Source organism: Pseudomonas mucoides (genome assembly GCF_015461845.1).
Classification (GTDB): Bacteria; Pseudomonadota; Gammaproteobacteria; order Pseudomonadales; family Pseudomonadaceae; genus Aquipseudomonas; species Aquipseudomonas mucoides.
This window is the reverse complement of the sequence record NZ_JACOPW010000002.1, coordinates 1,311,432-1,358,341: the sequence shown is the minus strand read 5'-3', so window position 1 is coordinate 1,358,341 and position 46,910 is coordinate 1,311,432. Positions and strand designations below refer to the sequence as shown.

General features: G+C 60.4%; 43 protein-coding genes (1 of these 43 only partly in view). 20 read left to right on the top strand and 23 right to left on the bottom strand.

Translation table 11 applies throughout. From position 1 onward, the window contains the following. On the top strand, positions 1-164 hold a 164-nt coding region (locus H8F22_RS14920), incomplete at its 5' end, for a carbohydrate porin (RefSeq protein WP_194940381.1). 547 nt (positions 165-711) lie between these two features. Here H8F22_RS14920 and H8F22_RS14915 read toward each other — a convergent pair. The 3 genes from H8F22_RS14915 to xylF form a co-directional block, all read right to left on the bottom strand. After that, complete coding sequence (locus H8F22_RS14915; protein ID WP_027925024.1) at positions 712-1,848, bottom strand: sugar ABC transporter permease; 1,137 nt, start codon at positions 1,846-1,848, stop codon at positions 712-714. Further along, positions 1,849-3,405 (bottom strand): D-xylose ABC transporter ATP-binding protein, encoded by a 1,557-nt coding sequence (gene xylG, locus H8F22_RS14910; protein ID WP_027925025.1) that lies wholly within the window; start codon positions 3,403-3,405, stop codon positions 1,849-1,851. A gap of 112 nt (positions 3,406-3,517) precedes the next feature. Then, positions 3,518-4,519, bottom strand: a complete 1,002-nt coding sequence (gene xylF / locus H8F22_RS14905) for a D-xylose ABC transporter substrate-binding protein (protein ID WP_027925026.1) — start codon at positions 4,517-4,519, stop codon at positions 3,518-3,520. 407 nt (positions 4,520-4,926) lie between these two features. Between xylF and H8F22_RS14900 the strand changes: the two genes are divergently transcribed. From H8F22_RS14900 to H8F22_RS14890, 3 genes are all read left to right on the top strand, one after another. Beyond that, on the top strand, positions 4,927-6,108 hold the full coding sequence (locus H8F22_RS14900) for a XylR family transcriptional regulator (protein WP_027925027.1): 1,182 nt from the start codon (positions 4,927-4,929) through the stop codon (positions 6,106-6,108). A gap of 266 nt (positions 6,109-6,374) precedes the next feature. Further along, positions 6,375-8,414: an oxidoreductase gene (locus tag H8F22_RS14895; RefSeq protein WP_194940380.1), complete on the top strand. Its 2,040-nt coding sequence runs from the start codon at positions 6,375-6,377 to the stop codon at positions 8,412-8,414. A gap of 199 nt (positions 8,415-8,613) precedes the next feature. Continuing rightward, entirely contained in the window at positions 8,614-9,531 is a 918-nt protein-coding gene (locus tag H8F22_RS14890) for a 1-aminocyclopropane-1-carboxylate deaminase/D-cysteine desulfhydrase (RefSeq protein ID WP_194940379.1), read from the top strand. 61 nt (positions 9,532-9,592) lie between these two features. On the opposite strand, the gene H8F22_RS14885 is transcribed toward H8F22_RS14890, so the two are convergent. The 3 genes from H8F22_RS14885 to H8F22_RS14875 all read right to left on the bottom strand — a co-directional run bounded on the left by H8F22_RS14885 (position 9,593) and on the right by H8F22_RS14875 (position 12,324). Continuing rightward, entirely contained in the window at positions 9,593-10,141 is a 549-nt protein-coding gene (locus H8F22_RS14885; protein ID WP_027925030.1) for a cytochrome b, read from the bottom strand. 188 nt (positions 10,142-10,329) lie between these two features. Next, a complete protein-coding gene (phnX, locus tag H8F22_RS14880; protein ID WP_194940378.1) occupies positions 10,330-11,157 on the bottom strand; it encodes a phosphonoacetaldehyde hydrolase in 828 nt (275 codons plus the stop codon). A gap of 57 nt (positions 11,158-11,214) precedes the next feature. Next, the gene (locus tag H8F22_RS14875) at positions 11,215-12,324 is read right to left on the bottom strand and encodes a 2-aminoethylphosphonate--pyruvate transaminase (protein ID WP_027925032.1); all 1,110 of its coding nucleotides are present in this window, start codon (positions 12,322-12,324) and stop codon (positions 11,215-11,217) included. A 109-nt stretch (positions 12,325-12,433) separates the two neighbouring features. Between H8F22_RS14875 and H8F22_RS14870 the strand changes: the two genes are divergently transcribed. Next, entirely contained in the window at positions 12,434-13,294 is an 861-nt protein-coding gene (locus H8F22_RS14870; protein WP_027925033.1) for a LysR substrate-binding domain-containing protein, read from the top strand. A gap of 28 nt (positions 13,295-13,322) precedes the next feature. Here H8F22_RS14870 and H8F22_RS14865 read toward each other — a convergent pair whose 3' ends face one another. Next, on the bottom strand, positions 13,323-14,195 hold the full coding sequence (locus H8F22_RS14865) for a LysR family transcriptional regulator (RefSeq protein ID WP_027925034.1): 873 nt from the start codon (positions 14,193-14,195) through the stop codon (positions 13,323-13,325). Between the two features lie 267 nt (positions 14,196-14,462). Here H8F22_RS14865 and H8F22_RS14860 point away from each other — a divergent pair, with 267 nt between their 5' ends. Together H8F22_RS14860 and H8F22_RS14855 are read left to right on the top strand one after the other, a co-directional pair. Then, positions 14,463-15,788, top strand: a complete 1,326-nt coding sequence (locus H8F22_RS14860; protein ID WP_194940377.1) for an MFS transporter — start codon at positions 14,463-14,465, stop codon at positions 15,786-15,788. Positions 15,789-15,857: 69 nt separating this feature from the next. Further along, positions 15,858-17,249: an FAD-dependent oxidoreductase gene (locus H8F22_RS14855; protein WP_027925036.1), complete on the top strand. Its 1,392-nt coding sequence runs from the start codon at positions 15,858-15,860 to the stop codon at positions 17,247-17,249. Here H8F22_RS14855 and H8F22_RS14850 read toward each other — a convergent pair. After that, positions 17,246-18,646 (bottom strand): type VI secretion system Vgr family protein, encoded by a 1,401-nt coding sequence (locus tag H8F22_RS14850; RefSeq protein ID WP_194940376.1) that lies wholly within the window; start codon positions 18,644-18,646, stop codon positions 17,246-17,248. The two genes, H8F22_RS14855 and H8F22_RS14850, sit on opposite strands and share 4 nt — an antisense overlap. Positions 18,647-18,878: 232 nt before the next feature. Between H8F22_RS14850 and H8F22_RS14845 the strand changes: the two genes are divergently transcribed. Continuing rightward, positions 18,879-19,586, top strand: a complete 708-nt coding sequence (locus H8F22_RS14845; protein ID WP_027925038.1) for a YebC/PmpR family DNA-binding transcriptional regulator — start codon at positions 18,879-18,881, stop codon at positions 19,584-19,586. A gap of 125 nt (positions 19,587-19,711) precedes the next feature. On the opposite strand, the gene H8F22_RS14840 is transcribed toward H8F22_RS14845, so the two are convergent. The 9 genes from H8F22_RS14840 to H8F22_RS14800 all read right to left on the bottom strand — a co-directional run bounded on the left by H8F22_RS14840 (position 19,712) and on the right by H8F22_RS14800 (position 29,086). Continuing rightward, positions 19,712-21,025, bottom strand: coding sequence for a leucine-rich repeat-containing protein kinase family protein (locus tag H8F22_RS14840; protein ID WP_059182553.1), 1,314 nt, complete (start codon positions 21,023-21,025; stop codon positions 19,712-19,714). A gap of 80 nt (positions 21,026-21,105) precedes the next feature. After that, entirely contained in the window at positions 21,106-22,236 is a 1,131-nt protein-coding gene (gene zapE, locus H8F22_RS14835; RefSeq protein WP_027925040.1) for a cell division protein ZapE, read from the bottom strand. A gap of 172 nt (positions 22,237-22,408) precedes the next feature. Then, positions 22,409-23,455, bottom strand: a complete 1,047-nt coding sequence (locus H8F22_RS14830; RefSeq protein WP_194940375.1) for an ABC transporter substrate-binding protein — start codon at positions 23,453-23,455, stop codon at positions 22,409-22,411. A gap of 18 nt (positions 23,456-23,473) precedes the next feature. Then, positions 23,474-24,589, bottom strand: coding sequence for an NAD(P)/FAD-dependent oxidoreductase (locus H8F22_RS14825; protein ID WP_194940374.1), 1,116 nt, complete (start codon positions 24,587-24,589; stop codon positions 23,474-23,476). Next, positions 24,586-25,944, bottom strand: a complete 1,359-nt coding sequence (locus H8F22_RS14820; protein ID WP_194940373.1) for an FAD/NAD(P)-dependent oxidoreductase — start codon at positions 25,942-25,944, stop codon at positions 24,586-24,588. The genes H8F22_RS14825 and H8F22_RS14820 overlap by 4 nt, the downstream gene beginning before the upstream one ends. A 157-nt stretch (positions 25,945-26,101) precedes the next feature. Continuing rightward, complete coding sequence (locus tag H8F22_RS14815) at positions 26,102-26,392, bottom strand: (2Fe-2S)-binding protein (protein ID WP_027925044.1); 291 nt, start codon at positions 26,390-26,392, stop codon at positions 26,102-26,104. 7 nt (positions 26,393-26,399) lie between these two features. After that, positions 26,400-27,194, bottom strand: a complete 795-nt coding sequence (locus H8F22_RS14810) for an ABC transporter permease (protein WP_027925045.1) — start codon at positions 27,192-27,194, stop codon at positions 26,400-26,402. Between the two features lie 6 nt (positions 27,195-27,200). Continuing rightward, complete coding sequence (locus H8F22_RS14805) at positions 27,201-28,070, bottom strand: ABC transporter permease (RefSeq protein ID WP_059182559.1); 870 nt, start codon at positions 28,068-28,070, stop codon at positions 27,201-27,203. After that, entirely contained in the window at positions 28,067-29,086 is a 1,020-nt protein-coding gene (locus H8F22_RS14800; RefSeq protein WP_027925047.1) for an ABC transporter ATP-binding protein, read from the bottom strand. Before H8F22_RS14800 ends, H8F22_RS14805 begins: the two co-directional genes overlap by 4 nt. 242 nt (positions 29,087-29,328) lie before the next feature. Here H8F22_RS14800 and H8F22_RS14795 point away from each other — a divergent pair, with 242 nt between their 5' ends. After that, on the top strand, positions 29,329-30,165 hold the full coding sequence (locus H8F22_RS14795) for an IclR family transcriptional regulator (protein ID WP_194940372.1): 837 nt from the start codon (positions 29,329-29,331) through the stop codon (positions 30,163-30,165). A 159-nt stretch (positions 30,166-30,324) separates the two neighbouring features. On the opposite strand, the gene H8F22_RS14790 is transcribed toward H8F22_RS14795, so the two are convergent. Both H8F22_RS14790 and H8F22_RS14785 read right to left on the bottom strand, forming a co-directional pair. Then, entirely contained in the window at positions 30,325-31,077 is a 753-nt protein-coding gene (locus H8F22_RS14790) for an anti-sigma factor family protein (RefSeq protein WP_027925049.1), read from the bottom strand. Further along, complete coding sequence (locus H8F22_RS14785) at positions 31,074-31,580, bottom strand: RNA polymerase sigma factor (RefSeq protein ID WP_027925050.1); 507 nt, start codon at positions 31,578-31,580, stop codon at positions 31,074-31,076. Before H8F22_RS14785 ends, H8F22_RS14790 begins: the two co-directional genes overlap by 4 nt. Positions 31,581-31,895: 315 nt before the next feature. On the opposite strand from H8F22_RS14785, the gene H8F22_RS14780 reads away from it, so the two are divergent. The 5 genes from H8F22_RS14780 to H8F22_RS14760 all read left to right on the top strand — a co-directional run bounded on the left by H8F22_RS14780 (position 31,896) and on the right by H8F22_RS14760 (position 37,343). Then, positions 31,896-33,449 (top strand): amino acid adenylation domain-containing protein, encoded by a 1,554-nt coding sequence (locus tag H8F22_RS14780; RefSeq protein WP_050590226.1) that lies wholly within the window; start codon positions 31,896-31,898, stop codon positions 33,447-33,449. Beyond that, on the top strand, positions 33,446-34,771 hold the full coding sequence (locus H8F22_RS14775; RefSeq protein WP_027925052.1) for a ferredoxin reductase domain-containing protein: 1,326 nt from the start codon (positions 33,446-33,448) through the stop codon (positions 34,769-34,771). Before H8F22_RS14780 ends, H8F22_RS14775 begins: the two co-directional genes overlap by 4 nt. Positions 34,772-34,819: 48 nt before the next feature. After that, on the top strand, positions 34,820-35,584 hold the full coding sequence (locus tag H8F22_RS14770) for an enoyl-CoA hydratase-related protein (RefSeq protein WP_194940370.1): 765 nt from the start codon (positions 34,820-34,822) through the stop codon (positions 35,582-35,584). 122 nt (positions 35,585-35,706) lie between these two features. Further along, entirely contained in the window at positions 35,707-36,801 is a 1,095-nt protein-coding gene (locus H8F22_RS14765) for a catalase family peroxidase (RefSeq protein WP_194940369.1), read from the top strand. Then, the gene (locus H8F22_RS14760; RefSeq protein ID WP_027925055.1) at positions 36,798-37,343 is read left to right on the top strand and encodes a cytochrome b; all 546 of its coding nucleotides are present in this window, start codon (positions 36,798-36,800) and stop codon (positions 37,341-37,343) included. The genes H8F22_RS14765 and H8F22_RS14760 overlap by 4 nt, the downstream gene beginning before the upstream one ends. A 102-nt stretch (positions 37,344-37,445) precedes the next feature. Here the strand turns inward: H8F22_RS14760 and H8F22_RS14755 are convergent, their stop codons facing one another. From H8F22_RS14755 to H8F22_RS14745, 3 genes are all read right to left on the bottom strand, one after another. Continuing rightward, positions 37,446-38,597 (bottom strand): M14 family metallopeptidase, encoded by a 1,152-nt coding sequence (locus H8F22_RS14755; protein ID WP_027925056.1) that lies wholly within the window; start codon positions 38,595-38,597, stop codon positions 37,446-37,448. 88 nt (positions 38,598-38,685) lie between these two features. Continuing rightward, positions 38,686-39,063: a cupin domain-containing protein gene (locus tag H8F22_RS14750; protein WP_194940368.1), complete on the bottom strand. Its 378-nt coding sequence runs from the start codon at positions 39,061-39,063 to the stop codon at positions 38,686-38,688. Between the two features lie 19 nt (positions 39,064-39,082). Further along, complete coding sequence (locus H8F22_RS14745) at positions 39,083-41,119, bottom strand: NADH:flavin oxidoreductase (protein ID WP_027925057.1); 2,037 nt, start codon at positions 41,117-41,119, stop codon at positions 39,083-39,085. 135 nt (positions 41,120-41,254) lie between these two features. On the opposite strand from H8F22_RS14745, the gene H8F22_RS14740 reads away from it, so the two are divergent. From H8F22_RS14740 to H8F22_RS14720, 5 genes are all read left to right on the top strand, one after another. Then, positions 41,255-41,914, top strand: a complete 660-nt coding sequence (locus tag H8F22_RS14740; RefSeq protein WP_032833623.1) for a TetR/AcrR family transcriptional regulator — start codon at positions 41,255-41,257, stop codon at positions 41,912-41,914. Between the two features lie 32 nt (positions 41,915-41,946). Further along, positions 41,947-42,786 carry a pyrroline-5-carboxylate reductase family protein gene (locus tag H8F22_RS14735; RefSeq protein WP_027925058.1) on the top strand — a complete coding sequence of 280 codons (840 nt, stop codon included), beginning with the start codon at positions 41,947-41,949 and terminating at the stop codon, positions 42,784-42,786. 41 nt (positions 42,787-42,827) lie between these two features. Continuing rightward, positions 42,828-43,829 (top strand): ABC transporter substrate-binding protein, encoded by a 1,002-nt coding sequence (locus H8F22_RS14730; protein WP_027925059.1) that lies wholly within the window; start codon positions 42,828-42,830, stop codon positions 43,827-43,829. A 154-nt stretch (positions 43,830-43,983) separates the two neighbouring features. Next, a complete protein-coding gene (locus tag H8F22_RS14725) occupies positions 43,984-44,847 on the top strand; it encodes an ABC transporter permease (RefSeq protein ID WP_371258955.1) in 864 nt (287 codons plus the stop codon). After that, a complete protein-coding gene (locus H8F22_RS14720; protein WP_059182564.1) occupies positions 44,837-45,928 on the top strand; it encodes a quaternary amine ABC transporter ATP-binding protein in 1,092 nt (363 codons plus the stop codon). The genes H8F22_RS14725 and H8F22_RS14720 overlap by 11 nt, the downstream gene beginning before the upstream one ends. A gap of 442 nt (positions 45,929-46,370) precedes the next feature. Here the strand turns inward: H8F22_RS14720 and H8F22_RS14715 are convergent, their stop codons facing one another. Continuing rightward, positions 46,371-46,712: a DUF6124 family protein gene (locus H8F22_RS14715; RefSeq protein WP_027925061.1), complete on the bottom strand. Its 342-nt coding sequence runs from the start codon at positions 46,710-46,712 to the stop codon at positions 46,371-46,373. A 129-nt stretch (positions 46,713-46,841) separates the two neighbouring features. Between H8F22_RS14715 and H8F22_RS14710 the strand changes: the two genes are divergently transcribed. Next, positions 46,842-46,910, top strand: partial view of a LexA family protein gene (locus H8F22_RS14710; RefSeq protein ID WP_027925062.1) — the beginning only. Its footprint extends 573 nt past the window's final position; only the first 69 of its 642 coding nucleotides appear in the window; its start codon is at positions 46,842-46,844; the stop codon falls past the right edge of the window.

Below are 46,910 nucleotides of genomic sequence, written 5' to 3'. Positions count from 1 at the left end.
CGCCACTGCGGACCACCGAGTACAACTACGAAATCAACTACGGCTTCCACGTTACCAACTGGCTGACCGTGCGTCCTAACCTGCAATACATCACTCACCCGGGCGGTGTTGATGAAGTCGATAACGCGCTGGTGGCCGGCCTGAAAATTCAGTCGGTGTTCTAACGCTGTTGCGATAAGCTCCTCTCTATGTGCGCATATTTGCGGACAGCCCAGGCTGTCCGCTTTTTTTTTTGTGTGGGCAGCCTGTGCTGCCCATTTTTTATGCTGCTCATAGCGGTGCGCCAGTCGCGTATTCTGGTGGGTGGTGATCGACGTCAGTAGCGTCTGTTCGTCCAGTGCGTCTGGGTTAATTGACAATACCGGACAGACAATTGGGGACGCTGGCGGGTTGAGTCCGCCAGCTGTTGTGCGTCATTTAGCGAAGGGTTGTGGTCTGCGAATGGGCTAACAAGCCGGGTCGAATGACCTGGCCTATTGCGGCAAACCCTACTGAATTTAAAGCAAGACCAAGCGGGATGAGTCCCTGGTCCTGCTGTTGCCCGAGCACCGCACGCACCTGGTTTGCGATGCTGGACAACAGAGGATGTGAACGGCAAACGACCTGACAAATACCCTGGGCTCCCTCGAGGTTGAAAAAGCCGTTTCTCTATTCAGGCTTTATGCCGGCTTGCCTGCGAGTGGGGCGTCCAGACGGCGAAGACAACGAGAGTCAGCGACGTCCTGCCCGTGTACTGACATCTACCCAAACCGCCAATACCAATATGCTGCCCTTGACGATCATCTGCCAGTAGCTGTCGACGTCCAGCATCGACATTCCGTTATCCAGGCTGCTGATCACCAATGCTCCCATCAACGCACCATATACGGTGCCAGAGCCACCCCGCATGGACGTCCCGCCGATGAAGCATGCCGCGATGGCATCCAGCTCACCCATGTTGCCGGCGGAGGGTGAGCCGGCCGCGAGGCGGGCGGTGTTGACCAGGCCGGCGAGGGCACACATGACGCCCATGATGCCGAAGATCCACAGTTTGACCGCCTGCACATTGATGCCGGACAGGCGTGTGGCTTCCATGTTGCTGCCCACCGAATAGATGCGGCGGCCGAACACGGTCTGGCTGGTGACGTAACTGAACAGTCCCAGCAGGACCAGCAGGAGCAGCACTGGAACCGGAATGCCATCGTAGCTGTTGAGGGTGTAGACGAAACCGGCCAGCACCACGCCGATCAGTACCACACGTATGCTGTCGCGCAGCAGCGAGTGCATGGACAAACCATGCAGGGCGCGGTTGAGGCGTTGGCGCCAGGTGAGGAACAGGGCCAGGCCAAACAACAGCACGCCGAGAATTATCCCCGCCAGTTGTGGCAGGTAACCCTGACCCATGTAGACCAGCTGGCTCGATACCGGGGCAATGGTAGTGCCGCCGGTAATGCCCAGCAGCACCCCGCGAAACGCCAGCATACCGCCGAGGCCGACGATGAAGGAGGGGATGCGCAGGTAGGCGGTCATGTAGCCATTGCCCAGGCCGATCAACAATCCGCAGAGGGCGACGATCGCAAGGTTGAGCGGCAACGGCACGTGATAAACCACATCGAGAATCGCCGCGACCCCGCCCAGCAGGCCGAGCATCGAACCCACCGACAGGTCGATTTCGCCACTGATGATTACCAGCACCATGCCGCAGGCGAGAATCCCGGTGATCGACATCTGCCGTAGCAGGTTCGACAGGTTGCGTGGGGTTAGAAACCCGCCTTCGGTTTGCCAGCTGAAAAACAGCCAGATAATCATCACGGCAATCAGCAGGGCGAGCATTTTGTAGCGGGTGAACAACTGTTTAACCTGATTCATTTACGCAGATTTCCGATCGTTGTTGTCATGCCCGTTCGGCTGACTGAGCGCCGCAGCGAGCACGTGCTCCTGGGTCAATTCGTGGTTGATAAAGTTACCGCGCAGCTGGCCTTCACCAATCACCAGCACTCGGTCGGAAACGCCCAGCACTTCGGCCAGTTCCGACGACACCATGATGATCGCTACGCCTTCGGCCGCGAGCGCACCCATCAATTTGTAGATTTCATATTTGGCGCCGACATCGACGCCACGCGTGGGTTCATCGAGGATCAACACTCGGGGTTTGGTCAGCAGCATCTTGGCCAGCACGGCTTTCTGCTGGTTCCCGCCGGAGAGGCTGGTGATCGGCAAAAAGGGCGTCGCGGTTTTCAGTTGCATCCGGGCGATTTCCTGCTGGATGCTGCTGAGCTCGGCTTCGGCATCGATGCGGCTCATGCGGGAAAAACTGTCGAGTACTGCCAGGGTGATGTTCTGTCCCACCCCCAGGTCCGGGATGATGCCCTGACGTTTGCGATCTTCAGGGACCATGCACAAACCGGCCCTGATCGATTTCAGTGGGGTGCGGGTATCGATGGGTTTGCCGTCCAGCCAGACTTCGCCTTCATAGCGACCGGGATACGAGCCGAACAACGCCGACACCAGCTCCGTGCGCCCTGCGCCCACCAGTCCGGCGATGCCGAGGATTTCGCCGCGCTTCAACACGAAAGAAATGTCGTCCACACGCTTGCGGCCGGGGTTGTCGACGTCGTAGCAGGTAATGTGGCGTGCTTCGAACAGCACTTCGCCGATCTCGTGCGGTTCGCTGGGGTAGAGGTTGCTCATTTCCCGACCGACCATTTGGGTGATGATCTGCGCAATGTCCATATCGGCCATCGCGGTGGTCGCGATGTGTTTACCGTCGCGGATGACCGAGATGGTGTCGCAGACCGCCGCCACTTCGTCGAGCTTGTGCGAGATGTAGACGCAGGCAACGCCCTTGGCCTTCAGATCGCGGATGATGTCCAGCAACACCTCGATTTCCGAACGGGTCAGGGCCGAGGAGGGCTCGTCGAGGATCAGCAGGCGCGCCTTCTTGTTCAATGCCTTGGCGATTTCCACCAATTGCTGATAACCGCCGCCGTACTGCGACACAGGGAGGGAGACGTTCATGTCCGGCACCTTCAGCTCACGCATCAGTGCTTCGGCGCGGTGGATCATCGCCGGGTAGTTCATGCGTCCACCCGGCAGTGTCAGTTCGTGGCCCATGAAGATGTTTTCGGCGACGGAAAGATCAGGGACCAGGGTCAGTTCCTGATGAATGATGACGATACCGGCGGCTTCGGTCTCTTTGATCGAATAGGCCTTGAGTGGCTGGCCACGCCAAAGAATGTCGCCCTCCCAAGTGTCGCAAGGATAGACCGCCGACAGCACCTTCATCAGGGTCGATTTACCGGCCCCGTTCTCTCCACACAAGCCCACGCACTCGCCCGGTTTGACCTTGATGTCGATGCCATTCAGCGCACGAACCCCGCCGAAGGCTTTGACGATGCCTCTCATTTCCAGCAGATAGTCAGACATTGAAAACTCTCGAACGAAAGCAAAGATTGGAAATCTTCTCGACGAACGCTTGCCTGCGACGACTGACTGTCAGCCGCCCGATATTGTCAGGCAAGCGTCGAAAACCTGGCGATTACTGCCCGGCAATCTGCGCTTTTGTATAGAACCCGTCGTCCTCAAGCACGTTGATGTTGTCTTTGGTCAAAGGCGTCGGTTTGAGCAGGATGCTGTCGACCTTTTTGGCGCCGTTGTCATATTGCGAGTTGTACGTAGGCTTCTCGTTGCGCGCCAATTGCACAGACAGTTTGGCGGCCTCCGAGGCCAACAGTTTCAATGGTTTGTAGACGGTCATGGTCTGGGTGCCAGCGATCACCCGTTTAATCGCCGCAAGGTCGGCATCCTGGCCGGAGACCGGTACCTTGCCGTCCAGCTTCTGCGCAGCGAGGGCCTGGATCGCCCCCCCGGCGGTGGCATCGTTGGACGCAACGATGCCGTCAATCTTGTTGTTATTGGCGGTCAAGGCGTTCTCGACAATGCTCAGCGCCTCGGTCGGGTTCCACTCTTTCACCCACTGCTGACCCACCACCTTGATGTCGCCTTTGTCGATCAAGGGTTGAAGCACTTCCATCTGGCCTTCACGCAAGATCTTGGCGTTGTTGTCAGTCGGCGCTCCGCCCAGCAAGAAGTAATTGCCCTTGGGTTGCGCCTTGACCACGCCTTCAGCCTGCATCTGGCCGACCTTCTTGTTATCGAAAGAGATGTAGGCGTCGATGTCGGCATTCAGGATCAGGCGGTCATAGGAAAGAACTTTGACCCCGGCCTTCTTGGCTTCGGAAACCGCATTGTTCAGCACTGTGGCGTTGAACGGTACGATGACAATCACGTCGACGCCGCGCGAAATCAGATTTTCGATCTGGGAAATCTGCCGCTGCTCGTTGGCATCGGCTGATTGCACGTAAACCTTGGCGCCCAATTGCTCGGCTGCGGCGGTGAAGTAGTCGCGGTCGCGGGACCAGCGCTCAAGGCGCAGATCATCGATCGAAAAGCCGATTTTCGGGTGTTGTGCGTCAGCCATGGCCGAGTTGCCGATCATGACCAGGAAGCTGGCGAGCAGGGCGGTTTTCAGGTTCTTCATAGGGTTATGTCCTTTTATTGTTGTTTAGATGCACATCGATACTGGAAACGTACTGCAATGGCGGACAAGAGAACCGGCGCGTACAGGCGAGCAGTCCGGTCTCGAGAGTCGCGGTCATGCGGTGCGACACAGGGAAACACTTTGGGGGAGAGGTTACTTGTGGAGCCGGTCGTAAAGCGCTGATGACTGAAGCAGTTGGTCGGTCCTGTGGCGAACCCGGACGACCGCGGGGAAGTAGGTCATCTGCAATTTCCTTGTTATTTGAGAGCGGCCCTGACTGACCTTGATAGTAACGCCGCCCCGGCGCTGACCGATTGCGAAAATCACCAAACACGGGTTCGATTTTGAGTATTGAGATTCCGCCTCCGCGCGCCTAGTCTGTGCCGACCGGCCTGGAGACAAAAACAATGAAAACCGTTCCGCCCAGCCACCGCATCGCCCTGTTGTTCAATGGAAACAAGATCTACGACCGCGGCATCATCAGCGGGATCGGCAACTATCTGAGCAGCACCCGGGCGTCCTGGGATTTGTTTCTGGAGGAGGACTTTCTCTGCCGGCTGAAGGGTATCGAGCGCTGGCAGGGCGACGGCATCATCGCCGACTTCGACGACCCGGTCATTGGTCAGGCGCTGGCGGGGATCAAGCTGCCGGTGGTGGCTGTGGGGGGGTCCTATGAGGATGAGCGCGCTTACCCGCGGCACATGCCTTATGTGGCCACCGACAATTTCGCTTTGATCAATCTGGCCTACAAACACCTGATCGACGCCGGCCTGACCCGTTTTGCCTGTTTCAGCCTGCCCGAAGCGCAGACCAATCGCTGGGCGCAGGAGCGCGAGAGTGCCTTCCGCCGTCTGCTGCAGCGCGATGGCTTGCCCGCCGAAATTTATCGTGGCCTGGAAACCAGCGCACCGCTTTGGGACAGCGCCGTCGCGCAGCAGATCGCCTGGTTGCACAGCCTGCCTAAACCCATTGGCATCATCGCGGTCAGTGACGCGCGGGCCCGGCAACTGCTGCAAGCCTGCTTGACGGCGGGGATCGCGGTGCCGGAACAGGTGGCGTTGATTGGTATCGATAACGATCCGCTGACCCGCAGCCTGACCCGGGTGCCGCTCAGTTCGGTGATCCAGGGTACCGACAGCATGGGCCGTACCGCCGCACGTTTGCTGCACCAGATGCTGTGTGGCATGCCTTCGACCGGCACGCAGATCCTGGTGCCGCCGGAAGGGATCAATGTGCAGACTTCCAGCTTGCACCAACCGCTCGACGACCCGTATGTCATGCAGGCGCTGCACTTTATTCGGCAATACGCTTGCCAAGGCATCAAGACCGAGCAGGTGGCGAATTATGTGGGGGTGTCGCGGTCATCTCTTGAGTCGCACTTTCGTCGCAAGTTGGGGCGCAGCGTTCATGATGAAGTGCTGCGTTTCAAACTGGCCGCTGCCGCTGCCGGGTTGGAAAACACGACGTCCGGGATTGCCGAGATTGCCCAGGATTGCGGCTTCAAGTCGGCGCAATACCTGCACACGGTGTTCAAGCGTGAATTTGGCTGCACGCCGCGTGAGTATCAGCAAGGCTATGTCGGGAGTTAAACCTGGGTAAATGTTGTGAGAAAGGCCTCGGGTACACGTATCGCCAGTGCTAAGAATTCCAATCCAACTGAAACCCATGGCAGGGTTTGCGGCCAGGGCCGGGGTTCCTGTCGGCCCTTGCCAAGGGCGGCTGCGCATTTTGATCATTAACTTGTCAGTTTCGGTCATTGAGTGACAGCGATGCGACTCTTAGTCTGTCCACCATGACTGACGGGAGCCGAAGAGCTCCTGCACTTTTTCCGTGATCGCTCGATGTGGAGTTACAAATGGCCGCCGCTCACTACCCGCACCTGTTGGCCCCGCTGGACCTGGGTTTTACCACGCTGCGCAACCGCACCCTGATGGGGTCGATGCACACCGGTCTTGAGGAGAAACCTGGCGGTTTCGAGCGTATGGCGGCGTACTTTGCCGAACGTGCGCGCGGCGGTGTTGGCCTGATGGTGACCGGCGGCATCGGCCCTAACGACGAGGGCGGGGTGTATTCCGGTGCAGCCAAGCTGACCACCGAGGAAGAAGCGCTCAAGCATCGGATCGTGACGCGCGCCGTGCACGAGGCGGGCGGGAAAATCTGCATGCAGATCCTCCACGCCGGGCGTTATGCCTACAGCCCGAAACAGGTCGCCCCGAGCGCCATCCAGGCGCCGATCAACCCGTTCAAGCCCAAAGAGCTGGACGAGGAAGGCATCGAAAAACAGATCAGCGATTTCGTGACCTGTTCGGTACTGGCGCAAACCGCCGAATACGACGGTGTCGAGATCATGGGCTCCGAAGGTTATTTCATTAACCAGTTCCTCGCTGCCCACACCAACCACCGCACCGACCGTTGGGGCGGCAGCTACGAAAACCGTATGCGCCTGCCGGTGGAAATCGTCCGTCGCGTGCGTGAAGCGGTGGGGCCGAACTTCATCATTATCTTCCGCCTGTCGATGCTCGACCTCGTGGAAGGCGGCAGCAGCTGGGAAGAAATCGTCACCCTGGCCAAGGCCATCGAACAGGCCGGTGCAACGATCATCAACACCGGCATCGGCTGGCACGAAGCGCGGATCCCGACCATCGCCACCAAAGTGCCGCGCGCGGCGTTCAGCAAAGTCACCGCCAAATTGCGTGGCTCGGTGAGCATTCCGCTGATCACCACCAACCGCATCAACACCCCGGAAGTGGCCGAGCAGATTCTGGCCGAAGGCGATGCCGACATGGTGTCGATGGCGCGGCCGTTTCTCGCCGACCCGGACTTCGTCAACAAGGCCGCTGAAGGGCGTGCCGATGAAATCAATACCTGCATCGGTTGCAACCAGGCGTGCCTGGACCACACCTTCGGCGGCAAGTTGACCAGTTGCCTGGTCAACCCGCGTGCTTGCCACGAAACCGAGCTCAACTACTTGCCGGTGCAGCAGATCAAGAAAATCGCCGTGGTCGGTGCCGGTCCTGCCGGGCTGTCCGCTGCGACGGTGGCCGCCGAGCGCGGGCATCAGGTGACGCTGTTTGATTCGGCCAGCGAAATCGGCGGTCAGTTCAACATCGCCAAGCGCGTGCCGGGCAAGGAAGAGTTCTTCGAAACCCTGCGCTATTTCAACCGTAAATTGCAGACCACCAACGTCGAGGTATGCCTGAACACCCGCGTCGACGTGGCTCGACTGGTCGAGGGCGGTTACGACGAGATTATTCTCGCCACCGGCATCGCGCCACGGACCCCGGCGATTCCCGGCGTGGAAAACGCCAAGGTGTTGAGCTACCTGGACGTGATCCTGGAGCGCAAACCGGTGGGCAAGCGTGTCGCGGTGATCGGCGCGGGCGGTATCGGTTTCGACGTGTCGGAATTTCTCGTGCACCAGGGCGTCGCCACCAGTCAGAACCGCGAAGCGTTCTGGAAGGAGTGGGGCATCGATACTCACCTTGAAGCGCGCGGTGGTGTGGCGGGCATCAAGGCTGAGCCGCATGCACCGGCGCGTGACGTGTTCCTGCTGCAACGCAAGAAATCCAAGGTCGGCGACGGCCTCGGTAAAACCACGGGCTGGATTCACCGCACGGGGCTCAAGAACAGGCAGGTGCAGATGCTCAACAGCGTCGAGTATTTGAAGATCGACGATGAAGGCCTGCACATCCGCATCGGCGAAACCGGCGAGCCGCAAGTGCTGCCGGTGGACAACATCGTGATCTGTGCCGGGCAGGATCCGCTGCGTGAATTGCAGGACGGGTTGGTCGCGGCCGGGCAGAGCGTGCATTTGATTGGTGGTGCGGACGTGGCAGCGGAGCTGGATGCCAAGCGGGCGATCAATCAGGGGTCGCGCCTCGCCGCCGAACTCTAAGGCCATGTCACATCCCTCGTAGCCGCTGTCGAGCCCCAGCAAGGCTGCGTTCGGCTGCGAAGCAGTCGTCAACCCATTCACCGCGGTTTATCTGGAACACCGCGGTGGTTGGTTTTACGACTGCTTCGCAGCCGAACGCAGCCTCGCTGGGGCTCGACAGCTGCTACGCTGCTGTCTTTTGACAGAATGCGTACCGCCAATGCTCCTCCCTCCCAGCGACTGGCTACCCCAAGCCCCTCTCGACCCCCTCCCTCTCGACTGGCTCACCGCCGCCCGCATCGAAGTCGCGATCCTGCGCCTGGAGAAAATCGACCCGCTAATCAGCGGCAACAAGTGGTTCAAGCTCATCGAACACCTCAACGCCGCCAACCTCGCCGGCGCCAACGGCATCATCAGCCTGGGCGGTGCTCACTCCAATCACCTGCACGCACTGGCCGCCGCCGGTAAACGCTTTGGTTTCACCACCGTGGGACTGCTGCGTGGCCATCCACAAGACACCCCGACGGTGAAGGACTTGCAGGCATTGGGCATGCAATTGCACTGGTTGGGCTACGGCGGCTACCGGGCGCGGCATGAACCGGGTTTCTGGCAGCCCTGGCAGGCGCAATACCCCGACCTGTATCCAGTGCCAGAAGGGGGCGGCGGTCTGCGTGGCGCGCGAGGGTGCATAACGTTGAAGGCAATGGTCGACGATCAATTGAATCGTTTGGGATGGAGCGACTTCGACGGCTGGTGGCTGGCGTGCGGAACCGGCACCACCCTGGCCGGCCTGGTGCTGGCCGAGGCGGGTGAACGCAGTGTGTATGGCGCGATGGCGGTGCCCGACGATCACGGCGTTGCGCAACAGGTCGAATCGATACTGCAAGAGGCCGGTGTGCCGCAGCGTAACTTCGAACTGCTGGACGCCAGCCGTGGCGGCTTTGCCAAAGTCGATCAGTCGTTACTCGACTTCATCGATCAAGCCGAACACGCCAGCGGTGTGCCTTTAGAGCCGCTGTACACCGGCAAGGCGTTGCTGATGCTCAAGGAGCAAGTCGAGGCAGGGCATTTTGAAAAGGGTACACGCTTGATCTTCATCCACACCGGCGGCTTGCAAGGCCGCCGGGGATTTCAGTAACCACCCCATCCTTGTCGCAGCAGGCTTCGCCAGCTGCTACAAGGATCGCGTTCAGCTGTGTTCAGCCGCGCTTGGGCATCATCCGCAGCAGGGTGTTATCCCGCACCACGTAATGGTGATAGATCCCGGCCAGTGCGTGCAGGCCGATCAGCCAGTAGCCAATGGTGCCGCCCAGTTCATGCCACTCCTGGATCTGCTTGGCCAGCGCCTTGTCTTCCGAAACCAGCATTGGCAGGTCAAAGCCGTAAAACATCACTTGATTACCCTTGGCGCTGGTGACCAGCCACCCGAGAATCGGCATCGCGATCATGAAAATGTACAGCGCCCAGTGCATTAACTTCGCCAACGTAATTTGCCATTTGGGCGAGGCGGGGAAGATCTGCGGTGCGGGTCCCAGGCTGCGGGCGAACAAGCGCAGCCAGACCAGCACGAACACGGTCAGGCCCAGCATGAAGTGCGATTCAACAATCAGCGCGCGACCGCCACTGCCTTTGGGAAAGATCCCGCGAAACTCGATACAGGCATAAACCAGCGCCAACAAGACCAGCATCAACCAATGCAGCGTGATCGATACGGTGCTGTAGCGTGATTCGGAATTCTTCCAGGGCATACGGTGTTCCTCACAGGTCTGGTCTGAAACCACCGTTCTTGACCGACGGCGTTCCTTAACTGTAATCCGCTTTGGCGGATTTGCCTTGGGTGATTGTGCCGTATAACGCTCTGGTTCAGGTGATCGACATCAAAAAAGCGCCAGTTCCGTAATGGAGCTGACGCTTTTTTATGCGCAGAAAACCGCGATCAACTGCTTTGCGGCATTTCGCCATTCGCCAGGCGCTTGTTGATGTCGGCGATTACTTCCGGCAAGTCGGTGATGGTGTCGATCATGTAGTGCGGACGCGAGCCTTCGAACATCGCGTGGATGCGCTTGCGTTCGCTGTCCAGCTTATCGCTGCCGAGGGTGCGATAGCCTTCGTAGTCCAGGCCCAGCGCGTTGCCCGAGCAGATCAGCGCCACGGTCCACATGCCGGCACGACGACCTTCGAGAATGCCCGGCACGGTGTCGTCGATCTTCACGCAGGCGGCGACGTCGTCGATGCCCAGCGCAATGACGTTGGCCAGGGCCTGGGCCGGCCAAGGGCGACCGTTGGGGACTTCGTCAGTGGCGACCACGTGGTCGGCGACGTAACCGTTGGTGGCGGCCAGCTCGACCACTTTGTCCATGACCTGTTTCGGGTAGCCGGAGCACGAACCGATCTTGATCCCTTGCTGACGCAGGGTGGCGATGGTGTCCAGTGCGCCCGGAATCAGGGCCGAGTGTTCGGCGATTTTTTCGATTTGCAGCGGCATGAAGCGTTTGTAGATAGCGGTGACATCATCGTCGGTCGGTGCGCGGCCGAACACGGCGCGATAACGCTCAGCGACTTGTGGCTGATCGCACAGGGTACGGATGTGGTCCCACTTGCCCATGCCCATCGGTCCGCGGGCTTCTTCGATGGAGACCTGGACGTCGAACTCGGCGAAGGCTTCGACGAAAATCTGGGTGGGAGCGAAGGAGCCGAAGTCAACGACGGTACCGGCCCAGTCGAGGATGGCGGCCTGGAGTTTTGTTGGGTTTGCGTAGTTCATGTCTCAAATCCTGTCTGTTGGAATGATGAGCAAATTTGTGTAGCAGATGGTTGTGCGTCAGATCTCTAACACTTCCATCTCGCGCAGGACTTCGGCAACCGCCGCCACGGCCGCGTGCATCTCGGCCTGGTTGACGTGGCCGATGCAGCCGACGCGGAATGTTTCAACCTGGGTCAATTTGCCGGGGTAGAGGATGAATCCCTTGGCCTTGACCCGTTCGTAGAACTCCTTGAACTGGTAACGCGGGTCTTTCGGCGCGTGGAACGTGACGATGATCGGCGCCTGAATCGCGGCGGGCAGGAAGCTGCGCAGACCGAGCCGGGCCATGTCTTCCAGCAACACGTTGCAGTTGTCGGCATAGCGCTGATGCCGCGCCGGCAGGCCACCTTCTTCGTTGTATTGCAGCAAGGCTTCGTGCAGCGCCGCGACCACATGGGTCGGCGGGGTGAAGCGCCATTGACCGGTCTTGGCCATGTAGGTGTGCTGGTCGAACAGGTCCATCGCCAGCGAGTGCGAGTTGCCGGCGGCGTTGGCCAACGACTCTTTGCGAGCAAAGACGAAGCCCATGCCCGGTACGCCTTCCAGGCATTTGCCGGACGCGGCGATCAGGGCGTCGAACGGCACCTGTTGCGCATCCACCGGCAGCGCGCCGAAAGAGCTCATGGCGTCGATGATCAAGCGCTTGCCGTGTTGCGCAATGACGTTGGCGATTTCCGGCAGCGGATTGAGGATGCCGGTGCTGGTTTCGCAGTGAATCAGTGCGACGTGGGTGATGCTGGCGTCGGCGTGCAGCAGACGGTCGACGTCGGCGGCGGTGGTCGGTTCGTCTTCAGCGGTTTCGAAGGTGCTGAAGGAGCGGCCGAGCACTTCGCAGATCTTCGCCAGGCGTTTGCCGTAGGCGCCGTTGATCAGCACCAATACTTTGCCATTGCGGGGCACCAGCGTGCCGATCGCTGCCTCGACCGCGAAAGTACCGCTGCCTTGCAGGGGCACGCAGTGGTGGCTGGTGCCGCCGTTGATGATCGCCAGCAGTTGCTCGCACAGGCTGGCGGTCAGTTGATTGAAGCGGTCATCCCATGAACCCCAGTCGACCATCATCGCCTGACGGGTGCGGGCCGATGTGGTCAGTGGGCCGGGGGTAAGCAGGATGGGTTCGGCAGTACTCATTCTCGTGTCCTCGCATTCGATGGGATGAAGCTACGGGACATAAATTGCAATTTGCCGTGCTATCAATCAAATTGTTTGTTGTTATGCCAGCCATCAGTGAGGTTTATTCATGAACCTGTTTCAGCTTCGGGCCTTTGATGCCGTGGCCCGCGAAGGCAGCTTTACCCGCGCCGCCGCGCGGTTGTTCATTAGTCAGCCGGCGGTGACCGGGCACATCAAGGCCCTGGAAGAGCATTACCAGATCACCTTGTTGCGCCGTACCGCACGACGGGTGGAGCTGACGGAGGAGGGCACCAAACTGGCCGCGATCACCCGGGCCATGTTCGGCCTGGCGGAAGAGGCACAGGTGATGCTCGAAGCGAACCGGCAGTTGCTGACCGGACGGCTTGAAGTGGCGGCAGACGGGCCGCACATGGTCATGCCGATGCTGGCCAGTCTGCGCGCGCGCTACCCCGGCATCACCGTCAACCTGCGGCTGGGCAATGCCCAGGAAACCCTGGCGGCGTTATTGTCCGAGCACGCCGACGTGGCGGTGTTGACCGAGGTTGAACCGCGCAAGGGCCTGCATTTACAGGCACTGAGCGAATCGCGGATTTGCGCATTGGTGCCGCAAAGTCATCGTTGGGCGAAAGCTTCCAGCGTGAAGCTCAAGGAACTGGATCAGGTGATCATGGTGTTGCGTGAGCCGAGTTCGATTACCCGACGCACGTTCGATCAGGCCTGCGATTCGGCGAAGGTCAGTCCACGGGTGTTGCTGGAGCTGGACAGTCGTGAAGCAGTGACCGAGGCGGTGGCGGCGGAGTTGGGGGTGGGGGTGGTGTCGTCGGTGGAAGTCAGCCATGACCCACGGGTGGCGGCGGTGCCGATTGTGGGCGAGGGGTTGGTTAACCGGCACATGATCGGGTGCATGGAGCGGCGGCGGGATTTGCGCTTGATTCAGGCGTTTTTTGATCTGGCGCCGGTCAGTTAGAAACGAGGTGCGGCTATCGCGGGCCTGCCTACACCAGACTCTCGCGAACCATCTCCAGAAACGTCGCCACCACCCGCCGCGAACTCTGCTCACGCAAGCACACCAGCGTCTCCGTCAGCCGCCGTTTGCAATCAGTAATCGGCAACGCGCAAACCCTTGAGTCGGCACCAAACTCGGCGGCCGACACCACCCCAACCCCAATCCCGACCACCACCGCCTCCCGCGCCGCTTCCCGTCCTTCCACCTGAATCGCCGGGCGAATGCGAAACCCCGCCCGGGCCATTTCCTCTTCCAGCGTCTGGCGTGTCACCGAACCGATTTCACGCAGCACCAACGGCGTGTCATCCAGGTCCGCAAGGCAGATCGATTCGCGATCCGCCCACGGATGATGGCGTGAAACAAACGCCACCATCGGGTCATTGCGCAATGGCAGCGAGATCAGCCGTTCATCACTGACATCCCGGCCCAACAACGCCAGGTCGGCCTGATAGTTGAACAGACGAAACAGCGACTCATCGGTGTTGCCGGTTTCAATCTTCACGCTGATGCCCGGATAGCGTTCGCAGAACCGCGCGATCTGCGGCAGCACGTGCACCGGCGCATCCACCGCGAGGATCAGGCTGCCGGTCTGCAAGGCTTGAGAGTCCTGCAAAAGCTCCTGGGCTTCGGCCTCGATCACGAACAGCCGTTGCGTGATGGCGAGCAAGCGCTCGCCCAGATCCGTCAGGCGCACCGAGCGTTTGTTGCGGTGAAACAACAACACACCGAAGCGCTCCTCGAGTTTGCGCACCTGGTCGGAAATCGCCGGTTGCGTGAGGAATAGCCGCTCGGCGGCTTTGGTAAAGCTTCCGTGGACGGCCACGGCGTGGAAGGCTTTGAGTTGGGCGTGGGAAACCGACATCGAAACCTCCAGTAACAAGCTGAGCTTATTTTGGAAATACGATAAATCGATTTCACTTATTAATCAGTAATTGTTTTTATCCACCTCAGCCCCGGTGACTGGTCAGTCGAACAGCCGCGGTGGCCATGAGTCTGTGCGTGCAACAGCAGGACTCATCTGACCGGTATCGCGACAGGGAATCCGCGATACCGCAGTGCTCAACAATAAAAACACAGGCGTTTTCTTCCAATTCTGCCGGCACACTCACACCCTGAGGTCAGAACCACAATGAACAATCCCATCGGCACCATCAAGCGCTGGCGCGTGCAGATCTTCGCGATCACCTGGCTCGCCTACGCCGCTTTCTACTTCACCCGCAAAGCATTTTCCGTGGCCAAACTGGGGATCGCCGAAGACCCCACCTTCATGCTCGACAAAATGGCCATGGCCAACCTCGACGCGATCTACCTGGCGGCGTACGCCCTCGGGCAGTTCACCTGGGGCATGCTCGCCGACCGCTTTGGCCCACGGGTCGTGGTGCTCGGCGGGTTACTGATTTCGGCGGCGGCAGCGCTGGTGATGGGCACTTACGCGACACTGCCGATCTTCGCCACCTGCATGTTGATTCAAGGGTTGGCGCAGTCCACCGGCTGGTCCGGGCTGTGCAAAAACCTCGGCAGTTTCTTCCCCGCGCAGCAGCGCGGCAGGGTGCTGGGGTTATGGAGTTCCTGCTATGCCTTTGGTGGGCTGGTGGCATCGCCGTTTGCGGGCTGGTGGGCGTATACGCTGATCGGCACCTGGCATGCGGCGTTCATTTCCAGTGCGGCGGTGGTTGGGCTGGTCGCCGTGCTGTTTTTTATTTTTCAACGCAACACACCGCAAGACGTCGGCCTGCCGGCGGTGGACATCGAACCCGAGTTGACCGCCGAAGAGGCTGACGCGCAAAGCAAGATCAGCATCCTGGAACCCTTGAAGGAAATCCTGCGCAACCGCACGGTGCTGGTGCTGGGCCTGGCGTACTTTCTGCTGAAACCGGCGCGTTACGCGATTCTGCTATGGGGCCCGGTGATCGTGTTCGAACAAATGCCGACGGTGGGCAAGGTCGGCGCGGCGATCATCCCGACCGCGTTTGAACTGGCCGGGTTGCTCGGGCCGATCCTGCTGGGTCTGGCGTCGGACAAAGTGTTCGGTGCGCGCCGCATGCCGGCCTGCGTCCTCAGCCTGTTGGCGCTGACCGTGACCCTGGCCTTGTTCATGGGCGCCTTGCACACCGGCAGCGTCTTGCTGGTGGTCGTGCTGTTGTTTGTCATGGGCCTGACCCTGTACGGGCCGGACTCGATGATCAGCGGTGCGGCAGCGATTGATTTCGGCACCGCCAAGGCGGGCGCGACGGCAGCGGGTTTCGTCAACGGTTGCGGTTCGGTCGGGGCGATTCTTGGCGGATTGCTGCCGGGCTACTTCGACTCGGTCACCGTGTTCATCGTCTTCGCCGGTTGCGCCTTGTTCTCGGCCCTGGTGTTGATTCCCCACTGGAACAGCCGCCCGGCTGGCCTGCGTACCAACTATCCCTTCGTGCCCAATCAGGCGATGGCGATCAAACCCCTGCGTACCTGAATCCTGTCCCTCGCAGCCTGCTGCACGGGCGGCAGGCTGGCGTGTGGGCATCTGACTGGAGATTTCCCCATGAGACCCTTTTGGCTGGACCAGGCCTTAAAGGCTGATACGTCCGACATTTGCCCGGCGCTGGACGGCGATACCCGTGCAGACGTGTGCATCGTCGGTGGCGGCTACACCGGTTTGTGGACGGCGATCATGCTCAAGGAGCAGAACCCGGAACTCGATGTGGTGCTGATCGAGGCCGACATCTGCGGGGCCGGTGCCAGCGGCCGCAACGGCGGTTGTGCGTTGTCGTGGTCGGCCAAGTATTTCACCCTCGAGCGACTGTTCGGTGTCGAGGAGGCGGTACGCCTGGTCAAGGAATCCGAGCGCAGCATTTACGCGATTGGCACCTTCTGCGAACAGTATGGCGTGGAGGCCGATTACCGCCTCGATGGCACGCTCTACACCGCGACCAATCGCGCCCAGTGTGGCTCGACCGATGCGGTGATTGCCGCGCTGGAGCGCAACGGCATCAACTCGTTCACCCAGCGCCCGGTCGCCGACGTGCAACGCATGGCCGGTTCCAGCAAGCATCTGGAGGGCTGGTTTTCCCCGGCGGCCGCCAGCGTGCAACCCGGGAAACTGGTGCGCGGTTTGCGGCGGGTGGCGTTGCAGTTGGGCGTGAGCATTCATGAGAACACTGCGATGACCGGGTTGGAGGAGGGCAAGCCAGCGGGGATTCAAACCCGCAACGGCACCGTTCGCGCAGACCGGGTGGTGCTGGCAATGAACGCCTGGATGGCCCGGGCGTTCCCGCAGTTCGAGCGCAGCGTGGCGATTGTCTCCAGCGACATGTTGATCACCGAGCCGCGCCCCGATCTGCTCGACGAGATCGGCCTGACCAGCGGCGTCACCGTGCTTGATTCGCGGATTTTCGTGCACTACTACCACAACACCCCGGACGGCCGGATCATGCTCGGCAAGGGCGGCAACACCTTCGCCTATGGCGGGCGGATGTTGCCGGTGTTCGATCAGCCGTCTCCGTACGCCGGGTTGTTGAAAGACAGCCTGAACGAGTTCTTTCCTGCGTTTGCCGACGCCAGGGTCGAGGCGACCTGGAATGGTCCGTCGGATCGTTCGGTCACCGGTCTGCCGTTCTTTGGCCAGATGAGCGCCAGCGGGAATGTGTTCTACGGGTTCGGTTATTCCGGCAGCGGCGTTGGCCCGTGCCACATGGGCGGGCAGATTCTGGCCTCGATGGTCCTGGGGCTGGACAATGCCTGGACCCGTTCACCATTGGTGAACGGTCCTTTAGGGTTTTTTCCGCCGGAGCCGATTCGTTACCTCGGTTCCCTGATGGTGCGCAACGCCATCCGCCGCAAGGAGCGCGCCGAAGATCACGGCCGCAGGCCACGGCACCTGGACGTACGCCTGGCCAAGTTTGCCGCGGCGGCCGGCAAGGCGGACAAGGGCTAGCGATTGATCAGCCAATCGAGCAGCAATCGCCCATCGCTGCGCGGTGGATAGGCGGCGCGGGGCTTGGTCGGGTGGAAGACGGTGGCGCACAACACCGGGCGATCCGGGTCGCTGTCGAGAAAGCTGATGAGCACTTCGGTGCCGGCGAGGGGCAGGCTGGAGGGATCAATCCCGCCTTGCGGTGTGGCGAGGGCCACGGGAAGCCACAGGCCGATGGATTCATCCGCGTCCTCTTCTAGTGCTGGCCACAGCCGCACGTGGATTCGATGTTGCTCATCCAGCGCTGCCGGTTGTCCGGCGACGCCCAGCACTAACGCCCTCTGATAGCCTGGAATGCTCGGCCGGGGTTGCGTGAGCGCGGGCCTGAATTCCGTTGACCAGGGAATGGCGGTGAACTGATTGCTGTAGCGACGGGGACGTTGGTCGGCGAGGATTGAAGGCTGTTGCCCGCCGTGCTGGACGTCGGTGATCAGCCACTGATCGTTGAAGCCCGACAGGGGATGTTCCATCACTTGCACGATGCTGCCACTGCGCAAGCCGGCGTGATCACTTCGGCCTTCAATCTGTCGATGCTGGCAACGCAGACGCTCCAGTGACCGGCGACTGAGTTGCTCGCGGTGCGCCTGCTCGGGGGCGGGGCGACCGGTGAAGGGGGATGTCTTGGCCAAGGTATGGTTGGCGGCGCCGTCACCCGATGCCTGAAATCCTCGATTGTTGGCAACGCGGCGGGTGGGCAGGACACGTGCGTTATGACGTTGGGACAGCTCACTGATCACCGGCAAAGACGTCTCGCTGGGCGCATCCTCTTGAAAGGGCAGCACGAGCGGCTCCTGGGGGAATGTCTGGCTGTCATCCGCCAGTACCAGCACATGCCCATTGCACTGCTGTTCGAAGTGATAGTGGATGCCTTCTTCTTCGCACAGCCGCTGCATCAGTGTCAGGTCGGACTCTTCGTATTGAATGCAAAACGGCCGGGGCGGGTAGTGCACGGTGGCCAGTTCCAGACGATAGCTGTCCTCGGGCAGCGCATGCTCCTGGAACAATTGACGCAGGATGGCCGGCACGCTGAGGTGATGAAACACCCGACGACAGCGGTGACGGTCGAGGGTTTGCAGGTAAGGCACCAGCACCAGGTGATAGCCGATGCAATGCGGGCCGCGGTGTTCACGGCTGGCGCTATGAAGAATGCCGTGAACAGCGGTGCGATCGCCCATCGTCAGCAGGGCCGGTTGTTGCAGCAACGGGTCTAGGTTCATCGCCGGTGCCAGGCCAATCACTTCAATGTCGAACCAGTAGGGCCGGTTCAGGCCTTCGGTGCCACTGAATGTCAACACCTGCAGGCTTAAACCGCTGTCGAGGAGGGTCAGGGTGTAGAGACTTTCCTTGTCGTTGTGCATCGAGTGCGCTTCTGCCTTGGATTGCGGACGCGAAGGGTACGAAACCGCGCCGCTCAATGGTCACCGCAAATCGCTGTTTCAGAATCGCCCTACGAGTGCTGGCGAAAATGTCGATCGGTGAAGCCGGTGGACCCGGCGCATTTTTTGGTCGATTGCCAACTTTAGGCCGTATAAACTTGCGCAACGCGTCGGCCAATAGATGTCTCGGCGCCACAGATCAAGAGAGTGAGTAATGGGCGCACAGTGGAAGGTTAAACACAAAGAAGCGGCATCCAACGCCAAGGGCAAGATCTTCGGCAAACTGGTGAAAGAAATCACCATTGCTGCGCGTAACGGCGCCGATACCGCCACCAACGCACACCTGCGACTTGTGGTTGAACAGGCCAAGAAAGCCTCGATGCCCAAGGAAACCCTCGATCGCGCGATCAAGAAAGGCGCGGGCCTGTTGGGCGAAACCGTGCAATACCATCGCGTGACTTACGAAGGCTTTGCCCCGCATCAGGTACCGCTGATCGTTGAATGCGTGACCGACAACATCAACCGCACCGTAGCGGAAATCCGCGTGGCGTTCCGTAAGGGCCAACTGGGCGCTTCCGGTTCCGTGGCGTGGGACTTCAACCATGTCGGCATGATCGAAGCGTCCCCGGACACTCCGGATGCCGATCCGGAAATGGCGGCGATTGAAGCCGGTGCCCAGGATTTTGAACCGGGCGAAGAAGAGGGCACGACCCTGTTCCTGACCGAACCTGCGGACCTGGACGCGGTGCAAAAAGCACTGCCGGAGCAAGGTTTCACGGTGTTGTCGGCGAAACTGGGCTACCAGCCGAAGAATCCGGTCAGCGGTTTGAGCGATGAGCAGATGGCTGAGGTTGAAGCGTTCCTGGAAGGCCTCGACAACCATGATGATGTGCAGGATATGTTTGTCGGTCTGGCTGGGTAATTTGTTGCTTCAGTAATACCGCTATCGCGAGCAGGCTCACTCCTGCACGGGTCTGCGTCATACACAGATCCAAGGTAGGAGTGAGCCTGTCTCCGGGCGGCGTTCCGACGATTGACCCGCAGCGGTCACCGATCCTGAAGTTCCCGCACAATCTCGCCAAACCCCGGCCGCTTCAGCACCTCAGGGTGACAGCAGCGCTCCTGCAACACCTCCAACTCCTCACGCGCAACCTCGCTCAACCCCGAGTCGATGCGTTCCAGCAACTCCCCCAGCAACACCCCAAATGCCCGCACCTCGATCCGTTGCAGCGCCCGGCTTTCAGGGCTGTCGCAGGTTGCGTGGAAAGACGCCGCGCCAAAATCCCCCAGCAGGCAATCACCGTCCTCGTTCCACAGGATGTTGTGGCCGTAGAGGTCGCCGTGGGTGATGCCATGCTGGTGCAAATGCCTGGCCACCGAGGCGACGCCATGGGCGATACGCAATGCCACGCCCGCGCTGAAGCGGGTGTCATCGGTGTAGACGTCCCGCGTGCAGGACGCCAGGCTTGGCAGGGCGGCCAGGTTTCGATAACTCGGATCGATCAGTTGCATGACCAACCCGGCTTGTTGCTCGGGATGATCGACGATTCGGCCTTCGACGCGGATCAGGTTCGGGTGAAGGCCGGCGGTGATGCAGGCGTTCATTTCGTGCAGGGGTGAACCATCGCTGGTCATTTCGCCCTTGTAGAGCTTGACCGCGACCTGCGTGGCCGGTTGCTCCGGTTGCGCCCAGGTGGCCCGATGAATCACCCCCGAAGCGCCTTCGCCCAATTGCTGCTCCAGGTGCAGTTGCTCCCAGGGAATCCGCGGAGTGGCTTGCAGCGCTGCGGCATCCGCTTCGGTTTCCAGCGGATTACCGGCATACGCCAGCCACGTCAGGCTGGGCAGGGCCAGTAGCCATTCGGGCAGTTCCTTGAACTGATTGGCGGCGATGCGGATCAGCTCGAGTCGATGGCACTGGCTCAGGCTGCGGGGCAGGCGTTGCAAGCGGTTGCCGGCGAGCATGAGTTTTTGCAGGTTCGGGCGGTCGCCCAGTTCCGTGGGCAGTTCAGTGATGCGGTTGTCAGTCAGGATCAACCAGCGCAGCAACGGCGGCAGCGCGGCGGCGGGGACCGTTTCGATGGCATTGGAGCGGAAGCCGATCATCGTCAGCGCGGCGCATTGGCCCAAGCACGCGGGCAGTTCGGTGAACAGGTTGTCCGAGCAGAACAGCACGCGTAACCGGGTCAGGCGATGCAGGTCATCCGGCAGACTGCGCAAGGCGTTGCCGCTGAGGTTGAGCACCTCCAGCGAGTCCGCCAGGTCGAAGATTTCCCGAGGGAACTCTGTCAGGCCGCAGGCCAGGTCCAGGCGGGTGATGCCAGTCAATTGGCCGGCGCGCAATTGGGCGAGGGTATCCATGGGCGGGTTCGCTATTGATCAGGGGAAGGCGCGGTGGCCTGGAAATGGGCGACATGATAGCGGTAAAGGAGGCTCGTCTGTCAGGCCGGTGCGCGTACTTCCAGCAACTGACCCAAGCGGCTGCGCGTGCGCGCCAGGTCGATGGCATCGCCGCCCAGGCTTTCGCGCAACGATTGCTGGCCGAGCAGTGTCAGGTGTTTGTCCTGATCGTATAGAACGTCGATCAGATTGATGAACCGCTGCTGCGCGGCCATCGAACAGTCGGCGAGGTTGGGCAGGTCGTCGATGATCCAGTGATCAAAACGCCGGCACAACTCCAGATAATCCATGACCGCCGTGGGGTGATCGCACAGATCGCCAAAGGTGAACCCGATGGTCCGCTCTTCGCAATGCCGCGCTTGAAGGTGCCGGGTGCCGACCGCCAATTGCAGCGGCGGGGTGACGCGTTCGGGCAGGTTCAACGCCTGCCGTTGCGTCACGCTGCCCGGCCAGACATACCGGCCTTGGGTAAACACCTGCTGCGCATGGGATCTGACCTGACTGCGGTAGTCATGCGGGCCCCCGACTTCCATCACTTGCAAGCGGGCGTGGATCAGGTCGATGACCGGCTTGAAACGGGCGTGGTAGAGCGGGTTGGGCAGCAAACCTTCCGGCGGATAATTGGACGTCACCAGCAGCAGAATGCCGCGACGAAACAGCGCCTTGAACAGCCGCGTGATGAGCATCGCATCGCCGATGTCATGGACGTGAAACTCGTCGAAACACAGCACCCGGCAGTCGCTCAGCAGTTCATCGAGGGTGAAGGCCAGCGCATCGGGCTGATCGCGGTGGGTGAACATGCCCTGATGCAAGCGGGCAAAGAACTCGTGGAAGTGCAGTCGCTGTTTTTCCTCGACCGCAATCGCCTGGAAAAAGCCGTCGAGCAACCAGCTCTTGCCGCGACCGACTGCGCCATGCAAATAGAGACCGGGAAGCGTTTTTGTCGACGCGCCAAGCAGCGCCGTGGCGTGTTGCGCCATGCAGTCGATCACTCGCTGCTGGCTGTGACTGAGGGTGTAGCCCTGGGCATGGGCTTTCTGGCGGAAGTAATCGTGGACGGCTTTACCGGCCGCCGTACCGCTGGCAGGGGCGGCAAGCGCCTTGCCGAAAAGGCTGCGCAAGGAAGGCAAGCGTGGAGTCAGTCGCGAACGGTTGGGCAGTCGAGCGGCCATTGTCATGTCACCCCGAAGTCGTCAGCCGGCTCCCCGAGCAGCGGCGGCGTAGTGTAACCAGATGGGTAATTACCCATCCAGTCATGTCGACGGACGAATCGGGTAGACCCCTGGAGCTCGACAGCTGCTACATCAATCGTGTGGCTGCCGAGCTGGGTGCGGGGGCGGTTATCTAGCGTTCGATGCTGCGATTCCAGCGTGCGTTCCACGCCGGGCGCTGTTCGTTGACCTGGTCCCAATCGATGGCAATCGCTGTTTCCAGGTAATGCTTCATCGCCTCGACCTGGCCGCGCGTCTTGTCGGTGGTCGGGGTGTTCGGGTTGGAGGGGATCTGGTCGCCGTCTTCAAGTGCGGCGGCTTGCGCTTCAGGCGTCAGCAGGAACGCGGCGAGTTTTTGTGCCAGTTCCGGCTGGGTATTGTTGGCGATGGCGCACTCGGCAACGTTGAGCACCACGGCGCCTTCCTTCGGTTGCGCGTACTCGACCGGCATGCCTTTGAGCTTCAGCGCGGTGACTTGAGTCGGGGTCAACGGGAACAGCGCGGCTTCGTCGGTCTGAAGCATTTCTGAAATTTTCGCCGAGCTCGGAATGTATTCCAGCACGTTGCGCCCGACGGTGTTCGGCCAGGCCTTGAATCCCGGCTCGACGTCGGTTTCGCTGCCGCCCTGAATGCGGTTGAACATCAGGAAACCGTGCAGGCCGAAGGTCGACGAGGCCATCGACTGGAACACCAGTTTGTCCTTGAAGCGCGGGTCGGCCATGTCCATCCACGACGTCGGCGCGCTCCAGCCTTTTTCCTTGAACAACCGGGTGTTGTACGCCAGCCCGGTGACGCCGAGGCTCACTGCCACGGCCTGGTCCTTGATTCGGCCCTTGGCCGGAATCTGCGCCAGGGTCGGGCTGTCCTCAAGTTTGTCGCACAGGCCCATGGCGATGGCGCGGTACATGATGCCGTCGTCGAGGAACATCACGTGCAACTGCGGGTTGCCTTTGCTGGCCTGGACCTTGGCCAGGATGTCGGCGGAGGTGCCGGGCACGATGACCACTTTGACGTTGTTGGCTTTTTCGAACACCGGCAACACCTTGTCGGCGTACAGCCGCTCCATGGTCCCGCCGTTCATGCCCAGGTAAAGCGTCGGCTCGGCGTGAGCCTGGGTCACCGTGAGCAGGGCGCTCAGGCATGAAAATCCGAGCAGTGCAGTGCGTTTGAAATGATTCATTGGCGCGACCTTCCTCTATCAAGCTACGGAAATGGAGTGAAACCGGGTGATGGAAAACGCATCCAGCGACGTCGACGAGGCGCCGTTGCAGATGATCTCGGTGAGCGCCTGGCCCACCGCCGGCCCGATCTGGAAACCCGCGCCGGCAAAGCCGAACGCGTGCAACAGACCGGGTTGCGTGCTGCTGTGGCCGATCACCGGTTGGCGGTCGGGCAGATAACCTTCGGTGCCGCTCCAGGTGCGAATCGCCTGGGCGCCTTCAAGAAATGGATAGAGCTCGACGGCCTGGCGCAGGATTTCGATCACCGCCTGCTGGCCGGGGCGTGCGCGGGCCGCGTCGAGGGCAAAGCCCTGTCCACCGCCAAGCACGCAATTACCGCGAGCGACCTGACGGGCATAAATGCCGCCGCCTTCGACGCCGGTGCTGGCGTTCATCACCAGTGGCAACGGCTCGGTGACCAGCATCGCCGGGTGCCCGGCGTGCATGGGCACTGCTTCGCCGAACTGTTCGGCGAGGTGGCCGGCCCAGGCGCCGGCGCAGTTCAGCAGCCATGGCGCGTGCAGTTCCAGACCGTTGTGGGCGCTGACCCGAAAGCACTGGCCGTCGTGCTCCACCGCAGTGACGGCGCACTGTTCATGCACCTGTGCGCCGTGGCGCCGCGCGGCTTGGGCGAAGGCGGGTGAGACCAGTCGCGGGTTGGCGTGACCGTCGTCGGGGCAATACGAAGCACCCACGGCGACGTCGCCGACCCAGGGAAAACGTGCGCGCAATTCAGCGCGATCCAGTAGCTGCAAATCGAGGCCGAAACCCTGGCTGCTGGCGGCGTAATCCTGCAACGCACGCAAGTCGTCGAGGCTGCGTGCGAGCTTCAAATGACCGCTGCGTTGATATTCACCGTCAATGCCAATCAACTGTGGCAGTTGTTCCCAGATCTCGTGTGCCCGTTGCGACAAGGGCAGTTGTGACAGCGGTCGACCCTGACGCCGCACGCCGCCATAATTCACACCGCTGGAATGCGAGCCGCAAAAGTCCCGCTCCAGCAACGCCACGCGACGTCCGGCTTTGCTGAGGAACAGGGCGGCCGAGGCGCCGACAATGCCGCCGCCGATGATGATCGCATCGACTTCGATCACGATTCGACCTCCAGGCCAAACGGCAGCGGCTTGACCGGCGCCTGTGCGCGCAGCCGACCGATCTGCGACACGGCACGCTGACTCTCACCGGCAATGATTTCTGCGGTGGCGGCGCCGCACATCCGCCCCTGGCAGCGACCCATGCCCGCGCGGCAATGGGCTTTGACCCGGTTGATTTCCCAGTGGCCCTCGCGCACAACCTGACGGATGTCACCGGCGCGCACTTCTTCGCAGCGACAGATCATCACCTCGTCAGCGGTTTGGGCTGCCCAGTGTTCGGGGAAGATGAAGGCCTGTTCCAGCCCTTTGCGAAAGGTGTTTATCCGGGTGAGCGATTGCTCGAGTTGGACGCAGCGCTGTGGCGCGATCAGGTGGCCGCTGTCTTCGAGCACCGCCAAGGCGGCTCGTTCACCGGCCATTTTCGCGGCATCGGCGCCCATGATCCCGGCGCCGTCACCGGCCAGGTACACCTCGGCGACACTGCTGCGTCCGGCGCTGTCACGTTGCGGTAGCCAGGCGCGGTTGAGCGGGTTCCAGGCAAATTCGCAGCCGAGCAAATCGGCGAGTTGGGTTTCGCTGCGCAAGCCATGGGCGAACGCGACGGCGTCGCATGCCATTTGATGTTCGCCCTTTGCGTCGGACCAGTTCAGCGACCGCACGCGATGTTCGCCCTCGATGCGTTGCAAGGTGGCACCCTGATGCACCGGGATGCCGTGAGCGCTCAACCAGCTGCGGTAATAAATGCCTTTAGCCAGCGTGGCCGGTTGCGCGAGCAGGCCGGGCAGGGCGCGGACCTGGGCACTGAACGGCGAACTGTCGAGTACCGCGACCACCTTCGCACCGGCCTTGGCGTATTGGTACGCGACCAGGTACAGCAACGGGCCGCTGCCGGCGAACACCACGCGTTCACCAATGGCGCAGCCCTGGAATTTCAGGGCGATCTGCGCGGCACCGAGGCTGTAGACGCCTGGCAGCGTCCAGCCTTGTACCGGCAGGATGCGGTCGGTGGCGCCCGTGGCGACAATCAAGCGGGAGAACTCAATGCGTGCGGCGCGGCCTTCATGCAGCGTGTCGAGCGCCTCCGCTTCGGCGTTCCACACCAGGGTGTCGGGCCGATAGTCGAGCTGTTCGCCCAGGGTATCGAGGGTCTGATGCAGCGCCTTGGCCTTGCGTGCTTCGAAGCCATACAACTTGACCGCCGAGCGCTTGAAGTTGGCCGGCTGACGCCGATAAATCTGCCCGCCACCGCGCGCGGCTTCATCCAGCAACACCGGGCGAACGCCATGTGCCACCAGCGTCTGCGCCGCCCGAATCCCGGCGGGGCCGGCGCCGATGATGACCACAGGCTTCTTCATACCCACCACCCTTTAGCCGACAGCCACAAAATCCCTGTGGGAGCGGGCTTGCCCGCGATGACGATCGCACATTCAAAATCGATGTTGGCTGAAAGTCCGCCATCGCGGGCAAGCCCGTTCCCACAGGGGGGGAGGTTTCGGCAGATAGACACGGTGTTCATAGCGAGCGCCCTGGTTCGCGGGTGATGTGGTGGTCGGTTTCAAGCAGCGTCGAGCACGCGCGGACGCGTCGGCCGTCGCCCAGGCGGACCCAGCAGTCCTGGCACGCGCCCATCAGGCAGAACCCGGCGCGGGGTTCGGCGCTGAAGTCGCTGCCGCGCAGGTGCTCGCTGCAGGTCAGCACCGCGGTCAGCACGGTGTCGCCGAGCAGGGCGCTGGCCGGTTGGCCGTCGAGGGTAAAGTTCACGGCCGGGCGGTCGCCCTCGGCCAGTCGTTTCAGCAAAGCCATGGCGCCCTCATTGTTTTCCCACCAGCACCCGATCAAGGCCGTAGACCCGATCAAGCAGAATCATCGTCAGCGCGGTCAGCGCGATCACCAGGGCCGACACCGCCGCCATCATCGGATCGATGGATTCGGTGGCGTACACGTACATGCGCACCGGCAGGGTTTGCGTGGCCGGCGAGGTGACGAAAATCGACAGCGTGACCTCGTCAAAGCTGTTGATGAACGCCAGCAACCAGCCCCCCGCAACGCCCGGCAGAATCATCGGCAAGGTGATTTCCCGGAACAGCGTGAAGCGCCCGGCGCCGAGGGATTGCGCGGCATGTTCGGCGCTGCGGTCCAGGCCAATGGCCGACGCCAGCACCAGTCGCAGCACGTACGGCGTGATCACCAGCACGTGGGCGAAAATCAGCCAGGCGAAGCTGCCGTTGACCCCCATCAGCGCAAACAGACGCAGCAAGGCAACGCCCAGCACCAGGTGTGGAATGATGATCGGCGACAGGAACAGACCGTTGAAAAAATCCCGTCCGGGAAACTCGAAACGGGTGATTGCCAACGCCGCCGGCACCGCAATCAGGGTCGCCAGGCTGGCGGCGCAAAACGCCAGGATCAAACTGTTGTAGAACGCATCGACAAAGTCGGCGCGCTCGAACACCGCGCGGAACCAGCGCAGGGAAAACTCGGTGGTCGGCAGGCTCAGGGTGTTTTCCGGGGTGAACGCGACGAGGCAGACCACCACCAGCGGCGCGAGCATGAACAGCACCACCAGGGCGTGAAACAGCAGGGCGAAAGGACCGTTCTTGGACATGACGAGTTATCCCAATGACTTCTTGTAGCGGCCTTCGATCATCCGGTTCCACGACAGCATGATCAGCAGGTTGAGCACCAGCAGCGCTACGGCAATCGCCGCGCCCATCGGCCAGTTCAGCTCCGACAGGTACTGGTCGTAGATCAGCGTGGCGACCATTTTCAGGCGACGCCCGCCCAGCAGGCCGGGGATCGCAAATGAGCTGGCGGCGAGGCCGAACACGATCAAGGTGCCGGAAAGAACGCCGGGCATGATCTGCGGCAGAATCACCTGGCGCATCACCGTGAAGTGACTGGCGCCGAGGGACATCGCGGCTTGTTCGGCGGCCGGGTCGAGTTTCTGCAGTGAGGTCCAGACCGGAATGATCATGAACGGCAGCATCACGTGGACCAGCGCAATCACCACCGCAAACGGCGTGTACAGCAGCTTCATCGGCGAACCGCCGAAGGCTTGCAGGGTTTGATTGACCAGGCCGTCGGCGCCGAGCAGCAGGCTCCAGCCGAACGCGCGCACCACCACCGAAATCAGCAGCGGCGTGAGGATCAAGATCAGAAAGATCGAACGCCACGGCGCGCCCATGCGGCTGAGGATGTAAGCCTCGGGCACGCCGATCACCACGCACAGCAGGGTGGTCAGGGCGCTGATCCACATCGTGCGCAGAAAGATTTCGTAGAAGTACGGGTCGCCCAGCAGGCTGCTGTAGTGACTGAGGGTGTAGGCGTCGCTCTTGATCCCCGAGCTGTAGTCGAAGACGTTGAACGACAACACCAGCGTCAGTAGCAGCGGGATGGCCAACAGGCTGATGTACAACGCCAGGGCCGGTGCCGACAACAAGTAGCCCTGACGCCCCTGGCGAACGGCGGCCAACGTACTCATGCCGACACCTCGTCGACCGTCAGCACCCGCAGCAACTTTGCATCCCAGTCGAGGCCGACCGCCGTGCCTTCGTTCAGCGGCGTCGAGCCGTCGTTGCGACGCACCACACTGATGTCACCCAAGGCCGTGGAGACGCCGTATAACCATTGGCTTCCTAGGAAGAAGCGGCTGGCAATCTTGCCTTGCAGACGCCCGTGATCTTGTTCGCGCAGATCGATTTTTTCCGGGCGCAGGCTCAGGGTCAGGTCGCCGCCACTGCGCACCTGCACCACGCCGGCACTGTCACGCTCGCCGGGCAGCAGGTTGGCTTTGCCGACGAAGCCGGAAATGAACTCGGTGCGCGGATGTTCGTAGAGGGTGTAAGGCGCGTCGATTTGCGTGATGCGCCCGGCTTGCATCACCACCACGCGGTCGCTGATGGACAGCGCTTCGGATTGGTCGTGGGTGACCATCAGCGTGGTGATCCCGACTTCGCGCTGGATGCGGCGGATTTCGAACTGCATCTCTTCGCGCAGGTTGGCATCGAGGTTGGACAGCGGCTCGTCGAGCAGCAACACCGGCGGCTCGATCACCAAGGCCCGGGCCAGTGCCACACGCTGGCGCTGACCACCGGAAAGCTCGCGGGGATAACGCTCGGCGTGTTGATCCAGGCGCACCAGTTTCAACACCCGGGCCACGCGTTGCTGCAACTCGGCGGCGGGCACTTTGCGCATCCGCAGGCCGAAGGCGACGTTGTCCTTGACGGTCATGTGCGGGAACAGCGCGTAACTCTGGAACACCACGCCCAGTCCACGGCTGGCGGGTTTGGCGTGAGTGATGTCGCGGCCGTCGAGCAGGATGCGACCGCTGGTGACTTCGACGAAGCCGGCGATCATTTGCAGGGTGGTGGTTTTGCCGCACCCGGACGGACCGAGCAGGGACACGAACTCGCCTTTCTCTACCGAGAGGTTAGTGGCGACGACGGCGTCGATCTCACCGTAACGTTTGCCGAGTCCTTCAAGTTGCACAAAAGCCATGACTGCGCTCCACCTGAGATTGTTATGCGTCACCCGAAGGCGCGCTTTTTTGTATGGGCAGATACGAAAAGGTCTTGCGGGGTGCGTTGGCGCTCGACTGGAGTCGGCTGCCGCTGTTGTTCGAATCGCCCCTGTGGACGCAGATTAGGACGAAGACTAGGATGGGCTCAATGGCCTATTTCACTGAAGCGATGACTATTTTCGATTTCATTCAATGAGTAAATTTATTGTCGAGAAACCACATGTCAAATTCCACTGAGCGGAATGAAAACAAAAATGAAGTCGGTGTCGGTGCGGTCTCCCGATTGTTTGCCGTGTTGCGCAGCCTCGGTGACACCGTCGAGGGCGGGGAGCGCGTGACACAACTGGCGCAGCGCATCGGCTTGTCGCAACCGACCACGCACCGTTTGTTGCGCAGCCTGATGGACGAGGGCATGGTCGAGCAGGATGTGCGCAGCAAACGTTATCGCCTGAGCCTGGATTTTTTTGCCTTGGCGGCGCGAGCGGGCAATACCGGCAACCTGCGTGAACTGGTGCGGCCGTCGTTGCTGCGGCTCTCGGCGTCGTTGGGGGATTCGTTGTTTTTACTGGCGCGCAGCGGTTTTGACGCGATCTGCCTGGACCGCAGCGAAGGGCCGTTTCCGATCCGCACGTTCACCGGCGATATCGGCGGGCGCGTGGCGCTGGGCGTGGGCCAGGGCAGCCTGGCGATTCTGGCGTTCCTGCCGGAGGAGGAGCGCGATACGGTGATCCACTACAACTTGCCGCGACTCAAGGATTTCCATTTGTACGACGAAGTGTTCCTGCGCTCGGAGGTCGAGAACGTGCGTGCGTTGGGGTATGCGGGGCGCAACACCGGTGTGCTGCAAGGCATGGCCGGGGTGGCGGTGCCGATTCTGGATCGAGAGGGGCGGGCGGTGGCGGCGTTGAGCGTGGCGACGGTGAGTGACCGGCTGGGGCCGGATCGATTGCCGACGGTGGTGGAGATGCTCAAGCGCGAAGCGGCGATGATCGGGCCGCGGATTAATCCATTCGATCCGCTGCTGCGCCGGCCTTCACAGGTGTTTGGGCAGGGCTGAACAGATCGCTGAACCCCTTGCAGGGGTGAGCCTGCTCGCGATGAGGTCGGTACATCCAGCATTGCTGTTGACTGACCCACCGCTATCGCGAGCAGGCTCACTCCTACCGTTGATTGGGAGGGGCAGGTTTTGTGATCGACGCCGAATCCCTTTAGGTGGTCAGAACTGCTCCGTTTGCTTGAGCATCTGCGCCGTCGGCGTGTCGCTCGGGCTGACCATCGCGTAGTTGTAGCCGCTGCCGGACCAATATTCGGCCTGCAACTCGCCATCGCTGCGACTGCCTCGCGGCAGGAAAATGTTTTTCGGTCCCGGTGGGCGCACGTAGAAGCTGATCTTGTGCCCGCCCTGATCCTCGTAAACCACCATCGCCGCCGGCCCTTGTTCGGTGCTGAGCAAACGGCCGCTGACCGGTTTGAAGCCTGCGCTCGACAGGTCCGGCAGGCGATTGGCGCGGGTGAAATAACGGTCGAGCCAGCCCTGCATGTCGCCATCGTCGCTGACCGTGTAGTCGGCCGGCAGAATGCCCTGCTGGGCGATCAGCCGGTAAGCCTGCAGCGCATCGGTCATCGGCAGCGGGGGACTGGGCAGGGTCATTTGGCGCGCTTGCCAGCCGCTCAACCCACCGACGCTGACGGCAATCAACAGCACCGCTGCACTGGCCAGATGACGACGCGACTGGCGTTTGAGACGCTGGCGAATCAGTGCCGGGTCGAGGTCCGGGTTGGCGGTGTGGTGCAGGGCGCCGCTCATGGCTGCGCGCAGTTGTTGGGCGTCGTGCTGCCAGGCGCGCACTTGCGCGGCCGTTTCCGGGTGGCTGGCCAGATACGTTTCCACCAGACGTCGGTCGGCGTCGTTGAGTTGGTGATCGACGTAGGCGTGCAGGTCACGCTCGCTCGGGGGCATGCTGATCATTTGAGTATCCGCAAAGATGGGCTGATGATTTCGCCGTCGCTGAGCTGGCGCAAGGCCTGGCGGGCGCGGGACAGGCGGGACATCACGGTGCCGGTGGGGACGTCGAGAATCTCGGCGACCTCTTTATAACTCAAACCTTCCACCGACACCCAAAGCAGCAGGGCGCGCTGTTCGGTGGTGAGTCGGTCGAAGGCTTGCAGCGTCGATTGAGCAATCACCGTGCGTTCGACCGAGGGCTGTGCGTCGTCACGCCCGGTAAAGAATTCGAGCATCCGCGCATAGCGCCGGGAACGGCGGTGGGCATCCAGAAACTGCCGGTACAGTATCGAAAACAGCCAGGCGCGCAAGTCGCCTTCGGGGCGTTTGTCCGCCCAACTCGACAGCGCTCGTTCCAGACTCGACTGCACCAGATCGTCGGCGCTGCTGGGATTGCGCGTCAGCGACACGGCGAAGCGCCGGAGCCTGGGAATGATTTCTCTGAGTTGTTCGTCGATATCGTTCATGGGAAAGGGCGGGTTCTGAGTCAGTGAAGGGCGGCAGTGACAAGGAAGACGCCGTCTGACGCAGGTTATTCCCTCTGCCGTAAAAGAAAATCCCACGGACTGTTTTTTGTAGGACTTTTCTTCATTGGTTGTAATCCTGTAATTGCGTCAAGCGTCGTGGCTCAACCCTCGTAACAAGCGCAAGCGGCATTCCGTCCAGCCAGTCAGTCGGCTCGGCGCCACCGTCCGGTCTTGAGCTTGAACATAGAGCCCGATGAGATTTTTGACATGCAAGAGCACGCAATCACCCTCAAACCCGCAGTGGCCTGTTCGCCGATGCCTGCGCCAGCTGTGGATCATGACCTTTGGCAGACATTGGGCCGTGGGCCGACGGTCAAGCCCGCGTTCTCCTTGATTCATCACGCAATCGAAGCGCAAGCCGTGACCCATCCACAAGGTATTGCGGCCCTTTGGCAAGGTGAATCCATCACCTACAACGAATTGAACAGGCAGGCCAATCGACTGGCTGCCGTGTTGATCAGCCAGGGCGTCAAGCCCGGTGATCACGTTGCCCTGTTCGTGGAACGCTCGATCCCCATGCTGGTGGGCATGTTGGCCGTATTGAAGGCGAGCGCGGCCTACATTCCCCAGCACGTGGGGATCACCCCCACGACACAATTGCGCCACATCATGGAGGTTGCCGCCACGCGTCTTGTGCTGACGCTGTCGAATCTTGAGTCGCAGATTCCCCTGACAGCAGCGCAGCACTGCATATGCCTTGATGATTTCATGACAGCCCCGACCACCTCATCGGACGAAGTGAACGTGGCCGGTACGCCGTCAACGATCCCGGATCTACTGTGCTTCCTGTTGTTCACCTCCGGCACCACCGGGCAGCCCAACGGGGTTCGGGTTACCCACCGCAATGTCTGCAATATTCTGCTGACGGAACCGGGCAACCTCGGCATGAAGCCTGGGTTCAAGGTCGGGCAGATGCTGAACATCGCCTTCGATATGGCCGCGTGGGAGATTCTGGGTTGCCTGGCCCATGGCGCGACGTTGATGATCCGGGGCAAAGACATTGCTCAGACCGCCGAGCAATGCGACGTACTGATCGCCACGCCGTCGATTCTCGGCACACTCGATCCCGCGCGTTGCCAACAGGCCAAGGTCGTGGCCGTTGCCGGCGAGCCGTGCCCACAGCCACTGGCCGATCACTGGTCGTCGTTTTGCACGTTTTACAATGCCTGCGGCCCGACCGAGACCACCATCGTCAACACCATGCAGCGGTATCAGGCCGGCAGGCCCCTGACCATCGGCAAACCCACGCCCAATAACACGGTATACGTACTCGATGAAGACGGTCGACCGTGTGCCACTGGGGTGCAAGGGGAAATGTGGGCGGGCGGGGATTGCGTAACGGCGGGTTACCTGGGGAATGCGGCGCTCACCGCCGAACGTTATCGACCCGATCCATTTCTGGGTCAGGACCGGATGATGTTTCGGACTCGCGACCTGGGGCGCTGGACGGAGGAGGGCGAGCTCGAACACTTGGGACGCGTTGATGATCAGGTCAAGGTGAGGGGCTTTCGGGTTGAGCTCGACAGTGTGTCGGCGGTGCTGGAGTCATGCGACGCCTGCGAGCGAGCGGTTACGCTGAAACTCGACAGTCGTCATCTGGTGGCCTTCGTCAGCCCTGCGTCCACCGACATCGAAGCGGCGCGACGTCGCTGTGAGGCGCGCCTCGCCTATTATTGCGTCCCTTCGTTGATCATCGCCGTGGACCACATTCCCCTGACTTCACGGGGTAAAGTCGACAAGCGGCGGCTGCTGGCCCAGGCGCAGCAGGCCAACCTTGATGCCAACGCTGTATCGAGGGTGAGCGCATGAGCGCCGCTCGCGGTTTACCCGCCAAGCGTGCGCTGTGGCGACGCCTTGGAACGCTGCCGTGGTTTTCCCATTACAACCGGCTTGTGGCACTGGTCCTGATACTCAATGGTGCCGCGCTGGTGCATGGATTGAACGCCGGGCAATGGTGGACATCCACCGGTATTGCCCTTGAAACGCTGGCGGGGCTGGTAGTGGCGAATCTGTCGATGGCGATTTTGATCCGCCAGCAATACGTCATCAATCTGCTGTTCTGGCTGGCCACCCGGGCCCCCACCCATTGGCCACTGATGATTCGTCGCTCATTGGCCAAGGTCTATCACTTGGGGGGCCTGCACAGTGGCGGAGCCTTGGCCGCCATGGGTTGGTTCGTGGCGTTGCTGGGCTCATTGGGTTGGCATTGGATTGACGGCAAAGGTGGCGTTTCGACCGCGCTGCTTTGGGTGAATGCAGGGCTGTTGGGGGTGTTGCTACTGGTGGCGACCATGGCGCATCCGTGGATTCGTTCGCGTTTCCACAATGGGTTCGAGCGAACTCACCGCTTCGGTGGCTGGGCCGCACTCGTCATGTTTTGGGGCTCGACCCTTCTGTTTGCTCGTGATCAGAACCCGCAAGTGCCGCTGCAAGAGGTGCTGGCCACCTCGGTGCCCTTCTGGATGCTGATGGTGCTGACGTTCAGCATTGCGTTGCCATGGTTGCGTTTGCGCAAAGTGCCGGTGCAGTTACTCAGGACTTCATCCCACGCCGTCATTGCCCGGTTCGGGCATGTCACGCCGTTTGCCGGTTCGTCCAACGCCATCAGTCTCAACCCGCTGTTGGAATGGCATTCGTTTGCCAACATTCCCACGCCGGGGGAGGCCGGTTTTCGGCTGATCATTTCCCGGGCCGGGGACTGGACCGGCGAATTCATCGAGCAAATGCCAACTCATGTCTGGGTCAAAGGCATTACCACCGCTGGCGTGGCGCACATCGAAACCCTGTTCAAGTCGGTGGTGTATGTCGCCACCGGCAGCGGTATCGGCCCGGTGCTGCCCCATCTGCTCGCAAGGCAAGTGCCGATCCATCTGATCTGGTCGACCCGCAACCCACGAAAAACCTACGGTGACGAGCTGGTGGAGGAAATTCTTCAGGCCCAGCCCGATGCCTTGATCTGGGACACCGATGTGCTCGGCAAACCCGATCTGGTGCAACTGGCCTATGACGCGGTTCAAGCGTTCGGTGCAGAGGCCGTGATCTGCATTTCCAACCAGACACTGACTCAGCGAGTGGTCGAGGAAATGGAGAGTCGAGGCATTCCAGCCTACGGCGCGATCTGGGATTCCTGACGTGAGCGCTGGCTATTAACCCTTCAACTATTTTGCAAAGAGGTCACCATGCACACATTGATCGAACATCATGATCGAGTCGTCTTGATTCGTCTGAACCGCCCGCAAGCCCGGAACGCCCTGAGCGATGAGGTCATGCGCGAATTGCTGGACACCCTGCAACGGTTGGATCGGGATCCGGGGGTGGGGTGTTTCGTCCTGACCGGTACCGTGGACTATTTCGCGGCGGGTGCCGACATCAAGGAGATGAGCCAAAAGTCCTATCTGGACATGGTCCACGAGGATTATTTTGCCGGGTGGGAAGCCTTTGCCACGTTACGCACCCCCACGCTGGCCGCGGTCGCCGGTTATGCGTTTGGTGGCGGCTGCGAGTTGGCGATGATGTGCGACTTGATCTTTGCGGCCGATACGGCGCGATTTGCTCAACCGGAAATTAAACTGGGCGTGATGCCCGGCATGGGCGCCACCCAGCGTCTCACGCACCTGATCGGAAAATCGAAAGCCATGGACATGATCCTGACCGGCCGCTCGATGTCTGCCCAGGAGGCCGAGCGGGCAGGGCTGGTGTCGAGAGTCATTGCCGCCGCCGACCTGCTGGAAGAATCCCTGGCGGCGGCGCAGACCATCGCCGGTTTCGCCAAAACCGCCACCATGGCAGCGCGCGAAGCGGTTGATCGCGCGCTGGAGCCTGGATTACGCGAAGGCCTGTTGCACGAGCGAAGGGCGTTCCATGGGTTGTTTGCAACCCCCGGGCAAAAAGAAGGCATTCAGGCTTTTCTCGATAAACGTGAGGCATGTTTTAACCCTGCCTGATGGGGTTTGAGTATTCGTCGCTCGCGACGCTTTGAAAGAAACTACAGTTCAGGGGGAATAATCCTACGTGACGTTCGTCTCATAGCTCCTTCCCCCTGTGGCCGATGGCCCTGGAGTCTTTCATGGTTGATCGCTCAACACCGCCAACCGGGCCCACCCGGCCACCGCTGAGTGGCGCAAGCCTGACGTTACGCCTGACCGGCATTGCCGTGGTGGTCGCCGCGTTGGCCGGGGCCTTTGCCTACGTCAACGGCACCTTTGACCCACAACGTCTGACACCGAAAAAACTGATCAATGTGCTGGAAACCAACAACGGCGTGCACCCGGGTTTCCGGCGCAATCACGCCAAAGGCGTGTGCGTGATCGGCCATTTCGAAAGCAGCAGTGAAGCGCGCAATTATTCCAGTGCCCAGGTGTTCAGCGAAGCACAGACCCCGGTGGTCGGGCGGTTCGCATTGCCCGCCGGCAATCCTTACGCGCCTGACAGCGCCGTGCCGATTCGCAGCATGGCGTTGCGATTTACCCAGGCCAACGGCCAGCAGTGGCGCACCGGGATGAACAGCATGCCGGTGTTCCCGGTGGGCACGCCTGAAGCGTTCTATCAATTGCAGCAAGCCCAGTCGCCGCTTCCCACCACCGGTAAACCTGATCCGGCGGCGGTCCCGGCATTCTTCGGCTCCCATCCGGAAGCGGCGCCGTTCCTGGCCTGGATCAAAACCGCCAAGCCGTCGGCCAGTTATGCGACCGAGACGTACAACAGCGTCAATGCGTTCTACCTGGTGAATGCGGCCGGTCAACGCCAGGCAGTGCGTTGGAACATGGTGCCGGTGGCACAGGATGCCGCGGGCGCCACAGCACCTGAAGGCAGCGATTTTCTGGAGAAAGACCTGGTTCAGCGCTTGTCGGCCGGACCGTTGCGTTGGCAGTTGATGATCACGCTGGCCAACCCGGGGGACCCGGTCAACGACGCCAGCAAGGCCTGGCCCGATGGTCGCAAAGTGTTGAACGCCGGCACGCTGGTCCTTGAACGTACCCAGCCGCAACTCAATGGCGAGTGCCGTGACATCAACTACGACCCGCTCGTGTTGCCCCGCGGTATCGAAGGTTCCGACGACCCGTTGCTCGCGGCTCGTTCAGCCGGTTACGCCAGTTCCTACTTGCGCCGCACCAGTGAAGTCAGTCAGTTGCCCGCCGCTAAACAGGAGGCTCAACAATGAGCGCCCAACCGAACCATTTCGCGCCATTGGCGCGGCTGCTGCATTGGCTGATGGCGCTGATGATCATTTCGATGCTGTTTATCGGTGCGGGGATGGTGGCTTCGGTGTCCGAGCGCCATGAGTGGTTGATCCATCTGCACAAACCGTTGGGCATTGCGATTCTGCTGCTGGTGATCGTGCGTTTGTTCGTGCGCTTTTCCACCCGACAACCGCCGTTGCCGGCCGATTTGCCGAGCTGGCAGGCGCTGGCAGCCAAGGCCTCGCACGTCTTGCTGTATGCCTTGATGTTCGTGTTGCCGTTGCTCGGTTGGGCAATGATTTCGGCGGCGGGTGATCCGGTGATGCTCAGCAACTCGTTCCAGTTGCCATCGATCCTGCCGGCCAATGCGCAGGTGTTTGCGTTTTTACGCAAGGCGCATGGGTATTTGGCGTATTTGCTGTTCTTGACCGTGCTGCTGCATTTGGCGGCGGCGTTGTTTCACGGCTGGGTGCGGCGCGATGATGTGCTGGACAGCATGTTGCGGGGCAAGGACCGCGGCTGATCCCTGTAGCAGCTGGCGCAGCCTGCGTTCGGCTCATGTAGCCGCTGTCGAACGCAGCCTTCGGCAGCTGCTACATGAGCCGAACGTACAGGATTCGGGTGATCAGCGCAGGGTGTCGATCATGTCGGCGACGGTGGTCAGCACGTCCTTGCCCAATTGCTTGGAGCGCTTGCCGGACCAGCCTGTCAGCGCATTCGGAGCATCGTCGTTGTCCTTGAACGGCATCTCCAGGGTCAACGACAGGCAGTCGAATTTCTGACCGACGCTGTTGCAGGCCAGGGTCATGTTGGCTTTTCCCGGCTCGTCGCGGGTGTAGCCGTGCTTGGTCTGGAAATCCTTGGTCAGGTGTTTCAGATGGCTGCGGAAATGCTCTTCGAGTTTTTCGATGCGCGGCGTAAAGCCCGGGTTGCCTTCGCAGCCAGCGGTGAACACGTACGGGATTTCTTCATCGCCATGGATGTCGAGGAACAGGTCGACGCCATATTTTTCCATCTGCTGTTGCGCGAACAGCACTTCCGGGCTGATCTCCTGGCTGGCGCTCTGCCAGGCACGGTTCAGGTCCTGGCCCATGGCGTTGGTGCGCAGGTGACCGTGGAAGGCGCCGTCCGGGTTCATGTTCGGGATCAGGTACAGGTCGGCGCTGGCCAGCAGTTTGTTCAACACCGGGTCGTCGTGCTTTTCCAGGCGCTCGATCACGCCTTCCATGAACCATTCGGCCATGTGTTCGCCAGGGTGTTGCTGAGCGATCATCCAGACCTTGCGCCGGCCTTCGGCACCGGTACCTTTGCGCAACAACTGAATGTCGCGCCCTTCAACACTCTTGCCGGTCGCCAGCAGCTCGGTGCCGGCCTTGGTCAGTGCCTGTTCGATCAGCCAGTCATGACGGCCACGGCTGTAAGGTTCGAAATAGGCGAACCAGGCGTGAGTAGCGGTGGCCTCGAGGCTGAAGCGCAGGCAGTCGCCTTCGAAGATAGTCGGTACGCGGAACCAGTTGACGTGGTCGTACGACGCAACAGCCTGATAACCGTCCCAGGCTTTGTTGTACGAGGACTTGCTGGCGTTGTTCAGGCGAAACCAGTGCTCTTGACCGACGTGCAGACCGCTGGCCTTGAAGTGGAACCACTGGAAGTGCGGGCTGCGGGTGTCAGGTTTGATGGCCAGCAGCGCTTGAAGCGGGTTGCTGATATCCAGCACTTCAATGTTGCCGCTGTCGAAGTTTGCACTGATGTCGAAGGAAGATTTGGCCACGGTCATAGTCGGTTCCTGAATATGATTGTATGGCTGCTACTTTACACGCTGGAAAGGGATTAGGCGGTTGGAAAAATCGCCCCTGGTGAAACCGTCATCGGCGTGTATAGATCACCATCAGGACGGCCCCCTGCACCGAGCCCGCACTGTGTGCCGCGTTCGGAGCGCGGCAACAGTAGTCGCCGACGTTCAGTGTGCGGTCCTGGTCGTAGAAGGAGCCTTGCAAAACGAACAGTTGTTCCAGCTCGCCTTCATGGGTATGACTGGCGACTTGGGCGCCAGGGTCGACTTTCATCAGCATGGTTTTTTCGCCGCGTTCGCTGTCCTCGAACAGCGGCTTGATCCAGAAGCCTTCAGCCTTCGTCGGCAACCAGTCATCCATTGAGGACGAATAATAAAGAGAGCCTTCAACCGGTCCCTGGATGCCGTTTTTCCCGGCAATTTTCCATGAGGGTGTTTCATCGCTTGGCATGTTTTTCACCTGGGTTCGTTTACAAGTCCTTCACCAGTCTCAAGGCATCGTAGATCGCGGCGTGGGTGTTGCGCGCAGCCACGGCATCGCCGATGCGGAACAACTGAAATCTGCCGTCCGGGTTGGTCACCACCTGTTGTGGGTTGCCAACGATCAGGTCCTGATGTTCGATCACACCGCCGTTGCTGGAAGCGGATTTCAATTCGAAATACAGTTCGTCCAGCGGTCGGGTGCCGTGGTTGACCACCACTTGATCGACGCGTCGGACCTTGCGCGCACTGCCGTAATCGCTGTCTATCGTTGCCAGCAGATCCTGCCCCTCGCGCTCGACTGCGAGCAGCCTGAAGGTGACGGTGAAGGTGGTATCCAAAGCTTGCAGCGAGCGCATGTACGGCACCAGATTCATTGCCATGACTTCCGGCGCGAAGGTCCGGTCCGGCGTCATGATTTCGACTTTTGCGCCACTTCTGGCGATGAATTCGGCAGCTTGCAGCGCCGCATGATCACCGGCGTCGTCGAACAGCAGGACATTGCGCCCGGGTTTCACATCCCCGGCAATAATGTCCCAGGTGGAGACCACCAGATCATTGCCTGTCGAGAGAATCTCGGTATGGGGCAGGCCGCCGGTGGCGATGATCACCACGTCCGGGTTTTCGTCGTGGACGGTGCTGGCCTCGGCCCAGGTATTGAAACGAAAACTGACGCCACGTGCCAGGCACTGGGCCATGCGCCACTCGACGATGCTGATCATTTCCCGTCGGCGTTCCGATTGCGCGGTGAGCCGAACCTGACCACCGGCCTGATTGGCGGCTTCGAACACCACCACCTCATGGCCGCGCTCGGCCGCCACTCGCGCCGCTTCCAGCCCGGCGACGCCAGCCCCGACAATCACAATCTTGCGTTTGCTCGCCGCCTTGGGAATGTCATGGGGCATGCTGGTTTCGCGGCCGGTGGCCGGGTTGTGAATGCAATAGGCAGCACCGCCCTGATAGATCCGGTCCAGGCAATAATTGGCGCCGACACAGGGGCGAATATCGTCTTCGCGACCTTCGATAATCTTGCGCACGATATGCGGATCGGTCATGTGCGCGCGGGTCATGCCCACCATGTCGATCTTGCCCGAAGCGATGGCATGGCGGGCGGTGGCCACGTCTGGAATCTTCGCCGCGTGAAAGGTGGGGAAGTCGGTGGCGGCGCGAATTTCTCCCGCGAAGTCCAGGTGCGGTGAATTGCGCATGCCCTGGATCGGAATCAGGTCGGTCAAACCCGCGTCGGTGTCGATGTGGCCGCGGACAACATTGAGAAAGTCCACCATGCCGCTGTCTTTCAAGCGCCTGGAGATGTCCAGCCCATCCGCCGCGGTCAGCCCGCCGGGCGTCAATTCATCGCCGGTATAACGCACGCCGACGATGAACTCGTGGCCGACGCGCTGGCGAATGGCGCTGAGGATGTCGAAGGTAAAGCGCAGCCGGTTGTCGATGGAGCCGCCGTAGGGGGCATCGAGGTCGTTGGTCAGTGGCGACCAGAATTGATCCATCAGGTGCCCATAGGCTTGCAGCTCAATGCCGTCCAGACCTGCAAACTTCATCCGTTCGGCGGCGTCGGCATAGTCCTTGATGATGCGTTCCACATCCCAGTCTTCCATCTTCTTCGGGAAGGAGCGATGGGAGGCTTCGCGCTCGAACGAGGGTGACACCACGGGCAGCCAGTCGCCCTTGTCCCAGCGCGTGCGCCGGCCCAGGTGCGTCAACTGGATCATGACGGCCGCGCCATGTTCGTGGCAGGCGTCACTCAGGTCGCGCATCCAGCCGACCACCTCGTCCTTGTAGGCCAGGATGTTGTTGAACACCGGCGGGCTGTCCCGGGAAACCGCAGCGGAGCCTGCGGTCATGGTCAAGGCCACGCCGGCCTTCGCCCGTTCCACGTGGTAGGCGCGATAGAGCTCCTTGGGCATGCCGTCCACGGGATAAGCCGGTTCGTGGGCGGTGGTCATGATGCGATTTCGTAAAGTCAGGTGCTTCAACTGATAGGGCTGGAGGAGCGGATCATTCAGCATCGTCAAGACTCTCCGAAAGCGGGCAAGGACCTGCGTTGAAATTACGTTAGGGTGAAATGTACACCTGTGTCAACACTATGGACACAGGTGTACATTTTGCTTGCGTGGTGTTGTATGAGCGGCTAGGATCGAGCCATGAACGAACAAACCAAAGCAGTAGAAACCGGCTGGAGAGGGTCCCTGGAAGGGTGGCTCGATGCAGCCTATGAAAGCCTGACCGAGTGCGGAGTCGACACGGTGCGGGTGATGCCGCTGGCCAAAAAGCTGGGGTTGTCGAGAACCAGCTTTTACTGGTTTTTCAAGGACCGCGAAGAGCTGCTCGCTGCTTTGATCGAGCGCTGGCGGGTGAAGAACACCGGTAATCTGGTCGCCCAGACCGAGTGTTATGCCGAGAGCATTGCCGAAGCGATGCTCAATGTTTTCGACTGTTGGCTGAACCCCGATCTGTTCGATTCACAGTTCGAATTTGCCATGCGCAGTTGGGCCTTGCAGTCCGCTGAAGTGTCCGAGCATATCCGCGTGGCCGACATTGCCCGCCGCGAAGCCTTGATCCGGATGTTCATGCGCTTCGACTACACCTACGAGGGGGCCGATGTGCGGGCCCGCACGATTTACCTGACACAGATTGGCTACATCAGCACCAACACCCGAGAGGATATCGGGGAGCGAATGCGGCGGATTCCCGAGTACGTGAAGATCTTCACCGGCCAGGAACCCCTGGAGCGTGAATTGAAACGCTTCTACTCCCGCCATGGGTATGTGATGGATGAGGTTTCATCGTCTACCCAGGACTGATCGCAACGTCTGACTGACGAAGGCAGGTTCACATGTACGAAGAACCCACGATAGGCATTATCGGTGGATCGGGATGGCTTGGCCGTTCGATTGCCCTGGCAATGCTCGACAAGGCGTTTGTCCAGCCCGGGGCTTTGGTGCTTTCGAACCGCAGTGCGAGCAACCCGCTGACGAGTGCCAAGTGGTCACAGGTGACGGTAACGAGCGACAACCAGGAGTTGGTGGAGCGCTGCGAGGTGGTCATCGTGTCCGTGCGCCCCGAGCAGTTTGCCGAGGTAGAAATCTTCGCTGAAAACCGGCTGGTGATTTCCTTGATGGCAGGCGTTTCTCTGGAAGATGTGGTGCAGCGTACCGGCAGTCGGCAGGTGATTCGCGCCATGGCGAATGCCGCCGCCGAAATCGGCAAATCCTATACGCCCTGGCTGGCGACTCAACAGGTCAGCGAAGAGCAAAAAGCGTTCGCCCAGTGTTTGTTCGAAACCTTTGGTGGTGCCGATGAAGTCTTCAGCGAAAGGCATTTGAACTACCTGACGGCGTTGGTGGGTACAGGGCCTGCTTACCCGGCATTGTTGGCTCGCAGCCTGTTTCAGCATGCCGTGAGCAGCGGTTTGCCACCGGCAATCGCCCAGCGCGCTTGCCATGCAGTGGTGGTGCAAGCCAGTCAGTTGATTGGCGATGGGCGCTCCGTCGACGAACTCTTGCAGACGCTCATCAATTATCGCGGGGTCACGGCGGCGGGTCTCGACGCCATGCTCGCCAGCGGATTCGATAAAACAATAAAAGCAGGTCTGGATTCAGCGGCCTCGGTCGCCAGTTGCATGAATCCCTTTGCCCATTCTGCTGACACGAAAGAAGGTCCAATGACGCGGTAGTTGGCCCTCCTTAACTCTGGCCGCAATCGAGGTTAGCGTTTATGAATTTAAAGTCTTTCTCGAAAACGGGACTTGCACTCGGCATCGTCGCCTTCAGCGGTTGGGTGTCAGCCTCCGAGTGTGGTGATGTGACGATTGCCAACATGAACTGGCAATCGGCTGAAGTCATGGCCAACGTCGACAAGCTGATTCTCAACGCAGGTTACGGTTGCAATGCCGATCTGGTCACCGGGGATACGGTTCCGACCATCACCTCCATGGTCGAGAAGGGCCGGCCTGACATCGCCCCCGAAGGCTGGATCGACCTGGTTCCGGAGGTCGCCAGGAGCGGCATTCAAAGTGGCAATCTGATCCAGGCGGCGAACTCGTTATCCGACGGCGGCTCGCAGGGCTGGTGGATTCCGAAGTACATTGCCGATGCCCATCCGGACATCAAAAGCTTCGAGGATGTGAAAAAACATCCCGAACTGTTCCCGGCCCCTGACGACAAGAAAAAAGGCGCGATCTACAACGGCCCGCAGGGTTGGGGCGGCACCGTGGTCACCAGTCAGTTTTATAAGGCCTACGATTTCGAGAAGGCCGGTTTCGTCCTGGTGGACACCGGTTCGGCCGCCGCGCTGGATGGTTCCATCGCCAAAGCCTACGAGCGCAAGGCGCCCTGGCTGGGGTTTTACTGGGAGCCCACGGCTTTACTGGGCAAGTACCCCATGGTGAAGCTGGACAACGGCCATCCGGTCGATGCGGCGGAGTGGAAACGTTGCAATACCGTTGCTGACTGTCCTGATCCCAAACCGAATGGCTGGCCGATTGATCGGGTCTACACCCTCACCACCAAGTCCTTCGCCGCTCGCTCGCCAACGGTCATGGCGTATCTGAACAAGCGCGCCTGGTCCAACGAGACGGTGAATAAACTGATTGCCTGGATGACTGACAACCAGGCCACCGGTGAGGAAGGCGCCAAGTATTTCCTGAAAAACAACGAAGCGCTCTGGACTAAATGGGTTACCCCTGAAGCCAGCGGCAAGATCAAGGCTGCGCTTTAATCCACTTGGGTCGATGCAGCTCGCCTGTTCGCGCTGCATTGAGCCTCGCGCACCGATAACAATAAAAACACCCACGTATTGAAACGACCTGCCAGCTTCCTACGGTCTTCTACAAAAGGGGAATGTCATGGAGTGGTTACTCAGCTTTCCACACATGGAGGACGAAAGACTCCGGGCCTTGAAAAAGGCCATCGATGGCGCCTTTCGTAACTTCACCAGCACTTACGGCGACAGCTTTGAAGCCTTTTTCCAGCCGTTGCAGGTTTTCCTCAATCAGTCCGAAAGGTTCATGACCACGACGCCATGGCCAATCATCATTGTGCTGGTCGCCTTGATTGCCTGGTTCGCCAGCCGCAGTTGGAGAATTGTCCTGGGTTGCGTGTTCACACTGATGGCAATCGGTTATCTGGACATGTGGTCTGACACGATGAAGACCCTGTCGATGATCTTCGTCTGCACGGTGATATCCATCGTCATCGGCTTGCCGACCGGGATCGCGATGGCCCGTTCCAACCGTCTGCAGAACCTTGTCAGCCCGGTACTGGACGTGATGCAGACCCTGCCGAGCTTTGTCTATTTGATTCCAGTGGTGATGTTGCTGGGGATTGGCAAGGTCGCGGGGCTGATTGCGGTTGTGATCTACGCCTTGCCGCCGATGATCCGCTTGACCAACCTCGGCATCCGTCACGTTGACGCCGAGATGCTGGAGTGCGCCGACGCCTTTGGCTCATCCAGTTGGCAGAAACTGAAAAACGTCCAGTTACCCTTGGCGTTGCCCTCGATCATGGCCGGCATCAACCAGACGATCATGATGGCGCTGGCCATGGTGGTCATCGCGTCGATGATCGGGGTTCAAGGCTTGGGCCAACCGGTGCTCAAGGCTATTTCCAATCAATATTTCACCCTGGGCATTTTCAACGGGCTGGCTATTGTCGGTATTGCGGTGATCTTCGACCGAGTCAGCCAAGCCTATGGCCGAAGACTGCAAAAGCATTTGGAGAGGGTTCATGGCCACTGATCTGACCAACGATTTCGGCATCGAAATCAGGCATCTCTACAAGATTTTCGGTTACCAGGCACAGGCCAGTATCGAGCGGGTCAAACAGGGCATGAGCAAGGCTGAACTGTTGAGCAATCACAGTCATGTGCTGGGGTTGAAGGACATCAATATCAGCATGCCGTCCGGGGGGATTCAGGTGATCATGGGGCTGTCCGGTTCGGGCAAGTCGACCTTGATCCGCCATATCAACCGATTGATCGAACCCACCGCCGGCGAAGTCATCGTGGGTGGCGTGGATGTGCTCAAAATGAGCCCGACTGATTTGCGAGCGTTTCGCCGACATAAAATTTCCATGGTGTTCCAGAAGTTCGCGCTGCTGCCAAACCGCACCGTGCTCGACAACGCGGTGTATGGGTTGGAGATCCAGGGCATGTCCCGTGACAGGCAAGTAGAAATCGCTACAGGCTGGTTGGACCGGGTAGGGCTCCAGGGTTACGCAAGTCACTATCCCAATCAGCTGTCCGGAGGCATGCAGCAGCGCGTCGGCCTTGCCCGGGCATTGGCCAGTGATGCGCCTATTCTGTTGATGGATGAAGCGTTCTCGGCCCTGGATCCGCTGATCCGCATGGACATGCAGTCGGTGTTGCTGGACCTGCAAAAAGAGATCAAGAAGACCATCGTATTCATTACCCATGATCTTGATGAGGCACTGCGCATTGGTGATCGCATCGCGATCTTGCGTGACGGTGAGGTGGTGCAACAAGGCACCCGACAGGAAATCGTCATGACGCCTGCCGATGATTACATTGCCAACTTCGTCAAAGAAGTGAATCGGGGGCGGGTGATCGGCGTCGAAGCCATCATGCGGCCCATTGTTCAGGTGAAAGGTGGAGCGACGCTGACCGTACCCATGGGGACGTCATTGGAGTCAGCGGTCAAAAGACTGGTTGAGGCGGGGTTCGATGAATTGGTGGTCACTGACAGTCAGGGGCAGCCGGTCGGGCAGTTGGCGCTGAAGTCGATCATAGCGACGATGGTCACCTCGGCAGTGAGTGAGGAATCGCAGGTTGTTCAGCCAAGAGTAAAGTCGAAAGCGTGACGGCTTGCCGAAGTAAAACCGAGGGGAATTGCGGGGTGCAGAGGGGGCGTCTTCCATGACGCCGACGCAGCTTAGAGACTGTGCGATTGATTCTCAAGTGCTATTTTTAGAATCGTTTGGCCCAATGAAGCCGGGCTTCTCTTGCCAACCAATATTCCTTTGATATTATCCACGCCATCGAATTTGCAGCCCCCAAAGACTTCATTAGCCTGAAGGTAAAAGCCAGAATAACTGGCAAAAAAAACCCGGCAAAAAGCCGGGTTAAAAACCGTGATTAGCCTGATGAGGAGATAGTCCAGGAGACCGACCTGAGGTCACTTGGACAATCGACTGATCTCGCGATCAGTTGAATGCAATAATAATCATTCTCGTTTGAGAGTCAAATGATTTTATCTGCGCGACAGGAAAGCTCTTTCCTGTCCTCCCCAAACGCTCACCCGTTTCATGCGTTCCGATGCGCTTGCAAAGACCGATCGATCATCGCCTTCGCCATGTCGATCATGTGCACCGTCGAATAGGCCAGGTCGCGACTGGGACCGTTCAGGTTGCTGGCTGATTCATGTGCAGTCGCCGCGGCACATCGCAACAAATCCGAGGCATGAACCAGCGCCTCTTCTGCGCTGATCCCCGGGTTCACATCGAAGAACCGCTCCACGGCAGCGGGTTCGGACACAGTTGGTTTCAAGTAATAATCCAGCGCTCGCTGTGCGGCGGCGTTGCCTTTGGGCGAGGTCAGGGTGGTATCGATGTGCATATCTGGCAGGTCATTGCTGGGTAACGTCATGACGATGGCAAGCTCCGTGATAGATTCAGATCCGTGAATCCATCCTAGTACGAACTGTATTTGTGACTGGAATTTAAATACTACAAGTTGTGTTTTGTTGGTCGGAGTACCCCACGTATCGTGCCGCACATGGATAAATGGATTGAGTTAGTCAAAGCCAAGATGAGTGACCTCAAAGTCACTCAAGAGGTACTCGCC

Bases quoted from the DNA above. Each gene is read 5' to 3' on its own strand.
- H8F22_RS14845 (WP_027925038.1), top strand. From the start codon at position 18,879: ATGGGCGCACAGTGGAAGGTTAAACACAAAGAAGCGGCATCCAACGCC.
- H8F22_RS14800 (WP_027925047.1), bottom strand. From the start codon at position 29,086: ATGGCTTTTGTGCAACTTGAAGGACTCGGCAAACGTTACGGTGAGATC.
- H8F22_RS14900 (WP_027925027.1), top strand. From the start codon at position 4,927: ATGAAAACCGTTCCGCCCAGCCACCGCATCGCCCTGTTGTTCAATGGA.
- H8F22_RS14895 (WP_194940380.1), top strand. From the start codon at position 6,375: ATGGCCGCCGCTCACTACCCGCACCTGTTGGCCCCGCTGGACCTGGGT.
- H8F22_RS14865 (WP_027925034.1), bottom strand. From the start codon at position 14,195: ATGTCGGTTTCCCACGCCCAACTCAAAGCCTTCCACGCCGTGGCCGTC.
- H8F22_RS14770 (WP_194940370.1), top strand. From the start codon at position 34,820: ATGCACACATTGATCGAACATCATGATCGAGTCGTCTTGATTCGTCTG.
- H8F22_RS14735 (WP_027925058.1), top strand. From the start codon at position 41,947: ATGTACGAAGAACCCACGATAGGCATTATCGGTGGATCGGGATGGCTT.
- H8F22_RS14740 (WP_032833623.1), top strand. From the start codon at position 41,255: ATGAACGAACAAACCAAAGCAGTAGAAACCGGCTGGAGAGGGTCCCTG.
- H8F22_RS14885 (WP_027925030.1), bottom strand. From the start codon at position 10,141: ATGCCCTGGAAGAATTCCGAATCACGCTACAGCACCGTATCGATCACG.
- H8F22_RS14720 (WP_059182564.1), top strand. From the start codon at position 44,837: ATGGCCACTGATCTGACCAACGATTTCGGCATCGAAATCAGGCATCTC.
- H8F22_RS14765 (WP_194940369.1), top strand. From the start codon at position 35,707: ATGGTTGATCGCTCAACACCGCCAACCGGGCCCACCCGGCCACCGCTG.
- H8F22_RS14760 (WP_027925055.1), top strand. From the start codon at position 36,798: ATGAGCGCCCAACCGAACCATTTCGCGCCATTGGCGCGGCTGCTGCAT.
- H8F22_RS14755 (WP_027925056.1), bottom strand. From the start codon at position 38,597: ATGACCGTGGCCAAATCTTCCTTCGACATCAGTGCAAACTTCGACAGC.
- H8F22_RS14780 (WP_050590226.1), top strand. From the start codon at position 31,896: ATGCCTGCGCCAGCTGTGGATCATGACCTTTGGCAGACATTGGGCCGT.
- H8F22_RS14820 (WP_194940373.1), bottom strand. From the start codon at position 25,944: ATGAAGAAGCCTGTGGTCATCATCGGCGCCGGCCCCGCCGGGATTCGG.
- H8F22_RS14795 (WP_194940372.1), top strand. From the start codon at position 29,329: ATGTCAAATTCCACTGAGCGGAATGAAAACAAAAATGAAGTCGGTGTC.
- H8F22_RS14860 (WP_194940377.1), top strand. From the start codon at position 14,463: ATGAACAATCCCATCGGCACCATCAAGCGCTGGCGCGTGCAGATCTTC.
- H8F22_RS14815 (WP_027925044.1), bottom strand. From the start codon at position 26,392: ATGGCTTTGCTGAAACGACTGGCCGAGGGCGACCGCCCGGCCGTGAAC.
- H8F22_RS14715 (WP_027925061.1), bottom strand. From the start codon at position 46,712: ATGACGTTACCCAGCAATGACCTGCCAGATATGCACATCGATACCACC.
- phnX (WP_194940378.1), bottom strand. From the start codon at position 11,157: ATGAACTACGCAAACCCAACAAAACTCCAGGCCGCCATCCTCGACTGG.
- H8F22_RS14875 (WP_027925032.1), bottom strand. From the start codon at position 12,324: ATGAGTACTGCCGAACCCATCCTGCTTACCCCCGGCCCACTGACCACA.
- zapE (WP_027925040.1), bottom strand. From the start codon at position 22,236: ATGGCCGCTCGACTGCCCAACCGTTCGCGACTGACTCCACGCTTGCCT.
- H8F22_RS14805 (WP_059182559.1), bottom strand. From the start codon at position 28,070: ATGAGTACGTTGGCCGCCGTTCGCCAGGGGCGTCAGGGCTACTTGTTG.
- xylG (WP_027925025.1), bottom strand. From the start codon at position 3,405: ATGTCTGACTATCTGCTGGAAATGAGAGGCATCGTCAAAGCCTTCGGC.
- H8F22_RS14840 (WP_059182553.1), bottom strand. From the start codon at position 21,025: ATGGATACCCTCGCCCAATTGCGCGCCGGCCAATTGACTGGCATCACC.
- H8F22_RS14790 (WP_027925049.1), bottom strand. From the start codon at position 31,077: ATGATCAGCATGCCCCCGAGCGAGCGTGACCTGCACGCCTACGTCGAT.
- H8F22_RS14850 (WP_194940376.1), bottom strand. From the start codon at position 18,646: ATGCACAACGACAAGGAAAGTCTCTACACCCTGACCCTCCTCGACAGC.
- H8F22_RS14725 (WP_371258955.1), top strand. From the start codon at position 43,984: ATGGAGGACGAAAGACTCCGGGCCTTGAAAAAGGCCATCGATGGCGCC.
- H8F22_RS14810 (WP_027925045.1), bottom strand. From the start codon at position 27,194: ATGTCCAAGAACGGTCCTTTCGCCCTGCTGTTTCACGCCCTGGTGGTG.
- H8F22_RS14870 (WP_027925033.1), top strand. From the start codon at position 12,434: ATGAACCTGTTTCAGCTTCGGGCCTTTGATGCCGTGGCCCGCGAAGGC.
- H8F22_RS14775 (WP_027925052.1), top strand. From the start codon at position 33,446: ATGAGCGCCGCTCGCGGTTTACCCGCCAAGCGTGCGCTGTGGCGACGC.
- H8F22_RS14750 (WP_194940368.1), bottom strand. From the start codon at position 39,063: ATGCCAAGCGATGAAACACCCTCATGGAAAATTGCCGGGAAAAACGGC.
- H8F22_RS14785 (WP_027925050.1), bottom strand. From the start codon at position 31,580: ATGAACGATATCGACGAACAACTCAGAGAAATCATTCCCAGGCTCCGG.
- H8F22_RS14830 (WP_194940375.1), bottom strand. From the start codon at position 23,455: ATGAATCATTTCAAACGCACTGCACTGCTCGGATTTTCATGCCTGAGC.
- H8F22_RS14745 (WP_027925057.1), bottom strand. From the start codon at position 41,119: ATGCTGAATGATCCGCTCCTCCAGCCCTATCAGTTGAAGCACCTGACT.
- H8F22_RS14890 (WP_194940379.1), top strand. From the start codon at position 8,614: ATGCTCCTCCCTCCCAGCGACTGGCTACCCCAAGCCCCTCTCGACCCC.
- H8F22_RS14855 (WP_027925036.1), top strand. From the start codon at position 15,858: ATGAGACCCTTTTGGCTGGACCAGGCCTTAAAGGCTGATACGTCCGAC.
- xylF (WP_027925026.1), bottom strand. From the start codon at position 4,519: ATGAAGAACCTGAAAACCGCCCTGCTCGCCAGCTTCCTGGTCATGATC.
- H8F22_RS14915 (WP_027925024.1), bottom strand. From the start codon at position 1,848: ATGAATCAGGTTAAACAGTTGTTCACCCGCTACAAAATGCTCGCCCTG.
- H8F22_RS14730 (WP_027925059.1), top strand. From the start codon at position 42,828: ATGAATTTAAAGTCTTTCTCGAAAACGGGACTTGCACTCGGCATCGTC.